Source organism: Amycolatopsis sp. NPDC004625 (genome assembly GCF_040609695.1).
Classification (GTDB): domain Bacteria; phylum Actinomycetota; class Actinomycetes; order Mycobacteriales; family Pseudonocardiaceae; genus Amycolatopsis.
In genome coordinates, this window is the sequence record NZ_JBEXKX010000004.1 from 55,608 (window position 1) to 109,289 (window position 53,682).

Annotated in this window: 60 protein-coding genes and 2 tRNA genes (2 of these 62 running past the window's edge); 33 read left to right on the forward strand and 29 right to left on the reverse strand. The window is 70.8% G+C overall.

What is annotated here, in order from left to right:
* From ABZW17_RS05665 to ABZW17_RS05685, 5 genes are all read right to left on the reverse strand, one after another.
* A protein-coding gene (locus ABZW17_RS05665) for a hypothetical protein (RefSeq protein ID WP_354810010.1) crosses the window boundary here: on the reverse strand, window positions 1–268 show its 5' end (the start). It extends 746 nt beyond the left edge of the window; only the first 268 of its 1,014 coding nucleotides appear in the window; the start codon lies at window positions 266–268; its stop codon lies off the left edge, out of view.
* 183 nt (window positions 269–451) lie between these two features.
* Window positions 452–1,033, reverse strand: a complete 582-nt coding sequence (locus tag ABZW17_RS05670; protein ID WP_354810012.1) for a transglutaminase family protein — start codon at window positions 1,031–1,033, stop codon at window positions 452–454.
* A gap of 98 nt (window positions 1,034–1,131) precedes the next feature.
* A complete protein-coding gene (locus ABZW17_RS05675; RefSeq protein WP_354810014.1) occupies window positions 1,132–2,565 on the reverse strand; it encodes an MBOAT family protein in 1,434 nt (477 codons plus the stop codon).
* A gap of 30 nt (window positions 2,566–2,595) precedes the next feature.
* Window positions 2,596–3,213: an MFS transporter gene (locus ABZW17_RS05680; protein WP_354810016.1), complete on the reverse strand. Its 618-nt coding sequence runs from the start codon at window positions 3,211–3,213 to the stop codon at window positions 2,596–2,598.
* A 19-nt stretch (window positions 3,214–3,232) separates the two neighbouring features.
* Window positions 3,233–3,706 (reverse strand): Lrp/AsnC family transcriptional regulator, encoded by a 474-nt coding sequence (locus ABZW17_RS05685; protein ID WP_354810018.1) that lies wholly within the window; start codon window positions 3,704–3,706, stop codon window positions 3,233–3,235.
* Window positions 3,707–3,906: 200 nt separating this feature from the next.
* Here ABZW17_RS05685 and ABZW17_RS05690 point away from each other — a divergent pair, with 200 nt between their 5' ends.
* Window positions 3,907–4,893, forward strand: coding sequence for a beta-ketoacyl-ACP synthase III (locus ABZW17_RS05690; RefSeq protein ID WP_354810020.1), 987 nt, complete (start codon window positions 3,907–3,909; stop codon window positions 4,891–4,893).
* Here the strand turns inward: ABZW17_RS05690 and ABZW17_RS05695 are convergent.
* Entirely contained in the window at window positions 4,884–6,368 is a 1,485-nt protein-coding gene (locus ABZW17_RS05695; RefSeq protein WP_354810022.1) for an adenylate/guanylate cyclase domain-containing protein, read from the reverse strand. The genes ABZW17_RS05690 and ABZW17_RS05695 overlap by 10 nt on opposite strands.
* Before the next feature lie 63 nt (window positions 6,369–6,431).
* Between ABZW17_RS05695 and ABZW17_RS05700 the strand changes: the two genes are divergently transcribed.
* Window positions 6,432–6,929: an FBP domain-containing protein gene (locus tag ABZW17_RS05700; RefSeq protein ID WP_354810024.1), complete on the forward strand. Its 498-nt coding sequence runs from the start codon at window positions 6,432–6,434 to the stop codon at window positions 6,927–6,929.
* On the opposite strand, the gene ABZW17_RS05705 is transcribed toward ABZW17_RS05700, so the two are convergent.
* Window positions 6,926–7,609 (reverse strand): FadR/GntR family transcriptional regulator, encoded by a 684-nt coding sequence (locus ABZW17_RS05705; RefSeq protein WP_354810026.1) that lies wholly within the window; start codon window positions 7,607–7,609, stop codon window positions 6,926–6,928. The two genes, ABZW17_RS05700 and ABZW17_RS05705, sit on opposite strands and share 4 nt — an antisense overlap.
* Window positions 7,610–7,664: 55 nt before the next feature.
* Between ABZW17_RS05705 and ABZW17_RS05710 the strand changes: the two genes are divergently transcribed.
* The 3 genes from ABZW17_RS05710 (at window position 7,665) to ABZW17_RS05720 (ending at window position 9,481) form a co-directional block, all read left to right on the forward strand.
* Window positions 7,665–8,276, forward strand: a complete 612-nt coding sequence (locus ABZW17_RS05710; protein ID WP_354810028.1) for a GNAT family N-acetyltransferase — start codon at window positions 7,665–7,667, stop codon at window positions 8,274–8,276.
* Entirely contained in the window at window positions 8,273–8,626 is a 354-nt protein-coding gene (locus ABZW17_RS05715) for a VOC family protein (protein ID WP_354810030.1), read from the forward strand. The genes ABZW17_RS05710 and ABZW17_RS05715 overlap by 4 nt, the downstream gene beginning before the upstream one ends.
* Before the next feature lie 84 nt (window positions 8,627–8,710).
* Complete coding sequence (locus tag ABZW17_RS05720; protein WP_354810032.1) at window positions 8,711–9,481, forward strand: sulfite exporter TauE/SafE family protein; 771 nt, start codon at window positions 8,711–8,713, stop codon at window positions 9,479–9,481.
* Here the strand turns inward: ABZW17_RS05720 and ABZW17_RS05725 are convergent.
* The 3 genes from ABZW17_RS05725 to hisC form a co-directional block, all read right to left on the reverse strand.
* Complete coding sequence (locus ABZW17_RS05725; RefSeq protein WP_354810034.1) at window positions 9,474–9,713, reverse strand: DUF397 domain-containing protein; 240 nt, start codon at window positions 9,711–9,713, stop codon at window positions 9,474–9,476. The two genes, ABZW17_RS05720 and ABZW17_RS05725, sit on opposite strands and share 8 nt — an antisense overlap.
* Window positions 9,710–10,582 (reverse strand): DUF5753 domain-containing protein, encoded by an 873-nt coding sequence (locus ABZW17_RS05730; protein ID WP_354810036.1) that lies wholly within the window; start codon window positions 10,580–10,582, stop codon window positions 9,710–9,712. The genes ABZW17_RS05725 and ABZW17_RS05730 overlap by 4 nt, the downstream gene beginning before the upstream one ends.
* An 89-nt stretch (window positions 10,583–10,671) precedes the next feature.
* A complete protein-coding gene (gene hisC / locus ABZW17_RS05735) occupies window positions 10,672–11,727 on the reverse strand; it encodes a histidinol-phosphate transaminase (RefSeq protein WP_354810038.1) in 1,056 nt (351 codons plus the stop codon).
* A 135-nt stretch (window positions 11,728–11,862) separates the two neighbouring features.
* On the opposite strand from hisC, the gene ABZW17_RS05740 reads away from it, so the two are divergent.
* The 7 genes from ABZW17_RS05740 to ABZW17_RS05770 all read left to right on the forward strand — a co-directional run bounded on the left by ABZW17_RS05740 (window position 11,863) and on the right by ABZW17_RS05770 (window position 20,047).
* Window positions 11,863–12,492, forward strand: a complete 630-nt coding sequence (locus ABZW17_RS05740; RefSeq protein ID WP_354810040.1) for a dienelactone hydrolase family protein — start codon at window positions 11,863–11,865, stop codon at window positions 12,490–12,492.
* A gap of 85 nt (window positions 12,493–12,577) precedes the next feature.
* Window positions 12,578–14,557 (forward strand): acetoacetate--CoA ligase, encoded by a 1,980-nt coding sequence (locus ABZW17_RS05745; RefSeq protein WP_354810042.1) that lies wholly within the window; start codon window positions 12,578–12,580, stop codon window positions 14,555–14,557.
* A gap of 37 nt (window positions 14,558–14,594) precedes the next feature.
* Window positions 14,595–16,310, forward strand: a complete 1,716-nt coding sequence (locus tag ABZW17_RS05750; protein WP_354810044.1) for a phosphatidylglycerol lysyltransferase domain-containing protein — start codon at window positions 14,595–14,597, stop codon at window positions 16,308–16,310.
* A 65-nt stretch (window positions 16,311–16,375) separates the two neighbouring features.
* Window positions 16,376–16,465 (forward strand) — tRNA-Ser (locus tag ABZW17_RS05755).
* Window positions 16,466–16,506: 41 nt separating this feature from the next.
* Window positions 16,507–16,580, forward strand: a tRNA-Arg gene (locus ABZW17_RS05760).
* A 483-nt stretch (window positions 16,581–17,063) separates the two neighbouring features.
* Window positions 17,064–18,701 (forward strand): glycosyl hydrolase family 18 protein, encoded by a 1,638-nt coding sequence (locus ABZW17_RS05765; protein ID WP_354810046.1) that lies wholly within the window; start codon window positions 17,064–17,066, stop codon window positions 18,699–18,701.
* Window positions 18,698–20,047 (forward strand): cellulose binding domain-containing protein, encoded by a 1,350-nt coding sequence (locus ABZW17_RS05770; RefSeq protein WP_354810048.1) that lies wholly within the window; start codon window positions 18,698–18,700, stop codon window positions 20,045–20,047. Before ABZW17_RS05765 ends, ABZW17_RS05770 begins: the two co-directional genes overlap by 4 nt.
* Before the next feature lie 43 nt (window positions 20,048–20,090).
* On the opposite strand, the gene ABZW17_RS05775 is transcribed toward ABZW17_RS05770, so the two are convergent.
* On the reverse strand, window positions 20,091–21,395 hold the full coding sequence (locus tag ABZW17_RS05775) for an aspartate aminotransferase family protein (protein ID WP_354810050.1): 1,305 nt from the start codon (window positions 21,393–21,395) through the stop codon (window positions 20,091–20,093).
* An 84-nt stretch (window positions 21,396–21,479) separates the two neighbouring features.
* On the opposite strand from ABZW17_RS05775, the gene ABZW17_RS05780 reads away from it, so the two are divergent.
* The gene (locus ABZW17_RS05780) at window positions 21,480–22,379 is read left to right on the forward strand and encodes a LysR family transcriptional regulator (RefSeq protein ID WP_354810052.1); all 900 of its coding nucleotides are present in this window, start codon (window positions 21,480–21,482) and stop codon (window positions 22,377–22,379) included.
* 13 nt (window positions 22,380–22,392) lie between these two features.
* Here ABZW17_RS05780 and ABZW17_RS05785 read toward each other — a convergent pair whose 3' ends face one another.
* Window positions 22,393–23,484 (reverse strand): hypothetical protein, encoded by a 1,092-nt coding sequence (locus ABZW17_RS05785; RefSeq protein ID WP_354810054.1) that lies wholly within the window; start codon window positions 23,482–23,484, stop codon window positions 22,393–22,395.
* A gap of 165 nt (window positions 23,485–23,649) precedes the next feature.
* On the opposite strand from ABZW17_RS05785, the gene ABZW17_RS05790 reads away from it, so the two are divergent.
* Window positions 23,650–25,116, forward strand: a complete 1,467-nt coding sequence (locus ABZW17_RS05790; protein WP_354810056.1) for an AAA family ATPase — start codon at window positions 23,650–23,652, stop codon at window positions 25,114–25,116.
* A complete protein-coding gene (locus ABZW17_RS05795) occupies window positions 25,113–26,330 on the forward strand; it encodes a hypothetical protein (protein ID WP_354810058.1) in 1,218 nt (405 codons plus the stop codon). Before ABZW17_RS05790 ends, ABZW17_RS05795 begins: the two co-directional genes overlap by 4 nt.
* 5 nt (window positions 26,331–26,335) lie before the next feature.
* Here the strand turns inward: ABZW17_RS05795 and ABZW17_RS05800 are convergent, their stop codons facing one another.
* The gene (locus ABZW17_RS05800; protein ID WP_354810060.1) at window positions 26,336–26,803 is read right to left on the reverse strand and encodes a hydrogenase maturation protease; all 468 of its coding nucleotides are present in this window, start codon (window positions 26,801–26,803) and stop codon (window positions 26,336–26,338) included.
* 76 nt (window positions 26,804–26,879) lie between these two features.
* The gene (locus tag ABZW17_RS05805; RefSeq protein ID WP_354810062.1) at window positions 26,880–27,923 is read right to left on the reverse strand and encodes a tetratricopeptide repeat protein; all 1,044 of its coding nucleotides are present in this window, start codon (window positions 27,921–27,923) and stop codon (window positions 26,880–26,882) included.
* Window positions 27,924–28,101: 178 nt separating this feature from the next.
* Here ABZW17_RS05805 and ABZW17_RS05810 point away from each other — a divergent pair, with 178 nt between their 5' ends.
* The 3 genes from ABZW17_RS05810 (at window position 28,102) to ABZW17_RS05820 (ending at window position 30,291) form a co-directional block, all read left to right on the forward strand.
* A complete protein-coding gene (locus ABZW17_RS05810; RefSeq protein WP_354810064.1) occupies window positions 28,102–28,776 on the forward strand; it encodes an HNH endonuclease family protein in 675 nt (224 codons plus the stop codon).
* Window positions 28,777–28,786: 10 nt separating this feature from the next.
* Entirely contained in the window at window positions 28,787–29,425 is a 639-nt protein-coding gene (locus ABZW17_RS05815) for an alpha/beta fold hydrolase (protein ID WP_354810066.1), read from the forward strand.
* 125 nt (window positions 29,426–29,550) lie between these two features.
* Window positions 29,551–30,291 carry a 3D domain-containing protein gene (locus ABZW17_RS05820; RefSeq protein ID WP_354810068.1) on the forward strand — a complete coding sequence of 247 codons (741 nt, stop codon included), beginning with the start codon at window positions 29,551–29,553 and terminating at the stop codon, window positions 30,289–30,291.
* 144 nt (window positions 30,292–30,435) lie between these two features.
* On the opposite strand, the gene ABZW17_RS05825 is transcribed toward ABZW17_RS05820, so the two are convergent.
* Entirely contained in the window at window positions 30,436–31,074 is a 639-nt protein-coding gene (locus tag ABZW17_RS05825; RefSeq protein ID WP_354810070.1) for a nitroreductase family protein, read from the reverse strand.
* A gap of 18 nt (window positions 31,075–31,092) precedes the next feature.
* Window positions 31,093–32,070, reverse strand: coding sequence for an aldo/keto reductase (locus tag ABZW17_RS05830; RefSeq protein ID WP_354810072.1), 978 nt, complete (start codon window positions 32,068–32,070; stop codon window positions 31,093–31,095).
* 41 nt (window positions 32,071–32,111) lie between these two features.
* Between ABZW17_RS05830 and ABZW17_RS05835 the strand changes: the two genes are divergently transcribed.
* Complete coding sequence (locus ABZW17_RS05835; RefSeq protein WP_354810074.1) at window positions 32,112–32,597, forward strand: helix-turn-helix domain-containing protein; 486 nt, start codon at window positions 32,112–32,114, stop codon at window positions 32,595–32,597.
* On the opposite strand, the gene ABZW17_RS05840 is transcribed toward ABZW17_RS05835, so the two are convergent.
* The 3 genes from ABZW17_RS05840 to ABZW17_RS05850 all read right to left on the reverse strand — a co-directional run bounded on the left by ABZW17_RS05840 (window position 32,598) and on the right by ABZW17_RS05850 (window position 34,272).
* Window positions 32,598–33,017, reverse strand: a complete 420-nt coding sequence (locus ABZW17_RS05840) for an ATP-binding protein (protein ID WP_354810076.1) — start codon at window positions 33,015–33,017, stop codon at window positions 32,598–32,600.
* 62 nt (window positions 33,018–33,079) lie between these two features.
* A complete protein-coding gene (locus ABZW17_RS05845; RefSeq protein WP_354810078.1) occupies window positions 33,080–33,859 on the reverse strand; it encodes a SigB/SigF/SigG family RNA polymerase sigma factor in 780 nt (259 codons plus the stop codon).
* Window positions 33,856–34,272 carry an anti-sigma factor gene (locus ABZW17_RS05850; RefSeq protein WP_003078110.1) on the reverse strand — a complete coding sequence of 139 codons (417 nt, stop codon included), beginning with the start codon at window positions 34,270–34,272 and terminating at the stop codon, window positions 33,856–33,858. The genes ABZW17_RS05845 and ABZW17_RS05850 overlap by 4 nt, the downstream gene beginning before the upstream one ends.
* 162 nt (window positions 34,273–34,434) lie before the next feature.
* On the opposite strand from ABZW17_RS05850, the gene ABZW17_RS05855 reads away from it, so the two are divergent.
* From ABZW17_RS05855 to ABZW17_RS05880, 6 genes are all read left to right on the forward strand, one after another.
* Window positions 34,435–34,743 carry a WhiB family transcriptional regulator gene (locus ABZW17_RS05855; protein ID WP_354810080.1) on the forward strand — a complete coding sequence of 103 codons (309 nt, stop codon included), beginning with the start codon at window positions 34,435–34,437 and terminating at the stop codon, window positions 34,741–34,743.
* Window positions 34,744–34,973: 230 nt separating this feature from the next.
* Window positions 34,974–35,327, forward strand: a complete 354-nt coding sequence (locus ABZW17_RS05860) for an STAS domain-containing protein (protein ID WP_003078104.1) — start codon at window positions 34,974–34,976, stop codon at window positions 35,325–35,327.
* A gap of 55 nt (window positions 35,328–35,382) precedes the next feature.
* Window positions 35,383–36,171, forward strand: a complete 789-nt coding sequence (locus ABZW17_RS05865) for a metal-dependent hydrolase (RefSeq protein WP_354810083.1) — start codon at window positions 35,383–35,385, stop codon at window positions 36,169–36,171.
* 106 nt (window positions 36,172–36,277) lie between these two features.
* Window positions 36,278–36,835, forward strand: a complete 558-nt coding sequence (locus tag ABZW17_RS05870; RefSeq protein WP_354810085.1) for a TetR/AcrR family transcriptional regulator — start codon at window positions 36,278–36,280, stop codon at window positions 36,833–36,835.
* Between the two features lie 65 nt (window positions 36,836–36,900).
* Window positions 36,901–37,236 carry a hypothetical protein gene (locus ABZW17_RS05875; protein ID WP_354810087.1) on the forward strand — a complete coding sequence of 112 codons (336 nt, stop codon included), beginning with the start codon at window positions 36,901–36,903 and terminating at the stop codon, window positions 37,234–37,236.
* Window positions 37,237–37,274: 38 nt separating this feature from the next.
* Window positions 37,275–37,742, forward strand: coding sequence for a hypothetical protein (locus tag ABZW17_RS05880; protein ID WP_354810089.1), 468 nt, complete (start codon window positions 37,275–37,277; stop codon window positions 37,740–37,742).
* On the opposite strand, the gene ABZW17_RS05885 is transcribed toward ABZW17_RS05880, so the two are convergent.
* Together ABZW17_RS05885 and ABZW17_RS05890 are read right to left on the reverse strand one after the other, a co-directional pair.
* Window positions 37,739–39,376, reverse strand: a complete 1,638-nt coding sequence (locus ABZW17_RS05885) for an ABC transporter permease (protein ID WP_354810091.1) — start codon at window positions 39,374–39,376, stop codon at window positions 37,739–37,741. The two genes, ABZW17_RS05880 and ABZW17_RS05885, sit on opposite strands and share 4 nt — an antisense overlap.
* Entirely contained in the window at window positions 39,373–40,269 is an 897-nt protein-coding gene (locus tag ABZW17_RS05890) for an ABC transporter ATP-binding protein (RefSeq protein ID WP_354810093.1), read from the reverse strand. Before ABZW17_RS05890 ends, ABZW17_RS05885 begins: the two co-directional genes overlap by 4 nt.
* Window positions 40,270–40,362: 93 nt before the next feature.
* Between ABZW17_RS05890 and ABZW17_RS05895 the strand changes: the two genes are divergently transcribed.
* Window positions 40,363–40,851, forward strand: coding sequence for a MarR family transcriptional regulator (locus ABZW17_RS05895; protein WP_354810095.1), 489 nt, complete (start codon window positions 40,363–40,365; stop codon window positions 40,849–40,851).
* Here the strand turns inward: ABZW17_RS05895 and ABZW17_RS05900 are convergent.
* Complete coding sequence (locus ABZW17_RS05900; RefSeq protein ID WP_354810097.1) at window positions 40,848–41,411, reverse strand: TetR/AcrR family transcriptional regulator; 564 nt, start codon at window positions 41,409–41,411, stop codon at window positions 40,848–40,850. The genes ABZW17_RS05895 and ABZW17_RS05900 overlap by 4 nt on opposite strands.
* A gap of 84 nt (window positions 41,412–41,495) precedes the next feature.
* On the opposite strand from ABZW17_RS05900, the gene ABZW17_RS05905 reads away from it, so the two are divergent.
* The 4 genes from ABZW17_RS05905 (at window position 41,496) to ABZW17_RS05920 (ending at window position 44,283) form a co-directional block, all read left to right on the forward strand.
* A complete protein-coding gene (locus tag ABZW17_RS05905) occupies window positions 41,496–42,104 on the forward strand; it encodes an NAD(P)-binding oxidoreductase (RefSeq protein ID WP_354810099.1) in 609 nt (202 codons plus the stop codon).
* A 9-nt stretch (window positions 42,105–42,113) separates the two neighbouring features.
* Window positions 42,114–42,785, forward strand: coding sequence for an SGNH/GDSL hydrolase family protein (locus tag ABZW17_RS05910; protein ID WP_354810101.1), 672 nt, complete (start codon window positions 42,114–42,116; stop codon window positions 42,783–42,785).
* A gap of 422 nt (window positions 42,786–43,207) precedes the next feature.
* Window positions 43,208–43,813 (forward strand): sigma-70 family RNA polymerase sigma factor, encoded by a 606-nt coding sequence (locus ABZW17_RS05915; protein WP_354810103.1) that lies wholly within the window; start codon window positions 43,208–43,210, stop codon window positions 43,811–43,813.
* The gene (locus ABZW17_RS05920) at window positions 43,810–44,283 is read left to right on the forward strand and encodes a carboxypeptidase regulatory-like domain-containing protein (RefSeq protein ID WP_354810105.1); all 474 of its coding nucleotides are present in this window, start codon (window positions 43,810–43,812) and stop codon (window positions 44,281–44,283) included. Before ABZW17_RS05915 ends, ABZW17_RS05920 begins: the two co-directional genes overlap by 4 nt.
* On the opposite strand, the gene ABZW17_RS05925 is transcribed toward ABZW17_RS05920, so the two are convergent.
* Together ABZW17_RS05925 and ABZW17_RS05930 are read right to left on the reverse strand one after the other, a co-directional pair.
* Window positions 44,280–45,029, reverse strand: a complete 750-nt coding sequence (locus tag ABZW17_RS05925) for a polysaccharide deacetylase family protein (protein ID WP_354810535.1) — start codon at window positions 45,027–45,029, stop codon at window positions 44,280–44,282. The genes ABZW17_RS05920 and ABZW17_RS05925 overlap by 4 nt on opposite strands.
* 114 nt (window positions 45,030–45,143) lie before the next feature.
* Window positions 45,144–45,593, reverse strand: coding sequence for an SRPBCC family protein (locus ABZW17_RS05930; RefSeq protein WP_354810107.1), 450 nt, complete (start codon window positions 45,591–45,593; stop codon window positions 45,144–45,146).
* 69 nt (window positions 45,594–45,662) lie between these two features.
* Here ABZW17_RS05930 and ABZW17_RS05935 point away from each other — a divergent pair, with 69 nt between their 5' ends.
* Window positions 45,663–47,630 carry an FUSC family protein gene (locus tag ABZW17_RS05935; RefSeq protein WP_354810109.1) on the forward strand — a complete coding sequence of 656 codons (1,968 nt, stop codon included), beginning with the start codon at window positions 45,663–45,665 and terminating at the stop codon, window positions 47,628–47,630.
* Between the two features lie 23 nt (window positions 47,631–47,653).
* Window positions 47,654–47,857, forward strand: coding sequence for an antitoxin (locus ABZW17_RS05940; protein ID WP_354810111.1), 204 nt, complete (start codon window positions 47,654–47,656; stop codon window positions 47,855–47,857).
* Here the strand turns inward: ABZW17_RS05940 and ABZW17_RS05945 are convergent, their stop codons facing one another.
* The 3 genes from ABZW17_RS05945 to ABZW17_RS05955 form a co-directional block, all read right to left on the reverse strand.
* Window positions 47,858–48,811, reverse strand: a complete 954-nt coding sequence (locus ABZW17_RS05945; protein WP_354810537.1) for a prephenate dehydrogenase — start codon at window positions 48,809–48,811, stop codon at window positions 47,858–47,860.
* Window positions 48,812–48,924: 113 nt separating this feature from the next.
* Complete coding sequence (locus tag ABZW17_RS05950) at window positions 48,925–50,937, reverse strand: NADPH-dependent 2,4-dienoyl-CoA reductase (protein WP_354810113.1); 2,013 nt, start codon at window positions 50,935–50,937, stop codon at window positions 48,925–48,927.
* Window positions 50,937–51,479, reverse strand: a complete 543-nt coding sequence (locus ABZW17_RS05955; RefSeq protein WP_354810115.1) for a PadR family transcriptional regulator — start codon at window positions 51,477–51,479, stop codon at window positions 50,937–50,939. The genes ABZW17_RS05950 and ABZW17_RS05955 overlap by 1 nt, the downstream gene beginning before the upstream one ends.
* 118 nt (window positions 51,480–51,597) lie before the next feature.
* Here ABZW17_RS05955 and ABZW17_RS05960 point away from each other — a divergent pair, with 118 nt between their 5' ends.
* On the forward strand, window positions 51,598–52,536 hold the full coding sequence (locus tag ABZW17_RS05960) for a patatin family protein (protein WP_354810117.1): 939 nt from the start codon (window positions 51,598–51,600) through the stop codon (window positions 52,534–52,536).
* Here the strand turns inward: ABZW17_RS05960 and ABZW17_RS05965 are convergent.
* Both ABZW17_RS05965 and ABZW17_RS05970 read right to left on the reverse strand, forming a co-directional pair.
* A complete protein-coding gene (locus tag ABZW17_RS05965) occupies window positions 52,533–53,375 on the reverse strand; it encodes an SAM-dependent methyltransferase (protein WP_354810119.1) in 843 nt (280 codons plus the stop codon). The genes ABZW17_RS05960 and ABZW17_RS05965 overlap by 4 nt on opposite strands.
* Window positions 53,372–53,682, reverse strand: partial view of a MarR family transcriptional regulator gene (locus ABZW17_RS05970; RefSeq protein ID WP_354810121.1) — the 3' portion only. 139 nt of this gene lie beyond the right edge of the window; the window shows 311 of its 450 coding nt (coding positions 140–450); its start codon lies off the right edge, out of view; its stop codon occupies window positions 53,372–53,374. The genes ABZW17_RS05965 and ABZW17_RS05970 overlap by 4 nt, the downstream gene beginning before the upstream one ends.

Genomic DNA, 53,682 nt, shown 5'->3' on the forward strand with positions numbered 1-53,682 from the left:
CCTCGATCACCGGCGTCACGAGCGCCTTCTGCGAGGCGCTGGCGGTGATCAGCGTCTGGCCGAAGCCGACGATCGCGGAGATCAGGGTGCCGGTGCCCAGCGAAGTCACCAGGTTCTTCCCGGTGCCGGCGTCCATCAGGCCGGCGATCCACAGGCTCAGCCCGGCGACCACGACGAGCACCGTGAGGAGCAGGCTCGTCCTGGTCCAGAAGATCTCCTGGAGTGGGGTACGGCGGAGGCGTCCGCCAGCCGCGGCCACGTGCTTCACCTCCCTCGAACCACCCGAACGGACGTACGCACAAAGTGTCTGTTCGAGCGCGGGGAGTTACTCTACGCGCCTGGCGGGGTCGGGGAAATAAGAAGTTCGGGGGACAAAGCTGACGGACAGACGTCACTCTCGGCAATAATTCACCGGCTCCCCGGCTTTTCCGAAAATAACGGAAAACCATGATCAAAGCGTGGCCGGCAGGCCCTTTTCGTACCAGCCGGCGCCGGGTTCGGCGGTCATCAGGAAATCCACCACGACCGCGGCCGGCGCCGGGTGGATCTGCGGGTGGTCGCGCTCGCCGCGGGCCGCGTCGACCGGCCAGGCGAGTTTTTCCGCGTCGAGCGAAAACTCCCCGCCGGCGCCCGTGCGGTTGCCGCGGGCGTCGAGCCGGGACCACCTGCCGTGCAGGTACACGGCATTCAGCCCGTGCAGCGCGGACAGCTCCTGGTAGCAGAACCCGGCCGGAATCCCTTGTGCCCTAAGCAAAGCGGCGAGCAGGTGTGCCTTCGCGTGGCAGATCCCGACGCGCTCGCGCAGGACGTCCGACGCGCGCCAGGTGACGTGCGGGTCCCCGGCATCGATGACGTGTTCGACTTCGTCGCGCACGAAGAGGAACGCGGCTTCGGCGCGTGCGGTGGGGTTGTCGTCCGCGGGGTGGAGGGTGGCGATCAGGGCGTGGATCGACGGGTGGTCGTGGTCGATCACGGCGTCCGCGGTGAGGTAGTCACTGAGCCGATCGGACGTGGGGAACGGGGTGGGACTCATCCGGGCATCCTGACGGATTGGGCCATCCGGGCGAGAGTGGTTTTCGGTGGCCGACACGCTCTGCGCATGACGGCTACGGAACGTAAAGGTGTCGTGGCTCAGAACTGGTAGTACAGGAACGGGCTGAAAGTTCCGGTCGCGATCAGGATGGCCGCGTAGATGAGGCCGACCGTCATCACCCCGATGCGCAGGGCCGTGGCCGGGCGGCTTCTCGACGACTCCAGCAGGGGGCCCGTGACCGGGTGGGCCGGCAGCAGGAACACCGCCAGGGCGGCCAGGAGCAGGATCATGCGCTGGTTCGTCAGGGCCTGGTCCACTCCGGTTCCCAGGCCCTCGAAGTCCGGGATCAGCATGTGGCCGATCATCGACAACGCGTGGCCCAGGTCCTGGGAGCGGAAGAACACCCAGCCGAACACCACCAGGAGCAGTGTCAGGGCCCGGCGCAGGTGGCGCTTCCACGGTGTCGCCGGGTTCAGGTCCAGGGCGAACCTGCGCTCGATCACCAGCAACGCTCCGTGGTAGCAGCCCCACACCAGGAACGTCCACTGGGCTCCGTGCCAGAAACCCGTCAGCACGAACACGATGCACAGGTTGCGGTACGTCTTCGCGGCTCCGTGCCGGTTGCCGCCCAGGGGGATGTACACGTAGTCGCGGAACCAGCGGCTCAGGCTCATGTGCCAGCGGCGCCAGAACTCCGTGATCGTCACCGAGGAATACGGTCTGGCGAAGTTCTCCGGCAACCGGAAGCCCAGCATGCGGCCCAGGCCGATCGCCATGTCCGAATAACCCGAGAAGTCGAAGAACAGCTGGAGCGTGTAGCCCACCGCGCCCAGCCACGCCGTCGTGAACGTCATCTGGTCCGGCGGGACCTTGAAACACGCCTCCACCAACGGGCTCAGGGAGTCCGCGATGATCGTTTTCTTGCACAGGCCCAGTGCGAACCTCGGGAAGCCGGCCGCGATGTCGTCCAGGCGGTGGGACCGCAGCTGGGGTAGCTGGTCGGCGATCTCCCGGTACCTGACGATCGGGCCCGCCACCAGCTGGGGGAACATCGCGATGTACGCCGCGAACGACACCGGGTTGCGCAGGGCCTGGCGCTCGCCCCGGTAGATGTCCACCACGTACGAGATGTGGTGGAACGTGTAGAACGAGATGCCGATCGGGACCACCAGGCTCGCCACCGGCACGCTTCCGCCGAACCAGTGGGCCACCGCCGCGATCTGCTGGGTGGCGAAACCCGCGTACTTCCAGATCAGCAGCACCGCCACGTCCAGCGACACCACCGCGATCAGGATGCGGCGCCGCCGGACGCCGTTGACGTCCCAGGGGCTCGGGGCCAGCAGCGGGCCCGCCAGGAAGTTCACCACCATGCAGCCCAGCAGCAGGAACACGAAGCCGCCGGCGCCGATCGTGTAGAACAGCAGGCTGCCCACCGCGATGATGCCGTTGCGCCACGTCCGCGGGCACACCAGCACGGCGATGAGCACCGCCGGCATGAAGTACCACAGGAAGAGCGGCGAAACGAACGACATCGGGTCCCCTCGGTTTATCCGACGGTGACCTTAACCCGACTGGGTGGTCTGCCGCGGCCCGGGTCGTGAGTGGTAAGGCGCGTTAGAACGCGCCTTACCACTCACGACGCGCGGCAGCAGGCGGATCAGGACTGCCGCCACCGCGAAACTCGCCGCGTTCACGTACGCGAGCAGGTGGAACGCCCACGGGCTCGTGATCGTCGGCAGCAGCGCCATGGCCGCCGCTCCGATGCCTGCCCCCGCGAACCGGCCGACCGTCTGCGTGGCCAGTACGCGGTCGGTGTCGCTGCCGGTGGTGAGCCGCGCCACCATCGGGGCGTTGCACGTCCAGAACAGGCGGTCGCCGAAGCCGGCCACCGCCGACACCGCGATCACCGGCCAGCTCGTGTGCGCCAGCGGGTACGCCGTGAACGCGGCGAGGCGCACCAGGTTGCCCGCGATGAGCAGGGCCCGCGGCCCGAAGCGGTCCATCGCCGCGCCCGTCGCCGGGCCGGTGACCAGGGCGAGGAGGGCGCCGGTGCTCAGGGACGCGCCCGCGTCGACCAGGCCCATGCCCTGTCCGTGGACCAGGAACAGCAGGGCGAACGGCACCCACAGCCCGCTGCCGAGCGCGTCGATCAGCGTCGCGGCCAGAAAGATCCGAAGCATCCGCCCCCCGGCGGACAGCCTACGGCTCGAGCGGCAGCGCCAGCCCCACCTTCACGCGGTCCATCGCCACGCTCGTCGTGAAGTGCCGGACGTTCGGGTTGTCGAAGAACATCCGCCGGGTGAACGCCTCGAAGGCCGTCATGTCCGGGCACGTCACGACCAGCACGAAGTCCGCGTTGCCGGTGACGTAGTAACACTGCTGCACGCAGTCGTCGGCGAGGATCTGGCGGCGGAACGCGTCGAGGACCGCCAGGTTCTCGCGCTCCATCTCGACCATCACCACGAACGTCATGCTCAGCCCGAGCGCCGCCGGCGACAGCACCGCCACCTCGCGCTCGATCACGCCCGTCTCGCGCAGCCGTTTGATCCGTCGTTGCACGGCCGCGGCCGAGAGGCCGACCTTCGCGCCGATCGTCTCGGCGATGGTGCGGGCGTCGGCCTGGAGGCAGGCGAGGATGGCGATGTCGAGCTGGTCGAGGTCGGGTGTCGGCACCTCAGCAGGCTAACCGGCACCCCCGACAATTCGCCTGCGTTCACCCCTCCGTGACGTCGCTCACTACTCCCTCCGCGGGGAAGATGAAACAACTTTCTTCGTGACCTCGAACACAACTGGCCGGTCTACCAGGGGGTAGCCCATAGAAGTGGAAGACCAGCCGGTCGCCAGCCAACCCGCCGGCGTGGGGAGGCTTTCCCGTGCCCGCACCTGCCGCCGTGTTGACCGGCCTCGGTTCGTGGTTGCCGACGAAAGTCCTGGACAACCACGAGATCGCCGCCCGGCTGGACACCTCGGACGAGTGGATCCGGACCCGCACCGGGATCCGCGAACGCCGCGTCGCGGGCCCGGACGAGTCCACTGTGGACCTCGCGGTCGGTGCCGGCCGCGAAGCGCTCGCGGGCGGCAAAGCCGACGTCGTGGTCCTCGCCACGTCCACGCCCGACCAGCCCTGCCCGGCCAGCGCGCCGCAGGTCGCCGCCCGGCTCGGGCTCGGCACCGCCGCCGCGTTCGACGTCAACGCCGTGTGCAGCGGGTTCGTCTACGCCCTGGCCACGGCCGCCGGGTTCATCGCGGGCGGGCTGGCCGAGCGCGTCCTCGTGATCGGCGCCGACACCTTCACCACCCTGGTCGACCCCGCCGACCGCACCACCGTCCCGATCTTCGGCGACGGCGCCGGCGCGGTGCTCCTGCGCGCGGGCGACGCCGACGAGCCCGGCGCGTTCGGGCCCTTCGACCTGCACAGCGAGGGCGAGCACGCCGAGCTGCTGTGGGTCCGGGCGGGCGGCGCGCGGAAGCGCCTTTCCGACACCCCGGCCGACCACTTCCTCGCCATGCAGGGCACCGCCGTCTTCCGGCACGCCTGCGCGCGGATGGCGGAATCGTCGCGCACCGTCCTGGAGCGCGCGGGCTGGATGGTCGGCGACGTCGACCGCTTCGTCGGCCACCAGGCGAACATCCGGATCCTCCAGGCGACGGCGAAGCAGCTCGGGATGCCGGCCGACGCCGTGGTCGCCAACATCGACCGGGTCGGCAACACCAGCGCCGCGTCCATCCCGCTCGCCCTGGCCGACGCGCGCGCCGACGGCACCCTCGCGCCCGGCCACCGCGTGCTGCTCAGCGCGTTCGGCGCGGGCCTGACCTGGGGTTCGACGGTGCTGCGCTGGCCGGACCTGGGTCAGCTCTGAGCGGTCCACGTCGGCGTCGCTTCCTGACGCCCGCGCAGCTCCAGCTCGCCGTGCTTCTCCCAGTACGCGGCTTCGCTCGGCAGCGCCGCGGAGACGACGGCGTCGCTGGCGAGCACCCGTGACGGCACGGCCTTGGCCAGCTCGGTGAGCCGCGCGGCCTCGTTGACCGCGTCGCCGATCACGGTGTACTCGAGGCGGCTGCTGGTGCCGAGCTGCCCGGCGAACACCGGGCCGCTGGAGACGCCGATGCCGAGGTCGAGCTCGCCGGCCTCGCGCACGGCGTCCCGGATCGCCCGCGCCGCGGCCAGGGCAGCCGTTTGCGCGTCCGCGAGCCGCGTCGGCGCCCCGAAGATGCAGAGGGCGGCGTCGCCCTGGAACTTGTTGACCAGGCCGCCGCGCGCGCCGACCGCGGCGACGACCGCCGCGAACAGCCGGTTCAGCTTGCCCACCAGGTCTTCCGGCGGGGTGCGGTAGGCCAGCGCGGTCGAGTCGACGACGTCGACGAACAACGCCGTGACCTCGCGGACGTCGCCCGAGAGGGACGCGCCGTACTCGAGGGCGTGCCGGGCGACGTCGGCGCCGACGTGCCGCCCGAACAGGTCCCGCATCCGCGCCTGCTCCCGCAGCCCGGCGGCGAGCTGGTTGACCGACGTCTGGAGCAGGCCGATCTCGCTGGAGTCGTCGACGTCGACCGTGACGTCGTTGTTGCCGCGCGCGATCTCGTCGAGCGCCACGCGCAGCCGGTGCAGCGGCGCCGCGACCGCCCTGGCCAGCAGCGCGGTGCCGATCGCGCCGACGCCGAGGCCGATCACCGACAGCATGACCAGGCTCGCGGTGTGGTCGCCGGTGCCCAGGTCCGGCGGCGTGGCGACGAGCAGCACGCCGACGAACGGGACGCCGCTGGCCAGCGCCCAGGTGACGACCAGCCGGGTCAGCACCGTGACCGGCAGCGACCCGCGCGGCGGCAGGACGTCCAGCGCGATCGTCATCACCGGCCGCGCCACCCACTCGGCGGCGAGGTAGGTCAGCCCGACGGTGGTGAGCCCGCCGAGCCCGATCACGGTCGCCATGCCGACGGCGTCGCCGGCCGACCCGAGCACCCCGGCCAGCACGGCCAGGACGACGGTCCCGATGAGCCAGAGCGTGCCGCTGACCAGCGCCATGTCGACGGGCAGCCGCAGCGCGCGCCGCGCCTCGCTCTCCGACGGCGGGCGCCCGAGCACGAACCAGATCGCGGTGCGCCGCTGCAGCCACGCCGTCCACAGCGTCCCGGCGAGCAGCGAGCCGGCGACGATCCCGGCGGCGGTCAGCCCGAGCAGCCACCCGCGGTCCCCGACGTCACTGGGCAGGCCCTGCAGCAGCAGGAGCAGCGCGACGACGCCGGAGCCGGCCACGCTCGAGCCGATGCCCAGCCCGGCGAAGCCCAGGCTGGTGCGCAACACCACGCGGACGTTCTTCACGGCGATCTTGCGCACGGCCTTGATCGTACGGCCGAAAATGCGTGGCCACCGCCGGTGGCGGTGTCTACCGTGCGGATCATGGATCCACTCGGCCAGGACGAGATCCGGGCCTCGTTCGTCAACTGCACCCGCGGCGAAGCCAAGGGCGTGACGCTGCCCGCCGCGCCCGCGGAAATCCCGTGGGACCGGCGCGAATTCCTCGGCTGGCGCGACCCGAAGGCCCCCGCGCGGGCCTACCTCGTGCTGCCCTACGGCGGTGAGGTGATCGGGCTCGCCCTGCGTGCGGCCGCGCCCCCGAAGTCCCGGCTGCGCAGCAACATCTGCGGCTTCTGCACCACGACCCACGGGCTCGCCGACATCACGCTGTTCTCGGCGCGCCGGGCCGGGAAAGCGGGTCGCGAGGGCAACACGCTGGGCACCTACGTGTGCGGGAACCTGGCGTGCAGCCAGTACGTCCGCGGCGAGCTGAAGTCCGACGTCCCGCAGCCGTACGAGTCTCTGACGGTCGAGGAACGCGCCGCGCGGCTGGAGGAGAAGGTGCACAAGTTCGTGGCGCGGGTGCTGGAGTCGCGTTAGCGCTCTTCCGCGGCGTAGTCGTGCGCGTAGGTCTTGGCGTCGACGAGGTGCTTCAGCGTCAGCTCGCGTGCCGCGGCCGGGTCGGAGCGCCGGATGGCGTCGAGGATCGCGCGGTGGTCGGCGACGGCCTTGCGGATCTGCCCGGGCAGCCGCAGCGCGGCCCGGCGTTCCTCGCCGACCAGGGCGAGCACCGACCGCAGCAGCCCGGCGACGTCGTCGTTGCCGGCGTTCTGCGCGATCACCCGGTGGAACTCGGCGTCGGCGGCGATGACGTGCAGCATGTCGCCGTCCTCGGCGGCCTGCGCCATCTCGGCGACGTTGTCTTCGAGCCGGCTGACGGTCCGGGCGGTGGCGTGCCGGGCCAGGCGTTCGGCGAGGGTCGGCTCGACGGTCGCCCGGAGGTCGAAGAGCTTCTCGACGAGCTGGTCGTGCTCGGTGAACCACGTCCGCAGGGGCTGTTCCTGCTGCTCACGGACGTACGTGCCGGACCCGGCGCGGATCTGGACGTAGCCGATGGAGGCGAGCACCCGCAGGGCCTGCCGCAGTGATCCGCGGCTGATGCCGAGCTCTTCGCACAGGACGCGTTCGGCGGGCAGCCGGGAGCCGGGCGGCAGGTCGCCGGAGTCGATCCGGGCCCGCAGCCGGTCGACGGTCGCGCTCCAGACCTGCTCGGTGTCCACGGCCTCATCCTGTCAGCTCGCCGAAACTGTCGGGGGTGGCTGTCATGATCACGGCATGGACCACTTCGAGGCGTGGGTGCGCGGCTGGGCGGTGTCCCGGGCGACCCCACCACCGGTCCCGGAGCCCGACGGCTACCGGGTCGACGTCGGCCTGCCCGGGCACCGGGTGCGGTACCTGCTGCGCGCACCGGCGGCGGTTTCCGCGCGGGCGGCCACGGTGGCCGCGCCCGGCACGTGGCTGAAGACGGCCGGCTCGCGCGCCGAGGTGCTGGCGGGCCTGACCCCGGCGTGGCGGCCGGGGGAGACGGAGTACTTGATGGCGTTCGACGGGCCCGCACCGCCGGTCGTGGTGCCGCCGGGCTGTTCGGTGGCGGTGACCGGCGACGGGCCGAGCTGGGACGTGCTGGTCTCGTCCGGCGCGGCCCCGGCGGCCCGCGGCCGGGTCGCGGTGGCCGGCGGGGTCGCGGTGTTCGACAAGATCGAGACGGAACCGGAGCACCGCCGCCGCGGCCTCGGCCGCGTGGTGATGCACCGCCTGGGCGAGGCGGCCGGGGCGCGCGCGGGCGTGCTGCTGGCCACGGCCGCCGGGCGCGGGCTGTACCGCGCGCTCGGCTGGCGCGTGGTGTCCGACGTCGTCCCGGCGCACGTCCCGGAAGGAGCGGCATGACGGCCCGGTTCAAGGACCTCGCCCTGGACGCGAACGACCACCAGGCCCTGGCCGACTGGTGGTGCCGAGCGCTGGGCTACGTCCGCCGGGACTCGGTGACCGGCGACACGCGCCCGGACGGCTGGCCGGTCCCGATCGTCGACCCGGCGGGGGAGGGCCCGCTGATCTGGCTCAACCCGGTCCCGGAGCCGAAGGCGGTCAAGAACCGCATGCACCTGGACGTCTTCGGCGACCCGGCCGAGCTGGTGGCGCTGGGCGCCACCCTGGTCCGCGAGCGCGGCGGCGACACCGAGTGGGAGGTGATGGCCGATCCGGAGGGCAACGAGTTCTGCGTCTTCACGCCGCGGTGAGTGTGTGCGGGGTGACTGTCTGACCTGACACATCTGCGTCGCGGGAGTGGCCCACGGTGCTTAGGCTCCGCAGGTGATTGCTTCATGACGTGGTGGCACGCGGTGATCGTCCTGGTCGCCGGGATCTGGGCCGGAACCATCAACGCGGTCGTGGGGTCGGGGACGCTGGTGACGTTCCCCGTGCTCGTCGCGCTCGGCTACCCGCCCGTGACGGCGACGACGTCCAACGCCATCGGCCTCGCACCCGGGACGATCAGCGGCGCCTGGGGCTACCGGCACGAGCTGACGGGTTACTGGCCGCGGGTCGCCCAGTTCGCCGTCGCGTCCTTCCTCGGGGCCATCGGCGGGACGATCCTGCTGCTGTCGCTGCCGAAGGACGCCTTCGAAGCGGTGGTGCCGGTGCTCGTCGGCCTGGCCGTGGTCCTGGTGATCATCCAGCCGAAGGTGTCGAAGTGGGTCGCGGCGCGGCGCGAGGGGAACGGCAAGGAGCACAGGCCGGGCCCGTTGCTGATGTTCTTCATCTTCCTCATCGGCATCTACGGCGGGTACTTCACCGCCGCGCAGGGCGTGATGCTGATGGCCGTGATGGGGATGCTGCTGTCCGAGCCGCTGCAGAAGCTCAACGGCGTGAAGAACGTGCTCGCGGCGGTGGTCAACATCGTCGCCGGGGTGATCTACGCGTTCGTGGCGCCGGTCAGCTGGGCGGTGGTGCTCTGGCTGGCCGTCGGCTCGACCGCCGGCGGCTTCCTCGGGGCGAAGATCGGCCGGAAGCTGCCGCCGACGGTGCTGCGCGGGGTGATCGTGGTGATCGGGGTGGCCGCGGTGATTCAGCTGGTGGTCAAGCAGTTCAGCTGAGTTCGCGGAGGAAGGTGGCCCACGCTTCGGCCGGGAGCGCCAGCTCTCCGGAGGTGGGTGCCTTCGAGTCCCGGACGCCGACCAGCTCGGTGTTGAGCGCGACCTCGACGCAGTCTCCGTTGTTGCCGCCGCTGTAGCTGCTCTTGCGCCAAGGCAGGGCGACCTCGACGCAGTTCCCGTTGTTGCCGCCGCTGTAGCTGCTCTTGCGCCAGGACCGGCTCTGGGAGGTCATCGCGTTTCGTCCTTTGCTCGGTCGTACTCACTTGCCAGTGCGGCAAGCCACTCCCGGGATTGTCCTCCATCCAGGGCATGACCGGCCAGTCGCTTGAGCACGTGGCGGTATATCTCCAAGTCGGCTGGGTCTTCCAGGAACAAGCTCGCGGTCTGGTTTTCGACGTAGGCCACCACCGGAGCTTCGTTGTAGCGCATGATCCTGAATCCCACGCCAAAAACACCCGCCGGGCAGGCGGCCTCTGGGATCACCCGGATCACGCAGTGTTCGAACGAGGACGTGAGCAGCAGGTGGAGTATCTGCTCGTGCATGGCCTGGTCGTTGGCGACCTTCGTCCGGAGAGCTGCTTCCTGGATGTAGAACGTGAACCGCGGCGGATCCCTCCGCCGCAACAACTTCTGTCTGCTCAGCCGGGCTTTGACCCGGAGATCGATACCGGTCTCGTCATGGAGGCCGAACCAGCGGAAAACTGCGCGCGCGTACTCCTCGATCTGCAGGATGCCCGGGATGACCTGGGGCTCGAACATGATGATCTCGGTGGCCTGCGTCTCGGTCACGATCAGCGACCGCAGCTCATCCGGCAGCTGCTCGCGATGCGGCCGGATCCGGTACCCGTCCGCCTGCTCGCGCACCAGATCCAGCACCCGCACCACGTCCTCGCGCGAGGCCCGGCAGCTCGCGAGGTACATGGTCACGTCCAGCTCGGAGTAACCCCGAACCCCGCTCTCCATCCGCGAAATCTTGCTGGCCGAACACCCCAGCAGGTCCGCAAGATCGGAAAGCAGCAGCCCGGCACCGACCCGAAACCGCTTCAGCTCGTCGCCGACTTCGCGGCCCGTCGCCGACGAATCGCGGTCTCGCTCGCTCATGCCGGGAAAGCTAAGCCGTCCCCAGCCGGGAACGGCTCAGCGCCACGGCAACATCAACCCATCGGACGCCGCCTTGCCACGGCGGCAAGCTACGGCCGGAACTCCTTTGCCGCGGCCAGGAACAGGTCGTTCTCCTCGCGGGTCCCGATCGTCACGCGCACGCCGTCGCCGGCGAACGGGCGGACCACCAGCTTGCGGTCCAGCGCGTGCTCCGCGAACGGCACCGCCTGGTCACCCAGCGGCAGCCAGACGAAGTTCGCCTGCGTCTCCGGCACCCGGTAACCCGCCTCGAGCAGCGCGTCCCGCACCCGCCCGCGCTCGGCGACGATCTCCTTGCAGCGCTCCAGCAGCTCGTCCGCGGCATCCAGGGACGCCAGCGCGGCCACCTGGGCCAGCATGTTCACCGAAAACGCCACGTACACCTGGCGAAGGGCGTCCGCGATCGGCTCGGGCGCCACCGCGTAACCGACGCGCAGGCCCGCGAGGCCGTACGCCTTGGAGAACGTCCGCAGCACCATCACGTTCGCCCGGGTGCGGGTGTACTCGACGCCGTCGGGCACCTCGGGGTCGGTGACGAACTCCTTATAGGCCTCGTCCAGCACGACCAGCACGTGCTCGGGCACCTCGGCCAGGAAGCGCTCCAGCTCGGCGCGGCGGACCGCCGTCCCGGTGGGGTTGTTCGGGTTGCAGACGAAGACCACGCGCGTCCGGTCGGTGATCGCCGCGAGCATCGCGTCGAGGTCGAGCTCCTGGCCCTCGGTGATCGGGACCTTCACCGAAACGGCGTTCGCGACCTGCGTGACGATCGGGTACGCCTCGAACGAGCGCCAGCCGAAGATGACCTCGTCACCCGGCGCGCACACCGCCTGGATCGTCTGCTGGCACAGCGACACCGAGCCGCAGCCGATCGCGACGCGCTCCACCGGCACGTCCAGCTCGCGGGCCAGCCGCTCGCGCAGGGCCTGCGAACCGGTGTCCGGGTAGCGGTTGATGCCGGTCGCGGCGTCGGCGATGGCCTGCGCGACGCTCGGCAGCGCGCCGCCGGGCACCTCGTTGCTCGCCAGCTTGATCGCGCCTTCGATCGTCCGGCCGGGGACGTATTTCGGCAACGATTCGAGATCGGCACGCGGGGACACGGACGGCATCTTCGGCGCTCCTGGAAATCGACGGGACGACCCGGTCACCGTATCTTTTCCGCCGTCCGCCCCGCGACTCCCTTCCGGCGGACTGTGCCCGGCCCGGGCTTCCTCCCGTTCACCTCGTAGTGATTGAGTGAACGGATGACGTCGACCTCCACCGCGGACTACCAGCGCACCGACGGCCGCACCCTGCGCCTGACCTTCTCGGAACCCGAAGGCGCGCTACGCGGCGGCCTGGTGGTGCTGCACGAGGCCGACGGCGTCACGGACGGCGTGAAACTGCTGCTCGCGAGCCTGGCCACGGAGGGCTGGCTGACCGTCACGCCGCACCTGGAGAACGACCGCCTCACCCAGCAGGACCTGCTCGACGCGACCGACCTCACCCTCGCCTGGCTGGTCGAGCGGGGCGTCGAGGCCGACCTGCTCGGCGTGATGGGCTTCGACCTCGGCGGCACGGCGGCCCTCGTCGTCGCGTCGCACCGCAAGCTCGGCGCGGCCGTCAGCGTCGGCGGGCAGCAGGCCGCCGAGCTGCCCGCGCTGGTCGAGATCGCCGGGAAGCTCACCAGCCCGTGGCTCGGCATGTACGGCGACGCCGGTGACGAGGCCGGCGGCGCCGACGTCGAGCGCCTGCGTGACGCGGCCGCGTCGGCGAAGGTCGCCACGAACGTCGTCCACTACCCGGGCGCGAACCACCGCTTCGACGCCGACCCGGGCGCGGCCGCGGAGGCCTGGCAGCGGACGCTGAACTGGTTCGACGCGCACCTGCGGTAGGTGTGGGCGGCCCACACCGCCAGCCCGGTTTCCGTGTCGGTTCGAACTACGGTGACATCGCGATCCGAGGGATTAGGCTCGGGGCGTGACGCACACCGCCGACGCCCCCGAAGTGCTCTGGCGCCCCGAGCCGGGCCACGTAGCCGACACCAAGATCGACGCCTTCCGCCGCTGGCTGCGCGCCGAGCGCGGCGTCGAGGTGGACGACTACCGCTCGCTGTGGGAGTTCTCGGTCGAGCGCGGCCCGGACTTCTGGGCGGCGGTCGCGGACTTCCTCGGCGTCCGCTGGCACGACCGGCCCGGCGAGGTGCTGTCGGGGGAGATGCCGGACGCCGTCTGGTTCGAGGGCGGCACGCTGAACTACGCCGAGCACGCGCTCACCCCCGGCGTCGCGGGCGCCGCGAAGGCCGACGACGAGACCGCGGTGATCTTCCACCGCGAAGACGGCTTCGCGAGCCACCTCACGTACGGCGAGCTTCGGGCGCAGGTCGCCGCGGCCCGGGCCGGGTTCCTCGAGCTCGGCGTCGGCAAGGGCGACCGGGTCGTCGCGCTGGCGCCGAACTGCCCGCAGACGCTGGTCGCGTTCCTCGCCGCGGCGAGCATCGGGGCGATCTGGTCGTCGTGCTCGCCGGACTTCGGCGTCCGCGCGGTCGCGGACCGGTTCGTCCAGATCGAGCCGAAGGTGCTGTTCGCGGTCAACGCCTACGCGTACAACGGCCGCCAGTTCGACATCCGGACGACGGTCGCCGACCTGCAGGCGCAGCTGCCGTCGCTGGCCGCGACCGTGCTGGTCGAGTACGTCGGCGAAGGCCGCATGGACGGCGCCCTCGACTGGGCCGAGCTGCTCGCGAAGCACGAGGGCGCGCCGCTGCTGTTCGAGCCGGTCGAGTTCGCGCACCCGCTGTGGGTGCTCTACTCCTCCGGCACCACCGGCCTGCCGAAGGGCATCGTGCACGGCCACGGCGGCATCGTCCTCGAACACCTCAAGGCGCTCGCGCTGCAGACCGACCTCGGGCCCGGCGACCGGTTCTTCTGGTTCAGCACCACCGGCTGGATGATGTGGAACTTCCTCGTCTCCGGCCTGCTGGTCGGCACCACGATCGTCCTCTACGACGGCAGCCCCGGGTTCCCGGACCTCAACGCGCTCTGGCGCCTGGCCGAGCAGCACCGCGTCACGTACTTCGGGACGTCGGCGCCGTTCATCCAGAGCTGCCTCAAAGCCGGCATCAAGCCCGCCGAGCGCTACGACCTCACCGGGCTGCGCGCGCTGGGCTCGACCGGTGCGCCGCTGAGCGTCGAGGGTTTCCGGTGGATCGTGACCGAGGTCGGGCGCAACGTCCAGATCTGCTCGGTCTCCGGCGGCACCGACCTGTGCGCGGCGTTCGTCGCGTCGGCGCCGGACGTCCCGGTGTGGCTGGGCGAGCTCTCCTGCCCGGCGCTCGGGGCCGCGGTGAACGCGTTCGACGAGGCCGGGAAGGCCGTCGTCGAGGAGGTCGGCGAGCTGGTCATCACCAAGCCGATGCCGTCGATGCCGGTGTTCTTCTGGAACGACCCGGACGGCTCGCGGCTGCGTGAGGCGTACTTCGAGATGTACCCCGGGCTGTGGCGCCACGGCGACTGGATCCGGATCACGAACCGCGGCTCGGCGGTGATCTACGGCCGCAGCGACTCGACGCTCAACCGCGGCGGCGTCCGGATGGGCACGGCGGAGTTCTACCGGGTCGTCGAGGGCTACGACGAGATCGCGGATTCCCTGGTCGTGGACACCTCGGCGGCCGGCAACGAGGACGGCCAGCTGATCTGTTTCGTGGTGCTCGCCGGCGGTGTCGCGCTCGAAGACGTCGAACCGCGGTTGCGCAAGGAGCTTCGTAGCGCGCTGTCACCGCGCCATGTACCCGATCGGTTCGTCGTGGTTTCCGAGATTCCTCGTACCTTGAACGGTAAGAAGTGTGAGGTACCGGTGAAGAAGATCCTCGCCGGTGTGGCTCCCGACCGGGCCGTCAGCCGCGACGCGCTGGCCAATCCGGCGGCGCTGACGCCGTTCGTGGAGCTCGCCGGGGGGTAGATGGGGGAAGCATGATCATCCACGGCGGGTTGTACAGGTGGTGACGGGGACACGCGCGCAGATCACCTGGAAGGTGGCCGGAGCCACCACCGTGGGGGTGATCACCTGGGTGACCCGGCTGGCGGGCCTGATGACCCTGGGCTCGATCCTGATCCCGGCCGGGCGCCGCAGCCTGCGCGGGCACCTGGCCGAGTGGCTGGAGCTGCCGCAGGAGGCCACCGTCGCGGCGGCGACGGTGGCGCTGGTCATGGGCGTGCTGCTGGTGCTGCTGGCCGCGGGCCTGCGGCGGCGCAAGCGGCGGGCCTGGCAGCTGGCGGTCGGCGCGACGGTGCTGCTCACGATGTCGCACCTCGGGCTGAAGCACGTCTTCGGCGCCGGCCTGGTGTCGGTGGTGCTGCTGGTGGGCCTGATCGCGAACCGGCGTTACTTCGTCGCGAAGCCGGACCCGGTGGTCGGACGCTGGCGCGCGGTGCGCGTGTTCGCGCAGCTGACGCTGGCCGGGTTCGTGATCAACGTCATCCTGCTGTCGGTGGCGCCGCGGGCGATGCTGGACCCGATGAGCTTCGGCGACCGGCTGGCGGAGTCGGCGCTCGCGCTGGTCGCCGCCAGCGGGCCCGCGGTGTTCCACCAGATGTGGCTGGAGGACCTCACGGCGGCGGTCGGCCTGCTGTTCGGCCTCGCCGCCGTCCTGGTGTCGGCGTACTTCCTGCTGCGCTCGGCCGAGCCGGCACCGCGGCTGACCGACGAAGAGGTCGCGCGCCTGCGCCGGCTGCTGGACGAGCACGGCGAGCGCGACTCGCTGGGTTATTTCGCACTGCGGCGGGACAAGTTCGCGGTGTTCTCGAAGACGGGCAAGGCCGCGGTCACCTACCGCGTGATCGCCGGTGTCGCGCTCTGCTCGGCCGACCCGCTGGGCGACCACGAGGCGTGGCCGGGCGCGATCGAGGAGTACCTGGAGGTCTGCCGTCGCAACGGCTGGACCCCGGCGGCGATGGGCGTCTCGGAGCTCGGCGCAACGGTCTGGGCCCGCTTCGGCCTGGAGGTCCTGGAGATCGGCGACGAGGCGGTGGTCGACGCGGAGGGGTTCACCCTGGACGGCCGCACGATGCGCGGCGTCCGCCAGGCGGCGGCCCGCACGAAACGGGCGGGCTACAAGGTGCTGGTGCGCCGAGCGGAGGACCTGCGCCCGGGCGAGCTGGCCGAGCTGGAGGTCCTGGCGGCCACCTGGCGCGGAACGGACACCGAGCGCGGCTTCTCGATGGCACTGGGCCGCATGGGCGACCCGGGCTCGGTCCTGGTGACGGCGGAGCAGGGCGGCCGCGTCCGCGGGGTGCTCCAGTTCGTCCCGTGGGGCAGAACGGGCCTCTCGCTGGACGTCATGCGCCGCGACCGCGCGGCCGACAACGGCGTCAACGAGCTGATGATCTCGGAGCTCCTGCTGTCGGCGGGGCGTCACGGCGTCACCCAGGTGTCGTTGAACTTCGCGGCGTTCCGGGCGTTGATGGAGCAGGGCCAGCGCATCGGCGCGGGCCCGGTCGCGCGCATGTCGGCGAAAGTCCTGCACTTCTTTTCCCGGTGGATCCAGATCGAGACGCTGTACCGCTTCAACGCGAAGTTCCAGCCGCGCTGGGTGCCTCGCTATTTGGTGTACCCGAAGGTCCGCGAGCTGCCCCGCGTCGGCATCGCCACGTTCGAGGCCGAGGGCCTCGGCGGCCGCTCCCCGCGCCTGCTCAGGCTGCTGCGGAGGGCGTAAGGGGGGTGCTGTTCCGGGGGTGATCGAGGGTGTGTAACCTATCTGAGCAGTGGTCGTTGGGCCCAGGAGGCTTCGCCTAGTCTGGTCTATGGCGCCGCACTGCTAATGCGGTTGGGGGTAACCCCCCCTCCCGGGTTCAAATCCCGGAGCCTCCGCTGGTACCCGGTTCGCCGGGTGCTAGGTTACAACTGAACACGCGCCCGTAGCTCAGCTGGATAGAGCATCTGACTACGGATCAGAAGGTCAGGGGTTCGAATCCCTTCGGGCGCACGTCTGGTTGAGACAGCAAAGAAGCCCCCTCTTCGGAGGGGGCTTCTTTCTTGTCCGCCGGGTGTCCGGGCGCACGGCTACCGCACCGATGGCGGCTCGACCTACCACAACGATCCCGCTTGCGACTGGCTCCTTCGTGGCCAGCGCCACGCCGCGGCCCGCCTCACCCCGCGGTGCCGATCGCTTGGGTCGACGTACGTCCAGGCTCGCTGGAACCCTCTGAGTGCTGCTGCACAAACGCCCTGCGGCCGCGCGAGTAGCGCCGCATCGCCCTTGAAGTCGCTTGGCTGCGCAGCGTAACTGGACTGGACCACCCGGCTGCCCCCTTCCTGGACTGGTCTCGACCACTCACCACGCTCCGTGGTGACCCTTCCGTAATTGGTCTGGACCACGTACCGTCTTCGCAAACGGCGCAAAACACCGCCCTGGTCCCCGCCGGTGGTGCTGGTGTCCGCCGTCCTGCACCTGGCTCAAAGGAGAGCGATGTCCAGAAAGAGATGGCACCTCCTCGGTCTGTTCACCGCGGTCGGCGCGATCGCGGTCGGTCTCGTCACCGTGCCGGCGAGCGCCGCCGGTGGTGTCAGTGCCGCCTTCGGCAAGGGGTCCGACTGGGGCTCCGGGTACGAGGGCAAGTACACGATCACCAACGGCTCCGGCGCGACGCTGCCGAGCTGGACCGTCGAGTTCGATCTGCCGAGCGGCGCGAAGATCGCGTCCCTGTGGGACGGCAGCTACACCGCGTCCGGGCAGCACGTCACCGTCAAGAACAGCTGGAACGGCAACGTCGGCAACGGCGGCACCGCCAGCTTCGGCTTCAACGTCAGCTACTCCGGCACCTACTCGGCGCCGTCGAACTGCAAGCTGAACGGCGGTTCCTGCGACGCCGGCGGTGGCACCCCGACCACCACGCCGACCACCCCGACGCAGCCGACCACCAACCCCACCACGCCGACGACGCCGACCACGCCCACCACCCCGACGACGACCACGCCGCCCCCGCCGGGTGGGCTGAAGAACGTCGGCTACTTCGTGCAGTGGGGCGTCTACGGGCGCAACTACCACGTCAAGAACATCGAGACGTCGGGCTCGGCCAGCAAGCTGACGCACATCAACTACGCGTTCGGCAACGTCAAGAACGGCCAGTGCACCGCCAACGACGACCCGTACGCCGACTACCAGAAGACCTACGACGCCGCGGGCAGCGTGGACGGCGTGGCCGACACCTGGGACCAGCCCGTCGCCGGCAACTTCAACCAGCTGCGCAAGCTGAAGAAGCTGCACCCGGGCCTCAAGGTGATCTGGTCGTTCGGCGGCTGGACCTACTCCGGCGGCTTCGGCCAGGCCTCGCAGAACGCGGCCGCGTTCGCGCAGTCCTGCTACAACCTGCTCAAGGACCCGCGCTGGGCGGACATCTGGGACGGCATCGACATCGACTGGGAGTACCCCAACGCGTGCGGCCTTTCCTGTGACACCAGCGGGGCCGCGGCCTACAAGAACCTGATGGGCGCGCTGCGCTCGAAGTTCGGCTCGTCGTTCCTGATCACCTCGGCGATCACCGCGGACGGCAGCAACGGTGGCAAGCTCGACGTCGCCGACTACGGCGGCGCCGCGCAGTACATCGACTGGTACAACGTGATGACCTACGACTACTTCGGCGCCTGGGCGCCGCAGGGCCCGACCGCCCCGCACTCGCCGCTCACCAACTTCAGCGGCATCCCGACGCCGGGCTTCTACTCCGACGCGGCGATCCAGAAGCTGAAGAGCAAGGGCGTCCCGTCGAGCAAGCTGTTGCTGGGCATCGGGTTCTACGGCCGCGGCTGGACCGGCGTCACGCAGGACGCGCCGGGTGGTACCGCGACCGGCCCCGCGTCGGGCACCTACGAGCAGGGCATTGAGGACTACAAGGTCCTCAAGAACACCTGCCCGTCGACCGGCACCTTCGCCGGCACCGCGTACGCCAAGTGCGGCAGCAACTGGTGGAGCTACGACACCCCGTCGACCATCAACGGCAAGATGTCCTACGCCAAGCAGCAGGGTCTCGGCGGCGCCTTCTTCTGGGAGCTGACCGGTGACACGGGCAACGGCGAGCTCATCACCGCGATGAAGAACGGCCTGTCGTGAGCCGCCGGTGGTTGCCCGCGCTCGGGCTGGCGGCCGCGGCCGCCACGATCGGCGCGATGTTCGTGATCGCCCCGGCGAACGCGGCGGGCGGCGTGTCCGCGACCTTCTCGAAGGGCTCCGACTGGGGTACCGGGTACGAGGGCAAGTACACGATCGCCAACGGCTCGGGCTCGACGTTGCCGAGCTGGACCGTCGAGTTCGACCTGCCGTCCGGCGCGAAGATCTCGTCCCTGTGGGACGGCAGCTACACCGCGTCCGGCCAGCACGTCACGGTGAAGAACAGCTGGAACGGCAACGTCGGCAACGGCGGTAGCGCCAGCTTCGGCTTCAACGTGACGTACTCGGGTGCGTACGCGGCGCCGTCGAACTGCAAGCTGAACGGGGGTTCCTGTGCCGCCGGGGGCACACCCCCCACGACCACGACGCCGCCTGCGACGACGACCCCGTCGACCACGACCACCCCGCCGCCGGCGGGTGGCCGGGGCGCGCCCTACCTGTACCTGGGCTGGGGCAGCCCGCCGAACCCGCAGACGGTGATGAACGCGACCGGGATCAAGTGGTTCACCATGGCGTTCATCAACGCCTCCGGTGGCTGCAACCCGGCGTGGGACAGCAGCCGTCCGCTGCAGGGCAGTGCCGACGCCACCGCGATCTCGCAGATCAAGGCGGCGGGCGGCCAGGTCGTCCCGTCGTTCGGCGGCTGGAGCGGCAACAAGCTGGGCCCGAACTGCTCGACGCCGGCCGCGCTGGCCGGGGCGTACCAGCAGGTCATCAACGCCTACGGGCTGAAGGCGATCGACATCGACATCGAGAACTCCGACGAGTTCGAGAACGAGGCCGTGCAGGACCGCATCCTGGGCGCGCTGAAGATCGTCAAGCAGAACAACCCGGGGATCCAGACGATCCTGACCTTCGGCACGTCGACGACCGGCCCGAACTTCTACGGGAACCGGCTCATCGACCAGTCGAAGGCGCTGGGTGCGAACGTGGACGTGTACACGATCATGCCGTTCGACTTCGGTGGCGGCGCGAACATGTACACCAGCACGGTGAGCGCGGCGAACGGGCTGCGCGACAAGCTGAAGTCGACGTTCGGGTGGTCGGACGCCACGGCGTACGCCCACCTCGGGATCTCGGGCATGAACGGCCTGTCGGACCAGCAGGAGCTCACGGACCTGTCGACCTGGACCCAGATCACCAACTGGGCCAAGTCGAACAAGATCGCGCGCCTGGCGTTCTGGTCGGTCAACCGCGACCGGGGCTGCCCCGGCGGCGGCGTCCAGTCGGCGTGCAGCGGCATCGCCCAGAACGACTGGGACTTCACGAAGGTGACGGCGGGCTTCTGACGCCCTCGTGAGTGGTAAGGAGGGTTCTAACCCTCCTTACCACTCACGACATCGTTTTGACGGAGTCACCGATCGCCTGGTCCAAAATGGACAGACCGAGCGAGATCTCTTCTTCGGACGCCGTCAGCGGCGGCGCGATCCGGAACACCCCGCCCATCCCGGGCAGCTGCACGATGTTCATGTGCAGCCCGAGTTCGAGGCAGCGCTGCGTGACCCGCGCGCCCAGCTCGTCCGAACTCCGCTTGGTTTCCCGGTCCACCACCAGTTCCAGCCCGGCCAGCAGGCCGCGGCCGCGGATGTCGCCGACCACCTCGTGGCGCGTGGCGAGTTCTTCCAGGCCGCTGCGCAGCAACGCGCCCAGCTCGAGCGCTCGTGAGTCGAGGCGGTCGCGGGTCAGCACGTCCAGGACCGTGTTGCCGACCGCGGCCGGGAGCGGGTCGGACACGTGCGTCGTGAAGAACAGGAACCCGCGTTCGTGGGCCGCCCGCTCGATTTCCGCGCTGGTGAGCACCGCGGCGAGCGGCAGTCCGGCGCCGAGCGTCTTCGACAGCGTCAGGATGTCCGGGACGATGCCGTCGCGCTCGAACGCGTACCAGTTTCCGGTGCGGCACAAGCCGGTCTGGGCTTCGTCGAGGATCAGCAGCATGCCGCGTTCACGGCACTTTTCGGCCAGCGCGGCGAAGTAGCCGGGCGGCGGCTCGATGATGCCGCCGGAGCTGAGGATCGGCTCGACCAGGCAGGCGGCGAGGCTGCCCACCGACTGCGCGTCGATCATCTCGAACCCGAAGTCCAGCTGACGTCGCCAATCGAGCTCGCCGGCAGCGTCGGTGAAGTCCGGGCGGTAGGAGTTGGGCGCCGGGATGGCGAAGTTGCCCGGCGCGGCCGGGCCGTACCCGCGGCGGCCGGCGCTGTACGTCGCGCTCGCCGCCGCCTGCGTCATCCCGTGCCACGACCGGGCGAACGAGACGATCTCGTGCTTGCCGGTGACCAGCTTGGCCATCCGGACGGCGGCCTCGTTCGACTCGGCGCCGGTGGTCAGCAGCAGCGCTTTCTCCAGCGGCGCCGGCAGCGTCTCGGCGAGCCGCCGCGCGAGGTCGACGACCGGGCGGCTCAGCATGCCGCTGAACAGGTGGTCCAGCCGGCTCACCTGCCGCCGGACGGTCTCGACGATCTCCGGGTGCGCGTGCCCGAGGATCGCGCTCATCTGGCCGGAGGTGAAGTCGAGGATCCGGCGCCCGTCCTCGGTGACGACGAAACTGCCCTCGGCGTGGTCGATGATCTCGCGGGTGAAGGCGCCGCCGTACCGCACGAGGTGCCGGTCGACGTCGGCCCAGAAGGAGTCAGCCATGGCTTCGAAGGTAAGTCCGCCGCGAGCGACACGTCCAGCTCACAATTCCGGCTTGCTTGTTCGGTTTTGCCGCACAATCGGCGGATGCTGAACCCGTGGCGCCTGCGCCTGCTGAGCCGGCTCGACACGCTGGGCACGGTCCGCGCGGTGGCGCAGGACGCGAACCTGAGCGCGTCGAGCGTGTCGCAGCAGCTGGCCGTGCTCGAAGCGGAAACCCGCACCCAGCTGCTGGAACGCACCGGCCGCCGGGTCCGCCTGACGCCGGCGGGGCTGATGCTGGCCCGCCGCGCCCGGGCGATCCTCGACCACCTGGACACGGTCGAGGCGGAGCTGCGCAGCCTCGGCGAGGAACCGGCGGGCCTGGTGCGGCTCGGGGCGTTCCAGAGCGCGATCCACACGCTGGCGGTCCCGGCGGTGACCCGGCTGGCGCACCCGCACCTGGAGGTCCAGCTGCTGGAGCTGGAGCCGCACGAGAGCATCCCGGCCCTGCGCGGCGGCGACGCCGACGTCATCATCACCACGACCGACTTCGTCGAGCTGCCGCTGGGCCCTGACCTGGACATCTTCCCGCTGGCGACGGACCCGATCGTGCTGGTGACCCCGCCGGAGGCACCCCGCGGCCCGGCGGTCCTGTCGGCCTACGCGAACGAGCCGTGGGCGCTGGACGTCCCGCAGTCGTACATGGCGAACCTGACGCTGCGCCTGTGCCGCGAGTCGGGTTTCGAGCCGCGGGTGGTGTGCCGCTTCAGCAACTACCTGATGACGCTGCAGCACGTCGAGGCCGGGTTGTCGATCGCGCTGCTACCGGGGTTGGCGGTGGACCCGCGCTACCGCGTGGCAACGCGAGAGCTGGCAACCCCGGTGACCCGCACGATCGCGGCGGTGGTCCGCCGAGGATCACCACCACGGGCGGCGGTCAACGTGGTGCTGGAGGCCCTGCGGCAGCTGCCGGACCCGGTGGACCTCGCGAAGGGCGGGAGCTGATCAGCCGGACCTGCTATCCGGCGGCGTGGCGGCCACGCCGAGCCCAGGGCGTCCAGATCGGATCGGTGCCCTGGGGCGGGTCGAGGCTGATCACCACTTGGAGCTCCTCCGGCTGGTCTGCAACGATCCACCACGGGAACAGGGCCTCGTAAATGCCGCTGGCGACGCCGAAGAAGTAAATCAGGGGAAGTTTTTGTTCGTAGGCTCGACGCAGGGCGACATTGGTGAAGTAGTTCGGATCCTCGCCGGCGTACTTGTAGCTGCGCAATCTATCGCCGATGATGCCGTCTTCGTAGGGTCGTGATTGGTGTTCTGGCCTGTAGGCGGTCTTGATCGACAAAGCGGCTTCCAGCTCTTTCGGCTTTCGAATGCCCCGCTGCCGATCCGCCAGAGCGATCCTCTTGCCTTCGAACTCGAAGAGGCTCAGCTGGCTCGACGGAATGCGATTGTCGTTGGTCCCACGAACCTGGACCAACCACATGAGAGCCTGCCACCGCAGCCGCGTGTCATAGTCCAGGTTCTTGAAGTTCGTGGGCAGGTGGAACTGTCCGCGAACAGCCTCCGTTTCAGGAAGATCGACTCGCTTGCTGACCGAGCGGCTGGGGCGGCGTAGTGACGAGGCAGCCGCGCTGAAGACGAGGTCGAGCCCGAGCTCTGCCCGGACAAGCTCCGCCGCGCCCGGTGTGAAGTACTCCTCCAATAGCGCCTCGATCGCTGAAACGAGGGTCTTCGGGTTGTTCAGGAGCCGTACAACTTCAGGGCGTAGTCGACCACGCGCCCCACGGGCTTTGAGCCATGAGCCGCGTTGGGAGGTATTGGCGGCAATCGCAACACCTGTCGAATCCGATAGTTCCCAGAGCGATCGTTCCAGGCGAATGAACGGGTTGGCGGCCAAGTCGGTGATCTCGGCGGCGCCCGGGGCGTATTTGCCGATGAGGTGGCCAACGGGGGCCTCCGCCTCGTCGTACGTCGCGTCCCACCTGCGTCGCTTGACGAACATTTGGAGAAGCCAGAGCAGCAGGAGGGGCTTGTGCGGAGCACGCTGCCTCCCGACTCGAGCTACGCGGAGCGTCTTCAGCTCAGCAATGAGCTGCTTTTCGTCCAACCTCACCCCTCCGTGTCTTCGGCAACGGAGTGTAGCTGCGCGAAGCGCGAGCATGCGCTCTTCGCGCTGCTACTGAAGAGCGTGTCGTGCCCTGTCTGGGCACCAGAACAATGACGTAGTGTGTCGGCGCTGCTCGGTGTCACAGGGCCAGTACGGTTGTCTGCCATGACGGAACTGCCGCAGCGACTGATGGACGAGCTCGCGGAAGTAGGCCCGGCGGAAGCTGACCACGACGACCCCGGAGCGGGACTGCGCCAGCTCGAGGTACTTCTCGCGACGAACGCCGGCTCGTTGCCGATCGACAAGGTCGTCGCTGTCCGTGTCACCGGGGACGATGAGCTCGTCGAACAGTTCCGCAGAACCGGGCAGCTGGCCGACGCGGTACTCGGAGTCGCATTGGTGGACCTACGCGCAGACGACAGGGCTTCGGCGGTGTCCGAGGAGTTCTGGGAGCTGTTGGTCGCTCCGCCCCCTGAACGCGTGTCCGTCGGCCTCGTTTTCGGCTGGAAGGCCACGGGGTGGGAGGCTGTCTGGCTGGGCCACAGCGGGGCAGGCGAGAGCGCGGCATCCGTGCTGAGCGAGTTCCTCGGAATCGAGGCTGAAGAGGTTTCACCGATTGTCGAGCCCAAATACCGGTTGGAGCTCGACGAACGAGTTCGGCGCATGCTCAAGGTGTCCGTCCGTTCGCGGCCGGCTGTGATGCTCGTGGGCCCACCGGGCACGGGGAAGACGCATTTGCTCACGGAACTGGTCGCCGAGATCAGCAAGGACCCGCCAGCTCACGGCCTGACTCGGCTCCGCAAGCCGATGTTGGTCACCCCGGATGAGTCTTGGACCGTCCGGGAACTGGTCGGGGGTGACACCGTGGACGACCGGGGACGACTCCGCTTCAGCCCCGGGCACGTGCTGGAGGCCATCCAGCGGGACCGGTGGTTGATCTTGGACGAGGCCAACCGCGCCGATCTCGATCGCATCTTCGCGGGGTTGTTCACCTGGTTGTCTGGTCAAACGGTCGAGGTGGGTCGCGCGAGTGTCGAGCCGGGTGCCAGCAAGATCCTCTTAGGCTGGGCCGACACACCGCACAGTCAAGTCATCGGAGTGAGCCGCTTGCGGCGCGGGGGTGTGAGCGGTGGGCCGATCAGTTACCTGGCCGGCACCGACTGGAGGCTGCTCGGAACGTACAACGCCGTCGATGCACAGCGGGTTTTCCGCTTCGGGCAGGCGTTGGGACGGCGATTCGACCACATTCCCGTGCCGGTTCCGGGTGTCGAGGCCTTCATACGAGCGCTTCGAACGCGTCTGGACGACCTCGGGCCAGCTTTGGGCGAACCCGAAAAGGAGACGTTGGGGTCAATCCTCTCCGCGATCTATCGATCTCATGCCGAGGTTCAAGGCGATGCGATGGGGCCGGCCGCGCTGCTGTCGATCCCGCACTACGTTGCGGCTGGTAGGCGAGACGACGGTGTGGTGCCGTTGGCGCAACTCGTCGCGGAAGGGTACTTGAGCAGCATGGGCACTTGGCTGGCCGTGCTCGGTGATGACCTGGACCGGCTGGGGGAAGGCTTGAGGCGCGAAAACGTCCTCGGCGGGGAGTGGGGATGGGTCCACAGTCGGCTGCGTGAACTGCAGTGACGGCGCCGAACCTCGATGAGTCGGCGTTGTCGATCCCGTGGGAAGGCGTGCGAGAACTCTTCCACAGCTGGTCAGGCAAGGGCGACCTCTTCGCCGGCCTGGCCGCCGTTCTGCGGAACGACGAGTTCAGTCGCTGGACGAAGCGGGACGTTGAACGGCGCGCACACCGCGTGCTCTTCGAAAACTGTTGCGAGAGCCTGCAGCGCATGCCCATCCGGGTGCGTGACTGGTTGGCCATCGTCCCGGTCCACTCGCAGGTGTCCCATGCGGCGAGCCCGGCACCGCGAGGTCGGATCGATTGGGCAGCGACTCGACGGACCGGGTGGCCGCCCCGTGAGTTCGTGGGACGTACTCGGCAGCGGACTTCCGACGAAGCGTTGCTGAGTGCCCTGCGGTGGACCGTCGAACGCATGCTCCTGGTGTACCTCGATGCCTCCTTCAAGGATCTGCGCCGGAAGAAACCACTGGTCGAAGAGCAACTGGATGCGCTTGGCCAACTCGTGGAGCGGCCTGAGCTGCAGCAGGTCCCCGCGGTCCTGCCGGACTGGGCCGTGATTAAGGATTTCCGCCGATCCGGGCCCAAGTGGCAGGTCGTGGCCGACCTAGCCGACGTCCTGCGTAAAGAGGAAGGTCCTGATTTGATTGCGCTGGCCAAGGCGCAAATCATGCCGGACGAAGAACTGGCTTCGGCGCTGTTCCACCTAGGCGTTTTCGGCCTCGTCCTTACCTCGCTCAGGGCCGATGGTCATCGGCCAGTGAGTCTGCGTCCGCTCCACGGCGGGGCCAGCGGTGCCGCCTACGAGGTCGAGGCCGCTGGGCAGATATGGCACCTGTGGTTCGAGGCGGGAGGTCTGTGGGCGAAGTCCGGTCAGGTCGAGCCCTACGTCGAGGCGACGCGTGGGCTGCGGCGCCCGGGCCAGACGAAGAGTCCCGACATCATGCTCGTCAATGAGGGAAGCCGCCGCGCGCTCATCATCGAATGCAAGTACAGCAAGGACCACAAGTATATCCGGAGTGGTTACAGTCAAGCGCTCACTTACCTGACCGAAGCGCGGACAACGATGATCGACATCGGCGCCGCGTTCGTGGTAGCTCCCAGCGAGATGGTGGCAACCCTCAGCACCGGCCGTACCGTGATGGGGCCCGTCTCATTCTGCGCGCCCGAGCATTTCAAAGGTGCGTTCAGAACCGCATTTGCCGAGCTTCGCCGATGACCTGGTCAGACCTCGGTCTTCTCCTTGACCGGCAGCTCCGGGCTCGCGCCCCAAGCCAGCTCCGTCACCACCCGCACCGCGGCCGGGACCGCGGCCTCGACCGCGGCCGACAAACCGATTCCGCCGTCCACGCACGCCGGTTCGCAGCACAGGACCAGCACGCGGCCCGCGTCGCCGCCCAGGAGGCGCAGCAGGCGGACCACCGCGTCGCCCGGGAGGTCGTGCGTGTCCGGGGATGCGGTCAGGGTCAGGGTGCCCGGTGGGACGCCGTGGCGGGTGGCGTCCAGGAGGATCGTCGTGTCGTAGCCGCCCGTCAGGTCGTACGCCAGGTGGACCGTGGCGATGTCGTAGTCCGCGATCTGCACCCACGGGGGCAGGCCCGCCCGGTCCAGTTCCCTGAGCACTTCGACGCCGAAGCCGTCGTCGTGCAGGAAGACGTTGCCAATACTCGCGACCAGGACACGTGGCCTCATTGCGCAACCTCCTGGGGTGCACTCCCAGGCTAGAACTGTGAAGTGGATCACACAATAGCCATGACCGTCGGAGCGGCTAGTGCTGGTGCTCCCGGTCGTCCTGCACCGTCTCGGCGCGCGCCAGCCACAGCTCGGCCTCGTGCCCCGCACCCCGGGCCCGCAGCATGCGCGCCAGGCTGAGCATGCCCTGGACGTCGCCCGTCTCCGCCGCGCGGCGGAACCACTGCTCGGCCGCCGCCAGGTCTTCGCGGTGCTCGGCGAGGTGGCCGAGGTTCGTCAGGGCGGGGATGCTGCCGTGCTCGGCCGCCTTGCGGTACCAGGCCGCGGCTTCGCCCTCGTCGCCGCGGTTGCGGGCCAGGACGCCCAGGTTCGTCATCGCCGCCGGGTCGCCGCGCTCGGCCGCGTCGAGGTACCAGTTCTCGGCCTCTTCGAGGTCGCCGCGGCGGTGCAGGAGCAGGCCGAGCCGGACGACCGCCTCGACGTGGCCGCCGGTCGCGCCCTGGCGGTACCACGACTCGGCGTCGGCCGGGCGGCCGAGCCGTTCGGCCTGGCGGCCGAGCTGGCAGGTGGCCGAGAGGTCGCCGGCCTGCACGGCGGACCGCCACCAGCGGGACGCCTCGGCGGCCTGGCCACGGTCGCGCAGCACGATGCCCAGGTCGACCATCGCGCCGGTGAAACCCGCGTCGGCGGCCTGGCGCAGCCACGACTGGGCCTCTTCGCTGTGGCCCTCTTCGCGGAGCAGCCGTCCCAGCGCGGCCATCGAGGGCAGGTCGCCCGCACGCGCCGCCTCGCCGTACCAGTGGCGGGCGTCTTCGCGCTTGCCGCGCCGCTCGTAGGACTTGGCCAGGTACTGCATCCCGTGCGACTCGCCGGCCAGTGCCGCCTCGTGGTACCAGCGCTCGGCCTCGTCCGGCGCGCCGCGTTCGGCCAGCAGGTGGGCCAGTGCCGTCATCGAGACGCGGTCACCGCCCATGGCGGCCTTGCGGTACCACGACTCGGCTTCGGCGAGCTCTCCCCGCTCGCGCATCGCCTGGCCCATCCGGGCCATGGCGACGACGTTGCCGCCCTCAGCGGCTTTGCGCTGGAAGAACTCGTCGAACTTCTTGAGCCGGCCGGGCATCGGCTGCTCCCTCCGGATGGGTCCTGCTCCGGTAGTCGCAGTTGATCGGCTCCGTGTGACACCTCCGCCGTGGGTGGGCGACGTCACATTCGCGCCAGGTCATCGTGTCGACGCGGTTGTCCCGCGCCGGCAGAGGTGACACTACGCCGCGCGACGGCGCAGGTGAGAGGAGAAAATCGTGGCGGCCCGGACCTTTCGGCTGAGCGTGACGCAGCGAACCCTGCTGGTAATCGCGGTTCTCGCCGTCGCGCTCTTCGGGTACTGGGCGACGAGAGGCGCGGGCGCGACGCCGCCCCCGACGTCCGGCGCGCCGGTGCCGGTCAATGCGGCCGACGCGCAGAAGCAGCTGGGCGAGCTGACCATCGCCGCGCGGACCTCGATGGACGGCTACTCCCGGGAAAAGTTCCCGCACTGGGACAGCCAGGGGTCCGGTTGCGACACCCGCGAAGTCGTCCTCAAGCGCGACGGCAAGGACGTCAAGACCGACAAGGACTGCCGGGCGACGTCCGGCACCTGGACCAGCGTCTACGACGACGAGACCTGGACCAAGCCGACCGACCTCGACATCGACCACATGGTCCCGCTCGGCCAGGCGTGGGCGAGCGGCGCCAAGGCGTGGACGACGGAGAAGCGCGAACAGTTCGCCAACGACCTGACCCGGCCGCAGCTGTTCGCCGTCACCGACAACGTCAACCAGCAGAAGAGCGACAAGGCGCCGGACCAGTGGAAGCCGCCGCTGGTCGCGTTCTGGTGCACCTACGCGACCGACTGGATCGTCGTGAAGCACTACTACGGGCTGACGATCACGCAGGGCGAGAAAACGGCGTTGACCGACATGCTCCGCCGCTGCTGAGCTGTCCGGCGTGACGACTTTCGCGCTGATCCACGGCGGCGGCGGCAGCGGCTGGGACTTCCACCTGCTCATCCCGGAGCTCGAAGCTCGCGGGCACGACGCCGTCGCGCCGGACCTGCCGATCACCGACCGCTCGGCCGGCCTGGCGGAGTTCACCGAGACGGTGCTCGAAGCGCTCGGCGACCGCACCGACGTCGCCGTCGTCGGGCATTCGTACGGCGGGTTCACCGCGCCGCTCGTCGCGGCGAAGGTCCGGGCGCGGCTGCTGGTGTACCTGGCCGGGATGATCCCGGCGCCCGCCGAACCGCCGGGGCAGTGGTGGGGCAACACCGGCTTCGAGGCGCCGAAGGGGCTCAGCGAGACCGAGCAGTTCTTCAACGGCGTCCCGGCGGCGCTCGCCGAGGCGTGCCAGGCGCACGGGCGCGAGCAGGTCAGTAAGGAGTGGGACGAGCCGTGGCCGCTGCCCGCCCACCCGGACGTCCCGACCCGGGTGCTGCTGGCCCGCGACGACCGGTTCTTCGTCCCGGACTTCCAGCGGCGGGTGGCCCGCGAGCGCCTCGGCATCGAGCCGGACGAGCTCGACGGCCCGCACTGCGTGCCGCTCAGTCACCCGGCCGCGCTGGCCGACCGCCTGGTGAGTTATCTCTGACTGCGCCGTTCGGCGATAAAAGGTCTAGACCTATTGACGGAGTGGTCCAGGCCACTTAACGTCGTGGACGGCGGCGAACCCGCTCGTGTCACCTCCATCCGGTCCCCACCACGGAGGTCCCCGTCATGCGTTTCACGCACGTCCTCGCGCTCGCCGCCGTCGCGGGCAGCCTCCTCGTCGCCCCGGCCGCCGAGGCCGCGACCCTCCCCGCCTGCCAGCACTTCTACTCCGGCCCGATCCCCGACCGCCCGGTCACCGGCGGCCACGGTCCCGGCACGCTCGTCGGCGCGGCCGACGTCAGCAACCGCTTACCCGCGCCCGGCTCGGTCAGCGGGGGACTCGGCGCCGACGGCAAGGTCACCTTCACCTTCGCCCGGGTTCCCGGCGCGAAGGCCTACCGCGCGTTCCGCAACGGCCAAGCCCTGCAGTGGATCAGCGACTGGGGCCAGCCGACGCTCACGGTCACCGACGCCGGCCCCTGCCAGAACGCGAACTACCAGCTCTACGCGATGACGGCGGAGGACAACTCGCCGGGTTCGCTCGGCCAGATCTCGACCGCCTACCGCCTCGACGGCGGGAACCGGCTCGCGGCCTACCGCGTCCCGGCCGGCACCACGCTCAACTACCGCGTCACGTCGTACAACGACGTCGCCCAGACGGCCCTGGGCTACAACGCCGGGCCGGGTTTCTGCGCGGTCGACGCCCGGAACATCCCGTGGGGCACCCGGTTCTCCGTGCCCGGCTACGGCGAGTGCTACGCCGCCGACATCGGCAGCTGGATCAAGGACGACATCGTCGACGTCTGGCTGCCCGGCGCCCAGGCGGACGCCTGGGGCATCCAGCGGCTCACGCTCACCGTGCGCTAGACCACCTGGCCGCCGAAAGGCCGTGAAAGCCTCCTTGCCGACGTCCCCCCATCTGCCCCGGCAAGGAGGCTTTCACGGGGGTCCGGGTGGCGGAGCCCCCGGCGCGGGGCGGAGCCCCGGATGGCACCGGGCTTTCGCGGGTGGTCACCAGCGGTCGAGGTGCAGGACCTCCTCCAGCGGCTGGCGCGCCGCCGGCTTGAACGTCTCGCCCGTGTAGAACGCCGTCGGGATCAGGGCCGCCTGGTGCACGTTCTTCGGCAGCTCCAGCACCTCCGCCGCCTCCTGCTCGTACTTCAGGTGCAGCGTCGTCCACGCCGTGCCCAGCGTCACCGAGCGCGCCGCGAGCATGTAGCTCCACGCCGCCGGCAGCAGGGAGGCCCACAGCCCCGCCTGGTTGCCGGCCGGCAGCTCCGCCGACTCCGTCTCCAGGCAGGGGACGACGAGCACCGGCACGTCACCCATCCGGTCGGCCAGGTACGCGACGCTGTCGCCCACGCGCTGCTGCACCTTCGACCGCTCGGGGTCGTCGGCGAACAGCTTGCCCGCCGCCCGCGAGGACTCCAGGTACTCCTGGCACGCCCGCCGGTAGATCCCGCCGAGCGCGGCGCGCTGCCCGGCGTCGGTCACCACCAGCCACTGCCACCGCTGCGTGTTGGAACCGCTCGGCGCCTGCAGGGCCACCTGCACACAGTGCTTGACCAGGTCGAGCGGCACCGGGCGCTCGAGGTCGAGGCGCTTGCGGACGGTCCTGGTCGTCGTCAGGAGCTCTTCGGGCGTCATCATCGGCCCATCATGCCGGGCCTACCAGCGATCGTGCACCAGCGGCCGCACGAGCTCGTCGTAGGTCTCACGGACGCCGGCCAGCGCTTCGTCGGACAGCGGGGGCAGCGCCGCCGCCGCGGTGTTCTTCTCGGCCTGGTCCGCGTTGCGGGCGCCCGGGATCACCGTGCTCACGCCCGGCTGGTCGATGATCCAGCGCAGCGCGAACTGCGCCAGCGTCTGGCCGGCCGGCACCAGCCCCCGCAGCCGCTCGACGGCCTGCAGCCCGACGTCGTACGGCACGCCGGAGAAGGTCTCGCCGACGTCGAACGCCTCGCCGTGGCGGTTGAAGTTGCGGTGGTCGTTCTCGGCGAACTTCGTGTCCGCGGTGTAGCGGCCGGACAGCAGGCCGGAGGCCAGCGGCACCCGCGCGATGATCCCGGCGCCCGCCTGCACCGCCGCGGGCAGCACGCGCTCCAGCGGCTTGAGCCGCAGGCAGTTCAGGATGATCTGGACGGTGGCCACGTGCGGCCGGGCCAGCGCCGTCAGCGCCTCCTCGGCCGTCTCGACGCTCACGCCGTACGCCTTGATGCGGCCTTCGCCGACCATCGCGTCCAGGGCGTCGTAGACCGCGTCGGAGGAGTACACCGGCGTCGGCGGGCAGTGCAGCTGGACCAGGTCGAGCGTGTCGACGCCGAGGTTGCGGCGCGACCGGTCGTTCCACTCGCGGAAGTGGGCGGCGACGTAGTTCTCCGGCACCTGCTCGACCCGGCGGCCCATCTTGGTCGCCACGAAGACGTCGCCGCGTTCGGCCAGGAACCGGCCGACCAGCCGCTCGCTGCGGCCGTCGCCGTAGACGTCGGCGGTGTCGAAGAAGGTGACACCGTTGTCGGCGGCCGCGTGCAGCACGGCCAGCGCGTCGTTCTCGTCGACCTCGCCCCAGTCCGCGCCGAGCTGCCAGCAGCCGAGCCCGACGACGGACACCTCGCGGCCCAGACGGGCGATCTTCCGGTTCTCCATGCCGCGATCCAAGCACACGCGCCCGCCTATGATCGGCCGTCATGGCCATGACTTCGGGTCCGGACGGGCTGGGGACCCGGCTGCGGCACGTGCTCGAGATCCTCGACGGCGACGTCGCCCGGTTCCTCGCCGACATCGGCCTCGCGGACTACCGGCCGCGGTACTCGCCGGTGGTGCGGGCGCTGCTGGCGCGCGGCCCGCTGGCCATCCGCGACCTGGCCGCCGAAATGCGCGTGACGCACTCGGCGGCCAGCCAGACCGTCGCCCAGATGAGCCGGGCCGGCCTGGTGGTCCTCGAGCCGGGCACCGACGCCCGGCAGCGGATCGTGTCGCTCACCGCGAAGACCCGTGACCTGCTGCCCCTGATCGAGGCGGAGTGGGCGGCGACGACCGAGGCGGCCGAGACCCTGGAAGCCGAACTGCCGTACTCGCTGCGGTCCCTGCTGGACGCGATCGTCGAGGCCCTCGACCGGAAGCCGTTCCGGGAGCGGATCGGCGAGACCGACGCCGCCCGGAAGGTGCGCTGATCAGGCGGGCGGTACCTGGAAGACCGCCCAGACGTACTTGCCGCCGGGGCAGCGTTCGAACCCCCAGTCGAGCGACAGCGCCTGCACCAGGACGAGCCCGCGGCTGCGGGCCTCGGCCGGCGACGGCGCCCGCAGCGCGGGCAGCTGCCGCCCGGTGTCGTGCACCCGCAGCGTCACCCGGGCGCCGTCGTAGTCCAGCTCGAGCCGCTGAGGCCGTTCGCCGTGCTCGAAGGCGTTGGTGACCAGCTCCGACGTCGCCAGCAGGAGGTCGTCGAACTGGCACTCCCGCAGGCCCAGCCGGAGCAGCGCCGACCGCACCTCGTGCCGCGCCAGCGCCGGAGCCGTGACGTCGGCGGGGAGGAGCACCCTCAGCGGGGCGGCCGGCGCAGCTGCCCGCTGCGGCATCCTCGACGTCGTCATCCGGTCCCCCTCCCAGTGAGTTCGGTACCGCCCGCGAAATACCCAGGCGGCTGTTCGGCTAATCAGGTGCCGTCGGCCAGCTCGGATTCGTCCAGTCCGGAACGCAGTTTCTTGAGCGTCGCAGCGAGTAGCCGTGACACCTGCATCTGGGACACCCCGACGCGCCGCGCGATGTCCGACTGGCTCATCCCGGACCCGAACCGCAGCGCGACGATCTTGCGCTCCCGCTCCGGGAGGCTGTCCAGCATCGGACGCAGCGCCTCGCGCAGCTCGGCTTGGCCGAGCTCGGCGTCCGGCGCCCCGAACCGCGTGTGGGCGGCGTTCTCCAGCAGGTGGTCCAGCGAGGCGCCGTAGCGACCCTGACCGGCGCGAAGACCCTCGAAGACGTCCTCGACGGGCACCCCGAGCCGGCCCGCGATCTCACTCGGCTTGGGAGCGCGCGAGAGCTGCACGGTGAGTTCCTCGCGCGCGGCCGAGATGTTCGCGTTCAGCTCCTTGAGCCGCCGCGGCACCCGCACCGACCAGCTGTTGTCCCGGAAGTGGTGGCGCAGCTCGCCGGAGATGGTCGGCACGGCGAAGGCCAGGAAGTCCGTTCCCTGCGTGGGGTCGAACCGGTCGACGGCGTGGATCAGCCCGACCGTGGCGATCTGGACCAGGTCCTCCATCGCCTCGTCCCGGTTGCGGAACTTCCGGGCCAGGTTGCGCGCCAGCTCCAGGTGCGCGCGCACCAGCGTGTCACGAATGCGCTCACGCTCCGGTGAGTTCGCCGGCAGGGCGGCGAGTTGGGTGAACAGCGCGCTGACGTCGAGATCGCCCCCGCTGTTCCCGGCGGGACCGCTCACGAGTCCGCCGCCTGGCTCTCCCGGACGAGGTCGACCCGGGACAGGTAGCGCCCGTTCTCCGGGGTGATCGTGCGCTCGGCGGTCGTCGCCAGCGCGGTCAGCAGCTGCCACGACAGGCCGGCGTCGTCCTCGTGGTCGGCGCTGTCGGCCAGCACCGAGACGGAGACCTCGATGCGCGGCCCGTTCCACGAGAAGATGCAGGTCAGGCGCCCGTCCGAGCTGGCGGGCAGCAGGAGCGAGCAGGCTTCGTCCACCGCCATCCGGAGGTCCTCGACGGCGTCGAGGTCGAAGTCCTGGCGCATCGCGATGTCGGCCACGATGGTCCGCAGGGTGGGCACGACGTGCGGGATCGCAGCTGTCCGCACCTCGATGACCTGCGCGCCTTCCGGGACGAGCGGGGCGTTGTCCTCCACGTTTGTTCCTTTCTCCGCACTCGCGCTCCAGGTGATCGGCGGTGTCCTCCACGCCCGGCAGCGAGATGCCCGTGGGGTGAGCAAACCAAACCCGGGTTTGATCCGCTCCACCGGCGGGCATGTAGCGGTCGACATGCTGATCCTGGGAAAGGCGGGGACGACATGGCTGACGTGAGCCGGCTGCCCAACGTGGTTGCGGAAGAGTGGGAATGGCAGCTGCAGGGTTCGTGCCGGGGCGCGGACAGCAGCCTGTTCTTCCACACGGACAACGAGCGGGGTTCGGCGCGGGAGCGGCGCGAGTCGCGGGCCAAGGCCATCTGCCAGACCTGCCCGGTCCTGGCGCAGTGCCGCACGCACGCGATGACCGTACAGGAGCCCTACGGCATCTGGGGCGGCCTCGGCGAGATCGAGCGGCGGCAGCTGTTCCTGCGCCAGCGCCGGGCGGCCCGCAAGACGATGAGTGCGCACTGAGCAGCGCGCTGAACAGGCAGGATTTGATCGCAGGTGAGCAGTCCACGCGAAAGAGCGGCGGCCGTGGCGGGCGCGGCCGCTTCCTGGGTTAGGGTTGGCGCCGGAGTTGCCTGGACCGTGTCCGGTGCGGGGTCCTGCCCCGGGCCGCGGAAGGCACGGTGACACGGATGCCGCTTGAGACAGCAGGCGCGTACCCGGCGCAGGAGCAGCGCCTGACGAGGAGAAACTGCATGCCCGCAGCCGACCAGAACGCCACCCCGCCCGGGTTCGGCATCACGCTGGACACCGACGCGACGGAGCCCCGGGTGGTGGTCACCGGCGAGCTCGACCTGCTGACCAGTCCCCAGCTGCAGGAGGCCCTGGCGGGGCTGATCGCGGACAAGCGCGCGCAGCGGGTCGTGGCCGATCTGACCGGGGTGACCTTCTTCGATTCCTCCGCGCTGAACGTGGTGCTCCGCGCACAACGCCAGGCCGGCGAGCAGGACGTCGAACTCGCGGTCGTCCCCAGCCCCGCGGTGAGCCGCGTGATCGAGCTCACCGGCGTGGCCGAACACCTGAGCGTGTCGGAAGACCCCCAGGCCTGACCGACCGCTAACGTTCCGCCTCACTGGTTCCGCGGATCCTGGGGGCGGCACGATGATGGGGCGCACGCATGCCCTGACCGGCTGGTGCGCGGGCCTGGCCCTGGCGCCCGCGGTCGGGGCGGGATCGGTGCACCAGGCGGTGGTCTTCGCGGCGACGACGGCGGGTTTCGCCCTGCTGCCCGACCTCGACCACCCGGGTGCGAGCGCCTCCCGCCTCCTCGGCTGGCTGACGGGCGCCCTGTCCTGGATCCTGCGCCGCGTCTCGGCGGGCTTCTACGCGCTGACCAAGGGCCCGCGCGACGAGAAGGTCACCGGCAAACACCGCCACCTTTCCCACACGGTCCTGTTCGCGGCGGGCCTGGGCCTGCTGACGTCGTGGGGGACGACGGAAGGCGGCCCGTGGGCGGTCGTGGGCGTGGTGATCTTCGGGCTGATGCTGGCCGAAGGAGCACTGGGCGACTGGCTCCTCCCGGTGAGCGGCGCGGCGGTGGCGTGGTGGTTCTTCACGGCCCCACCGGATCGCGCGGGCGAGCTGGCGTCCATTTCGGGCTGGCTCGGCATCGCGGTGGCGGCGGGGTGCCTGACCCACTGCCTGGGTGACGCCCTGACGGAGGCCGGCTGCCCGTTCCTCTTCCCGATCCCGATCGCGGGCGAGACGTGGTACGAGATCCGGCCGCCGAAGGTGCTGCGCTTCCGGACCGGCAAGAAGGTCGAGAAGCGGCTGATCTTCCCGGTGTTCGCGCTCCTCGGCGTGCTGCTGGTGCCGGGGGTGTGGGAGCACACGGTGAGCACGTTCGAGCGGCTGTTCGTCCCGCCGTCGAGTCAGCAGGCCACAACGCCCTGAGCGGCGCGTCGGAATTCTCCTGGGAGACTGGACGTTGATTCGGAACGGTCGACCCGCTTGCGGCGATACGGAGCGCGTGTTCCGGTTGTCACCGAGGAGAACGTGAATGGAAAAGATGCGCGCCGACGCGCGGCGCAACCGGGCCAAGGTGCTGGCCGCCGCCGAGGAGGCGTTCGCGCTCGACGGCCTGGCCGTGCCGCTCGATGACATCGCGCGGCTGGCCGGGGTCGGGGCCGGGACCGTCTACCGGCACTTCCCCAGCAAGGAAGCGCTGTTCCAGGCCGTCGTCCTCGAACGCATCCAGCAGTTCGCCGAGGAGGCCCGCGCGCTCGCGACCGCCGACGAGCCCGGAGGCGTCTTCTTCGACTACTTCGTCCGCGTCATCCGGCAGGCGTCCCTCAACCGGGCCATCTGCGACGCCCTCGCCGAGTCCTCCGGGCACGCGTTCAAGGCCGGGGCCGGCGACGAATTCCGCGCGGCCCTCGCCGAGCTCCTCGCCCGCGCCCAGGCCGCCGGCGCCGTCCGCCCGGACATCGACGGCGACGACCTGCGTGCGCTCATCGTCGGCTGCCTCGCCGTCGAGCGGTACGCGCCCGGCAGCGAGCACCTCCTTCGCGTGGTCGTCGACGGCCTGCGCCCCGTTGAGCGGGTGCGGACCGGGTAACAAGACGTAAGATCAACGCGAGTTAGTCCTCGTACCTGCGCTGCACGTGGCGAGGGGGTGCCCGGATGAACGGCCGACCTACCTGGGGTTCCGCCGCGGTCACCGGGCTGGCGGGGTTCGCCACCGGGCTGCTGGTCGCCGCGCTGCTCGTGGCCGGGCGGCCGGCGCCGCGCACCGCCGAGACCACCGACACCACGCCGACCACGACCGTTTCCGCGGTGCCCGTCACCGTGACCGGTTCGCCGCCGCCGGCGCCCACCGTCCTCTCGGTCGTGACGGTGCCGCCCACGACCACCACCAGCGTCGTCGAGGTCACCGTGCCGCCGTCGACGACTTCGACCTCCGGCACGCCGACCTCGGCGTCGCCCGTCTTGCCGCTGACCTCCGGCTGGCGCGACTGATGATGCAACCGGGCGGGCGCCGGGCCCGTCTGGCCGGTATGCGAGCTTTCCCTTGGATCGCCCTGGCCGCGGCCGTCACCGCCGGCTGCGCCGCGCCGGTGGTCGCCTGCCCGGCGATCGGCTACGTGACCGGGATCAGCCTGACCATCCCGGCGCCCGCGGGCATCACCCGCGCGACGCTCGAGGCGTGCTGGCGCGGCCAGTGTGTCAACCGGACGGTCGACCTCAACCCCGAGACGACCGCGGGCGCGTCGACCTGCGCCGGCACCGGCCCGGACAGCGCCTGCGGCGCGTCGGTGGTGCCGACCGGCGGCCTCCACGGCTTCGCCGACGTCCCGGGCCTGCCCGCCGAACCGGTCCGGGTCACCGTCCGGTTCGACGACGGCAAGCCGCACACCACCGACGTCACGCCCACCTTCAGCGAGCCGAACGGCCCCGCCTGCGGGAAGGCGGGGCCGCAGGTGCAGCTGCTGGTCGGGGCGGACCGGGAGCTGAGCCCGGTCTAACCGACGTCGCGGCGCCGCCAGCCGAGCAGCCCGGCGGCCAGTGCGACGGCCGTGACCGCCAGCAGCCAGACGATCGGGGTCGCGGTGAACGCCTGGCCCGGGATCTTCGGCGGGTGCTGGAACGGCGAGACGTCCAGCACCGCCTGCGGCAGGTTGACGACCGGGCCGAACAGGCTGAGCAGCAGCGCCAGCGCGCCGACCGCCCACGCCGCCGCCGAAAAGCCCGGCTGCAGGCCGAAGATCGCCACCGCCAGCGCGACCACCACCCAGGCCGCGGGCAGCTGGACGAGCATCCCGGACAGGGTGTCCGCGATCGAGCCGCCGGTGTCGCCGGTGCGCAACCCGTTGGCCAGCCCCATGAACAGGCCGCCGGCCAGCAGCAGCGCCGCCGTGCCGAGGAAGGCGAACACCAGGTGGCCGGCCGCCCAGCGCAGCCGGCCGACGCTGGTGGCCAGCACCGGTTCGAGCCGGATCGCGGTCTCCTCGCCGCGCATCCGCAGCACCGCCTGGACGCCGTACAGCGACGCGACCATGGCGAACATCCCGGCCATCGCGGCGAGGAACGCCTGCGTCAATGCGTGGCTGCCGCCGAGCCGCTCGAAGATCTGCTGCGCCTGCGGGCTCGAGCCGACCAGGTCGCCGATGCCGCTGGCGATCGAGCCGAAGACCGCGCCGACCACGGCCACGCCGACGAGCCAGCCGAGCAGCGGGCCGCGGTGCAGCCGCCAGGCGAGCGCGAACGGCGACCGCAGGCTCGCCGCGGCCCGCGCCGGACCGGGCCGCGGCGGCAGGAAGCCGACACCGACGTCCCGGCGGGGGAGCAGCCAGTACCCCAGCGCGCCGGCGGCCAGCGCGAACGCGAGCGGCAGCAGCAGGACCCACCAGCGTTCCCCGGCGAACGCGCGGATCTGCTGCACCCAGCCGATCGGCGACAGCCACGACAGCCAGCGGGCGTCCACAGTGGAGTCCCCGGCGCCGCGCAGCAGGAAGGCGGCGCCGACCACGGCCGTGCCGATGCCGTTGGCGGTGCGGGAGTACTCGGCGAGCTGGACGGCGACCGCCGCCACGGCCGTGAAAACCAGGCCTGCCAGCGCTTCCGACGCGCCGAAGGCGAGCGAACCGGCCGCGGGCAGGCCGGCGCCGATCATGGTCACCGCCTGGACCAGCCCGGTCAGCAGGCTCGCACCGCCGGCCACCAGCAGCGACGCCGTCAGCGCCGCGTACCGGCCGACCACCGCGGACGCGAGCAGCTCCGCGCGCCCGGTGTCCTCCTCGGCGCGGGTGTGCCGGGTGACGGTGAAGACGACCATCAGGCCGGTGAGCAGGGCCAGGAACCCGCACATGCGCCAGGCGATGAACCCGCCGGCCGTGGTCAGGTCGAACGGCGGGCCGTAGAGCAGCGCGTACGACGGGTTGGCGTTCGCGCCCGCCTGCAGGGCGAGCCGGTCGGCGACCGTCGGGTAGAACTGCGTGAACGTGGAGACCGTGCTCGCCGGGACGACGCTGAGCAGCACGATCCAGATCGGCAGGATGACCCAGTCGCGGCGCAGCGCGAGCCGGGTGAGGTGCCAGGTGCCGGCCAGTTCGTGCGCGGGCGCGACCTCGGCTTCGGTTCGCAGGAGCGTCGAGGTCATTTCGCGCTCGCTTCGGTCGTGTAGTGGCGCAGGAACAGCTCCTCCAGCGTCGGCGGCTGGCTGACCAGGCTGCGGACGCCGACCTCGGTCAGCTGCCGCAGCGCTTCGTCGAGCGAGCGCGTCTCGACGTCGAAGCGGACGCGGTTGCCCTCGACCTTCAGGTCGTGGATGTTCGCCAGGTTCGTGAGCCCGTTCGGCGGCCCGGCGAGCTCGGCGGTGATCGACGTCCGGGTCAGGTGGCGCAGCTCGGCCAGCGTGCCGGACTCGACCGTACGGCCGTTGCGGATGATGCTGACCTTGTCGCACAGCGCCTCGACCTCGGCGAGGATGTGGCTGGAGAGCAGCACGGTCCGGCCCTGCTCGCGTTCCTCCTGGATGGCGTACTGGAACGTCGCTTCCATCAGGGGATCGAGGCCGGACGTCGGCTCGTCGAGGATCAGCAGGTCGACCCGCGAGGCGAGGGCGGCGACGATGGCGACCTTCTGCCGGTTGCCCTTCGAGTACGTCCGCCCCTTCTTCTTCGGGTCGAGGTCGAACCGCTCGATCAGGTCGGCGCGGCGTTTCTCGTCGAGCCCGCCGCGCAGGCGGCCGAGCAGGTCGATCACCTCGCCGCCGGAGAGGTTGGGCCAGAGGTTGACGTCGCCGGGCACGTAGGCCAGGCGGCGGTGCAGGCTCGCCGCGTCCTTCCAGGGGTCGCCGCCGAGCAGCCGGACGTCCCCCGAGTCCGCGTGGAGCAGGCCGAGCAGAACCCGCACGGTGGTCGACTTCCCGGCGCCGTTCGGGCCGAGGAAGCCGTGCACCTCCCCAGCGGGCACCTGCAGGTCCAGGCCGTCGAGGGCCTTGGTCCGGCCGAACGACTTGTGCAGGTCGATGACCGAAATGGCGTTTTCCATGGTTCGGAAGCTACACTTGCTTCACAAACTTGTGAAGTTAAGAAAGTATCTGGATTGAGTGATCTTGGGGAAGGGGTACGGGAGGATGGGCCGATGACGACGCCTGACACGAAGCGAGATGAAGACGCCGTCCGCCGGTACGTGGAGAGCCTCGGGCTCGTGCTTTCGCAGATCGGGATGCAGCGCATGCCCGCGCGGGTGTTCGCCGCGCTGATGACCACCGACGAGGGCCGCCTGACCGCCGCCGACCTGGCCGCGCAGCTGCAGGTCAGCCCGGCCGCCGTCTCCGGTGCGGTGCGCTACCTCGAGCAGATCGGCCTGGTCGCCAAGGAGCGCGAGCCGGGCGAGCGCCGCGACCACTACCGCCTCTACGACGACCTCTGGTACGCCACCTTCCTGAAGCGCGACCGCATGATCGGCATGTGGCGCGACGCGGCCGAGAACGGCATCGACGCGCTGGGCGAGGACACGCCGTCGGGCAAGCGGCTGGGCGAGATGCGGGACTTCCTGTCGTTCATGCTCGAGGAGCTCAACGGCATGTACGAGCGCTGGCACAAGATGCGCGAGGAGAAGAACGCCTAAAGCGCGGCGAGCAGCGTGTCCGCGAGCCGCTCGGCGAGGTCGGCCGGCTCGCGCTCGTGGAACGTGGCCAGGAACGCCTGCTGGAAGCACGCCCCCAGCAGCAGGGCCGCGGCCGCCTCGACGTCGGTGCCCGCCTGGATCCGGCCCAGTGCCTGCTCGGCGCGCAGGTACTCCGCGACGGCGCCGGGCAGCACGTGCGGGCCGTGCTCGCCCAGCCGTTCGCGGTGGGACCGCAGCAGCTCCCGCGAGGAGAACACCGACACCGCGATCGGGAACCCTTCGGCGTAGAAGGCGAGGCCGAGCCGGGCGACGCGGGCCAGGTTGTCCCGCAGCGGCGCCCGGCCCGGGTCGGCGGTGAGCTCGCCGAGGACGGCGCCGAGGGCCGGGAGTTCCTCGCCCATGACGCTGAGGAACAGGTCGGTCTTGTCGCGGAAGTGCTTGTAGAGCATCGCCTCCGAGTAGCCGGCGGTCTGCGCGATGACCTTCGTCGTGGCGTGGGCGTAGCCCTGCTCGCGCATCACCTTCGCGGCCGCGGCGACGATCTCTTCGCGGCTTCCCATGGCGGCTCCCTGAGTGCGTTCTCAGCGTGGTTAGTGAACACTCACCCTACCTGGTGAGTGTTCACTAACCACGAAGGAGACACCATGCGGATCACCGTGCTGGGGGCCACCGGCGGCGTCGGCGGCGAGGTCGTCAAGCAGGCACTGGACCGTGGCTGGCACGTCACGGCCGTCGTCCGCGACCCGGCCAGGCTGCGGCTACCGGCCGAGGTCGTCGTGGCGGGCCTGCACGAACACGACAAGCTGGCGGCCGCCGTCGAAGGCCGTGACGCGGTGATTTCGGCGGTCGGTTCCCGCGACCGCGGGCCGACCACGGTCTGCGCCGACGGCGCCCGCGCGGCGATCGCGGCCGGGGCGAAGCGCCTGCTGGTCGTCAGCGCCAGCGGCATGCACACCGACGGCGACGGCTACTTCACCCGCACGCTCGTCAAGCCGCTGCTCACCACGTTCCTCAAGCACGGCTGGGCGGACATGCTCGCGATGGAGGCCCTGGTCACGGCCACCGACCTGGACTGGACGATCGTCCGCCCGCCGATGCTGCTGAACGGCCCGCGCACCGGCAAGGTCGCGAGCCGGCTCGACGGGAACGTCCGCACCTTCACCATCCGCCGGGCCGACGTCGCCGCGTACCTGCTCGACGCCGTGGCGGATCCCACGCTGATCAGGGCGAAGGTTTCCATCGCCCACGGCTAGCTTCGAGGGATGGTGATCCTGGCGCAGGCGCTGTACGTCAAACGCAAGACCCCGCGGCTCCCGGGCGCGGCCGGCCCCGCCGAAGGGCTCGTCCCCGGCGTCGGCGAGCCCGTCCGGCTGGCCGTGCTCGGCGAATCCACTGTGGACGGCGTCGGCGCGGCCGACCACGAGGAAGCGCTCACCGGCTGCCTCGCCCGCGAGCTGGCCCGCGGCGGCCGGGCGGTGCGCTGGCAGGCGGTCGGCCGGACCGGCGCCAACGCCCGGACCGTCCGGGCCGAGCTCGTCCCGCTCGTGCGCCCGGCGGACGTGGTCGTGATCGCCCTCGGCGTCAACGACACCATCGAGCTCCGGACGGCCGCCGGCTACCGGCGTGACCTGCTGGCGCTGGTGCTCGACCTGCGCCGGCGGCTCGGCCCGGTCGGCGTCCTGCTGGCCGGCGTGCCGCCGATGTCCCGCTTCCCCGCGCTACCGCGGCCGCTGCGGGACGTCCTCGCGGCGCGGTCGGCCGCGCTCGACACCGCGGCCGCCGCCCTCGCCCGCCTGCCCGGCGTCACGCACCTGCCGATGGACCCCGCCCTGCTCGACCCGGCCGCCTTCGCGTCCGACCGCTTCCACCCGGGTCCGGCGGGCTACGCGCGCTGGGCGAAAACCCTCGCCGGCGCACTCCCCGTGATCAGTTAGCCGCTCCGCGTCGATCTTCAAAAAATTCCGCCGGTTCGTGTATCTGGGGGTCCGGCCACTGCGTCCTGTGGAGCAGCCAAGCACGGAAGAACGCGACAGGGGGTGTCGAGTTCGGGGAAACGCGGTGGCCGGGAGCCGAGGGGGCTTCCGGACACCGTCGGCCGGATGGCCTTTCGGGGGAGGGGACATCCGGCGGGGCCCGTTGGGGAGCGGGCCCTTGAGGGAGGGGAGTACCGGTCGGCGTGGGCCTGCCCGCTCGCGTCGGCCGGTACCTCCCCCTGTGTCCATTTGACCGGTAGTGCACGTCCGACGAAGTAAGTGACTTGATGTATCCGAGATCCACCTGCACGCTCCTTCCCCCCGAAGGACCCGCGATACTGCCATTGCCGACTCGAGAACTCTTCCGAAGAGGGGCAGCTACGGTGACCGACGTGCAAACCACAGAGGTAGATCCGCCCTGGGAAGGCCTGACCGGCGCCGAGCTGCACGCGGCGTGCATGGAGGCCGCCCGCGACGGCGACCGCCGGGCGATGGCCCGCCTGGTCGACGAGCTGACCCCGCTCCTCTGGCACGTCGCCCGGGCCAACGGGCTCGACCGCTCGGTCGCCGAGGACGTGGTCCAGACCGTCTGGCTGGCGCTGTTCAGCCAGCTCGGCAAGCTCCGGGACCCCAAAGCCCTCGCCGCCTGGCTGATCACCACCACCCGCCGCGAGGCCACCCACCCGTTCGGCCGCCGCATGCAGCCGGTGCCGCTGAGCGACGAGGTCGCCGAGGCCATGCCGAGCACCCAACCGGCACCCGAGGACGAAGCCGTCCGCGCCGACCGCGACCGCCGGGTCTGGCGCGCCTTCGTCCGGCTGCCCCACCGCTGTCAGGAACTGCTCCGGCTGACCGTGCTCGCGGGCCGCGCGGAGTACCAGCTCGTCGCCGAGGCGCTGCGCATGCCGCGCGGCAGCGTCGGCCCGACCAGGGGGCGCTGCCTCGACCAGATGCGCGATCTCCTCGCCAGTGAAGGGGGAAGCCGATGAACGACCTCGGAGCGCCGGGCGAGGCCTTTTCCGATGACCTGATCCTGGCCGGCATCGGCCGCTTCCTCGACGAGCTGGACCCGCCGCCGGGTGACCTGGTGCAGCGGGTCCAGTTCGCGCTCGCCCTGGAGGACCTCGACGTCGAGGTCGCCCGCTGGGAGCGCCTGGACAACCTCGCCGGGGTCCGCGGCGGCGGTACCGGCACGATCACGTTCACCGTCAGCGACCTGACGGTGATGATCAACCTGACCAAGATGGGCAAGCTGCACCGCATCGACGGCTGGCTGGTCCCGGCGGGCCAGTACGGCGTCGAGGTCCGGGTCGCCGAGCACGGCACGTCGTCGACGACGGCCGACGAAGGCGGCCGGTTCGTGTTGGACAACGTGCCGCGCGGGACGACGCAGATCCTGGTGCACCTCGGTGACGTCTCGTGCCGCCGGACCGTCGTGACACCGACGGTCGTGCTCTAACCCAGGAAATCGGCCAGGGGGACGGGAGTCAGCCCGTCCTTCTTGGCCTGCTCGACGAACGCCGTGTAGTCCTCTTTGAAGGTCTTGCGGAAGTGCATCAGCACGATGTCGCCGGGGCGGAGCTTGTCGCCCACCTGGAACTGGACGTGGCCGTCGTTGACCGCGGCCGTCCAGATCACCGCGACGCGCATCCCGCAGGCCGCCGCGGCCTTCAGGGTGTTCTGGTCGTAGTTGCCGAACGGCGGGCGGAACAGCACCGGGCGGATGCCGAGGCTCTTCTGGAAGTCGTCGGCGTCGTCGCAGATCTCCTTGCGCTGGAACTCCAGCGGCTTGCCCTTGAGGTTCGGGTGGTCGACCGTGTGGTCGCCGAGGGTGGCGCCGGTGGCGTCGAGGATCTGCTTGAAGTAGGCCTCGTGGCCCTGCACGTACTTCTGGTTCAGGAACAGCACCGGGTGGGTGGGGCTCTGCTGCATCAGCTTCAGCGCGTCGGGGTCCTTGACCGCGCCGTCGTCCATCGTGAGGAAGACGTACGGCTTGTCGGTCGTGATCCGCCTGACCGCGGCGACCTGGCCGTTCTCGACCGCGGGGGCCTTCTGCTGCACGGTGCCGAAGGGGTACGGGCCGGCCGTCTTCGCGCCGGGGCCCACGCCCTGCGGGGCCGGGTTCGGCTGGCTGGTGCCGAACTCCCGCTGGTCCGGCTCGTGGCCCGAACACGCGGTCAAGGCCAGTGCCGCCATGGCGACCACCGCTGTCAAGCGCTTCCGCACAATGTCCCCCTTTCGTGTACTACCTGAAAGGGTGACGCGGGAGGGGGTGGTTGCGTTGCGCGAGGCGATCTTGTGTGGCCGGAGCCACCCAGGTCAGTGCCCGGATTCGGCCGCCTTGACCAGCTTGGCGGAGAACAGGCGGATCACCGCGCGCAGCGTCGCGGCCAGCACCGGGCCGCTGCCGCGGACCGGTTCGGTGAACGACCCGGTCCAGCGCAGGTCCGTCCCGCCCGACGCGGTCGGCGTGAAGCGCACCTCGGCGCGGTAGTCCTTGATCGGGTTCGCGCCGAAGAACGTGTAGACGTGCTTGCGCCCGGGCTCGTACTCCACCGTCTCCTCGCGGATCAGCACCGGCCAGAGCCCGACCTCGCGGACCGCGCCGACGCCGTCGGGGTCATCGGTGCCGCGCCGCGCCCAGCGGGCCTGGACGATGAGTGGTTTTCCCCACTCCGCCCACCGCGGGCCGTCCGCTTCGAGCGCGAACAGCGCCGACGGCGGCGCCGTGCTCGTGCGGTTGACCTCGAAGGAGTACTTGCGGCCCACCGGAACCTCCCCGGGTTGTTGACAGACTGATAATTAATCGTCTCCGGGAGCGTAGGTCAAGATGAGGGGGTGAGCACGCCGCGCCCCGACCTCGCCGCGCCGCACTGGCTCGTCCAGCTGCTGCGCAGCAAGCCGGTCCCGGTGCCGTGGAACATGGTCGCCCGCGCCGTCTTCGCCCTCGCCGTCCCGCTCGCCGTGGCGTACGCGGCGGGCGACATCGCCGTCGGCGCGCTCATCTCGACCGGCGCCCTGCCCGCCGTGCTGTCCGAATCGGCCGGCCCGTACCGCTACCGCGCCCGCCGGCTGGGCGGCGCGACGCTGGCCGCGACCACCGGGTACCTCGTCGGCCTGCTCACCGGCGGCACCCCGGCCCTGTCGGTGCCCGCGGTCATCCTGGTCGCCGCGGTGTCGGCGCTGATCAGCGCGGCCGGCAGCAACGCCTCCGTCGCCGGGCTGCAGATGTTCGTGTTCTGCGTGCTCGGCACCGGCCAGCACGCGACCGGTGTGCGCGTCGAGATCCTCTTCGGCTTCTTCTGCCTCGGCGCCGCCTGGAGCTTCCTGGTCGCCCTGGTCACCTGGACGGTCCGGGCGACCAGCCCCGAGCGCACCGCCGTCGCGCACGTCTACGTCGAGCTGGCCGCGATGCTGTCGGCGACCGACGAAGCGGTCTCGCGGGTGGCCCGGCACCGGCTGACCACGGCCATGAACACCGCCTACGATCAGCTGCTCACCGCGCGCTCGTGGCTGTCCGGCCGCGACGCCGCCTACCGGCACCTGCTCAACCTGCTGTCGGCGACGACGCCGGCGGTCGAGGCGTCGGTGGCGCTGGTCAACGCCGGCCGCCGCCCGCCCCAGGCGGTCATCGACCACTTCGTCGCCCTGTCCGCGTCCGTGCTGGCCAGCCAGCCGCTACCGGAACCGCCGGCGGCTCCGGACGACGACGGCGATCCGCTGCTCGCCGCGCTCCACGCCGGGCTCGTCCGGATCGGCAAGGGCGACGACCGCAAGCGCCGCGAGCCGACGCCGTGGTACCGGCGGCTGCGGACGTGGGCCGGGTCGCTGGCGTCCGGCCCGCTGACCTGGATCGCCGCGCTGCGGCTGACCCTGTGCGTCGCGATCGCCGAGGTCGTCGGCCTGCTGGTGCCGTTCGAGCGGTCGTACTGGATCACCCTGACCGTCGGGATCGTGCTCAAGCCCGACTTCGGCTCGGTCTTCGGCCGCGCGGTGCTGCGCGGGATCGGCACCCTCGCCGGCGTCGGGATCGGCGCGCTGGTGCTCGTCGCGGGCGGCCGCGGCTGGGTCCTGGTGGCGCTGATCGCGCTCTTCGCCGGCGGGGTGGCGATCGGCAAGGTGCGCAACTACGGCATCCTCAGCGCGTTCGTGACGCCGCTGATCATCCTGCAGATGGACCTGGCCAACACCGGGAGCTGGAACGTCGTCGTGGCGCGGCTGGTCGACACCGCGCTGGGCTGCGTGATCGTGCTCGTCTTCGGCTACCTGCTGTGGCCGGGCAGCCGACGCCCCCAGGTCGGCGGCCGGCTCGCCGACGGCCTGGACGCGGTCGCGAAGTACGTCTCGCACGCGTTGGTCGAGGCGTCTTCCGGGGAGGCGCGGCTGGCGCGGTCCCGGGCCCGCCGCGGTGCCTACCGGGCGCTGGCCGACCTGCGGACGGCGTTCCAGCAGGTCGTCGTCGAGCCGTCGGCGAACGGCCGCCAGGCGGTGGCGTGGTGGCCGGTGATCGCCGCGCAGGAGCGCGTCGCCGACGCCGTCACCGAAGTCGGTGTGACGATCGGGCGGGGCGTGCCGCCGCCGGCCGCCGCCGACGTCGAACTGCTCACGGCCGCCCTGGGAGAACTCGCTTCGGCGGTCCGGGAGCAGCGCGAGCCGCGGTCGGTGCCGCTGCCGGACGCCCCGCAGCTGTCGGGCGTGGTCGACCAGCTGGAGTCGGCGTTCGACGCCGTCCGCGGGCCTGACCTGGCCGAACGCGCGCCGCTGCGGCTCGTCCGGCGGTTCCTGCCGTACCACAGGCGCACGTAAGGATCGTGCTGTTCAATGCACCCATGGGAATCGACTTCGAAGCGTTGAAGGGCAAGGCCGAAGAGGCCCTGCGCGAGCACAACGACAAGATCGAGGAAGGCCTCGACAAGGCCGCCGACTTCGCGAAGTCGAAGTTCGGCGGCCACGACAGCCAGATCGACAGCGGTGTCGAGAAGGCGAAGGACTTCCTCAACAAGTTCGACGACACCCCGGACAACCCGCGGTAACTACTGGACCTCGCCGGTGGCGATCCCGTCGGACAGCCCGGTGATCCGGCCGCCGCGCTCGCCGAGCGCGATCAGGCCCTGCCGGGCGTCCGGCGCGGACAGGCTGATCCGGACACCCGCCCGGTCGACGTCCAGGCTGGCCGCAAGCGCTTGCGCGCCTTCGTACCCGGCGTTGATCGTGGCCGCGAGCCCGCCGGTCGAAGCCAGCGAGCCGCGGGCGGCGCCGAGCCGGCCGAGCGCCTCGTCGACGATCGGCAGCAGCGCGTCCCGGTTGCCTTCGGTCATCGCGCGGACGAGCTGCGGGTTCGAGCCCGCGACGCGCGTGCCGTCGCGGTAGGACCCGGCCGCCAGCGACATCGCGAGCGGGCCGCCCTCGGCGCCGATCGTGGCCAGGATCGCCGCGAGCAGGTGCGGCAGGTGCGAAATCCGGGCGACGGCCTCGTCGTGCGACTCCGCGGGCAGCGGCACCACGTGCGCGCCGACGTCCAGCACGAATTTCGCCACCTCGGCCCAGGCTTCGAGGTCGGTGTCCTCCTCGACGGTGACCACCCACGCGGCGCCCTGGAACAGCGTGGCGTCGCCGGCCAGCCAGCCGGAGTTCGACGTCCCGGCCATCGGGTGCCCGCCGACGTACCGCGTGTACGGCACCCGGCGGCGGACCGCGTCCAGGACCGGCGCTTTCACGCTGGTCACGTCGGTGAGCAAGCAGTGCGACGCGTGCTGGGAGACCAGGCGCAGCAGGTCCTCGACGGCCGGGAGCGGCACGGCCAGCACGACCATGGCCTCGTCGGCGGCGGCCCGGTGCAGCGCGGCTTCGACGTCGGTCGTGACGTCGTAGCCCGCTCTGCTGGCCGCGTCGGCGTCCACTTCGGATACCGCGGCGCCGAACGCCGTGCGGCCGCTGGCGGCCGCCGCGCGCAGCAGCGACCCGCCGATCAGCCCGAGCCCGATCACGCATACGTCTCGCACGGGCCCCATCCTGCCAGTAACAAGCGGGGCTGCGCCCCGAGCCGGGGGCTCCGCCACCCGGACCCCCGAAAGAAGGCCAGTGCCGGACGCATTCAGGGCTACAGCGCGGCGGCGAGCCTCGTTCCCTGGTCGATCGCGCGTTTCGCGTCGAGTTCGGCGGCGACGTCGGCCCCGCCGATCAGGTGCACCGGCAGCCCGGCGGCGCGGAGTTCGTCGGCGAGGTCCCGCACGGGTTCCTGACCGGCGCAGACGACGACCGTGTCGACCTCCAGCAGCCGCGCGCGGCCGTCGACGGTGATGTGCAGGCCGTCGTCGTCGACCTTCTCGTAGGTGACGCCGGGCAGCTGCTCGACGCGCTTGGCCTTGAGCGCGGCCCGGTGCACCCAGCCCGAAGTCTTGCCGAGCCCGGAACCGATCCCGGACTTCTTGCGCTGCAGCAGGTACACCTGCCGCGGTGACGGCTCGGGCCGCGGCGTGCCCAGCCCGCCCGCCGCCTGTTCCGGGTCGGTGACACCCCACTCGGCCATCCACGCGTCCCGGTCGAGCGCCGGGGACGCGGTGTGCGTGAGGAATTCGCTGACGTCGACGCCGATCCCGCCCGCGCCGATCACCGCGACCCGCTCGCCGACCGGCCTGCCGTGCTTGACGACGTCGACGTACGAAAGCACCTTCGGGTGGTCGATCCCGGGCAGCGACGGCACCCGCGGCGCGACGCCGGTGGCCAGCACGACCTCGTCGAAACCGGTGAGGTCCTTGGCGGCCGCGCGGGTCCCGAGGTGCAGCTTCACCCCGGTCACCTCGAGCCGCCGCCGGTAGTAGCGGATGGTCTCGGCGAACTCCTCCTTGCCGGGGATCTTCCGCGCGATGCCGAACTGGCCGCCGATCTCGTCGTCGGCTTCGAACAGCTCGACGCTGTGCCCGCGCTCGGCCAGCGCGGTCGCGGCGGACAGCCCCGCCGGTCCCGCTCCGACGACGGCGACGTGCTTCGACCGCCGTGTCGGCGAGAGCGTCAGAGTCGTTTCGTGGCCGGCGCGCGGGTTGACCATGCAGGACACGAGCTTGCGCTTGAAGGCGTGGTCGAGGCAGGCCTGGTTGCAGGCGATGCACGTGTTGATCTCGTCCTCGCGCCCGGTTTCGGCCTTGCGGATCCACTCGGGATCGGCGAGGAACGGCCGGGCCATCGACACGAGATCGGCGTCCCCGCTGCTCAGCGCCTCCTCGGCGACCTGCGGCAGGTTGATCCGGTTCGACGTGACGACCGGGATCCCCACGTGCGGCTTGAGTTTCCCGGTCACCCAGGTGAACGCGGCGCGCGGCACCGACGTCACGATGGTCGGCACGCGGGCCTCGTGCCAGCCGATGCCGGTGTTGATGATCGTCGCGCCGGCCGCCTCGACTTCCTGCGCGAGCGCGACGACGTCCTCCCAGCGCTGGCCGCCCGGCACGAGGTCGAGCATCGAAAGCCGGTAGACGATGATGAAGTCGTCGCCGACCTTTTCCCTGGTGCGCTTGACGATTTCGACGGCGAACCGGCGGCGCCTCTCCGGCGTGCCACCCCAGGCGTCGGTGCGTTTGTTGGTGCGCTCGGCCAGGAACTGGTTGATCAGGTAGCCCTCGGAACCCATGATCTCGACACCGTCGTAGCCCGCTTCGCGCGCGAGCTCGGCGCAGTTCGCGAAGGCGTTGATCTGCGCCTTGACGCCGTGGTTGGTGAGGCCGCGCGGCCGGAACGGGTTGATCGGCGCCTTGATGCTCGACGCGGACACGCTCAGCGGGTGGTAGGCGTACCGGCCCGCGTGCAGGACCTGGAGCGCGATCTTGCCGCCGGCTTCGTGCACCGGCGCGGTCAGCTGCCGGTGCTGCTTCGCCTCCGCCGACGTCGTCAGCTTCGAGGCCAGCGGCAGCAGCCAGCCGGTCTTGTTCGGCGCGAAGCCGCCGGTGACGATGAGACCGACGCCACCGCGGGCGCGTTCGGCGTAGTACTCGGCCAGCTCGGGGAAGTGCTTGGCGTTGTCTTCGAGGCCGGTGTGCATCGACCCCATCAGCACGCGGTTGCGCAGGGTCGTGAAGCCGAGGTCGAGCGGGGACAGCAGGTTCGGGTACGGGGTCATCAGGCGTCCTTGGGGTGGTGGAGGGCGGCGAGGACTTCGTCGAACCACTCGACCTGGCCCTCTTCGACGCGGATGCCGCCGCGCAGGACCAGGTACTGGTGCAGGTGCCGGCCGTGCAGCCCGGCCGGCGCGGGGAAGTCGCGCTTCTCGATCTGGCGGTAGACGTCGAGGCGTTCGGCGTGCGCGGCGCGGTGCCGGACGATCTCTTCGGCGACCTTCGCGGGGTCGCCGAAGGTGGCGCCGCGGATCTTCACGGCCAGCTCGACGGGCCCGGCTGAGGGGTCCGGCTCGGCCAGCCAGCGGACGAGCTCGGCCTGGCCGGCGTCGCTGACCGTGTAGACCTTCTTGTCCGGCCGTCCCGACTGCGCGACGACGTCGACGGCCACCCAGCCGGCCTCTTCCATCCGCTTCAGCACGCGGTAGATCTGCTGGTGGGTGGCGCTCCAGAACAGCCCGATCGACTTCTCGAACCGGCGCGTCAGCTCGTAGCCCGAGCCGGCGCGCTCGGACAGCGAGACGAGGATCGCGTGCTCCAGTGCCATGCTCGAAGGGTGCTATGCAACGAGTTGCAGTGCAACGAGGCGCGCATCACTTCACCCGCGCGGGTGGGATGCTGTGTCCTTCACAAAACGGGTCGACTAATCGAGCGAAAAGGCCAGGATGGGAGGAGTGCACCCGGTACTCGAACTGATCTCCGAACGGATGGCGGCGGGCAGTGTCCCGGGAGCGCGCGCCGACGGCCGGCGCCTCGCGCTCGCCATCGAAGGCGGCAGCAGCCGCGGCACGTACTCCAGCGGAATGGTCCTGGCGCTGGACGAACTCGGCGTCACGCCCGCGTTCGACGCCGTCTACGGCTCGTCGGCCGGCGCGCTGAACGGCGCCTGGCTGCTCTGCGGCCGCTCCTCGACCGGCGTCCGGACGTGGTGGAACCCGGTCGTCATGCGGCGGATCATCAACCCGCTGCACACCCTGCGCGGCCGCGCGGTGATCGACCTCGAATACCTCGTCCACCAGGTCTATTCGGTGCTGGAACCGATGGACTTCCCGGCGATCCTGGCCAACCCGGTGACGTTCCACCCGCTGGCCACCGACGCCGACACCGGCGAATCCACCGACCTGCACCCGTACCTCGACGACGTCGACGCGATCAAGGTCGCGCTCGCCGCGTCCTCCTGCATGCCGGTGCTGGCCGGGCCGCCGATCCCGATGGCCGGCCGCCGGTTCGTCGACGCCGGCGTGGCCGAGCCGATCCCGTACCGCACCGCCCTCGCCCAGGGGGCGACCGACGTCCTGGTGCTGCGCACCCGCCGCGCCGACGAGCTGCCGGTGCGCCCGCCGCGGGTGCACGACGTCGTCGTGCCGCGGTTCCTGCGCCGCCAGGCGCCCGGCGCGATCCCGGCGTGGCAGGACACCTACCGCCGCGACGTCGAAGACGAGGAAGTGCTGGCGGCCGACCCGCGCATCCTGAGCGTCCGGCCGCCGGTGGGCGCGCCGGACGTGGCCGTGCTGGAACGCGATCCCGAGGTGCTGCGCAAGGCCGTCGACCTGGGGAAACGCGCTGTCGTGGACGTGCTGGAGAACCTGCGCGAAGCGTCTTAGGGCTTGCGCGCGACCCCGCCGATCACCCGCGACTCGGACGGCGAGCCGGCGAACACGGTGTGCTCGTCCGGGTGCCACGCCGGCGCGTAGACCAGCCCCGGCGCCAGCATCGGCCAGCCGCCGAAGAAGCGTTCGAACTCGGCCATCGTCCGCAGGAACCCGGGGTTCGTCGTGGTCTCGTAGTACTCGAGCAGGTCGATCAGCGCCTGCCGCTCGTCTTCGTTGACCGGGTTCTCGTTGGTCATCTGCGAGATCACCAGCAGCGAACCGGGCGCCAGCCGCTCGCGGTAGAACGCCAGCAGCTCGTCCGGGTTCTGCTCGTCCTTGACGAAGTGCATGACCGCGTTGATCACCAGCGCGACCGGCTCGCGCACGTCGATGATGTCCGACGCCTTGACGCGCTCCCAGAGGTCGTCCGGCTGCAGGAAGTCCGCGGCGATGGCGTGGTGGCGCTCGGGATCGGCGGTGTCGGCGAGCAGCAGCGTCGAGTGGGCCAGCGCGATGGGCTCGTTGTCGATGTAGAGCACCTGCGTGTCGAGTTCGGGGCGGGCCTCGTCGGCGACCTCGTGCACGTTGCCCGCGGTCGGCAGGCCGGAGCCGACGTCGACGAACTGCCCGATGCCTTCCTGGACGCACTGCCGGACCGCCCGGCCGAGGAACTGCCGGCTCGTCAGGCAGTAGTCACCCATCAGCGGCAGCCGTGCGCGGACCTTCTCGGCGAACGCGCGGTCGATCGCGTAGTGCGTGTTCCCGCCGATGAAGTAGTCGTAGATCCGCGCCGCCGACGGCCGGTCGAGGCTGCTTTCGACGGCCTTCAGCGCGTCGTCGTGGTTGATCATGCCGGTGCCATGCCCTCCCGATAGGCGTTCACCGACTCTGTCAGGCGATCGAGCTCGGCCCGCATCCGGGCCACCCCGGCGTCGTCGAGGCTCATCGCCGTGCCGATCACGTCGGGGATGCCCTGCGCCTTTTCGCGCAGCGCCCGCCCGTCCTCGCTCAGGCTGACGCGGACCGAGCGCTCGTCGTCGGCCTGCCGGTTGCGGACCACCAGTCCCGCCGTCTGAAGCCGCTTGAGCAGCGGCGACAGCGTGCCCGAGTCGAGGTTCAGCTCGGCGCCGAGCTCCTTCACCATGCGGTGGTCCCGCT

What these genes read in the sequence shown, in the direction of transcription:
- ABZW17_RS05670 (WP_354810012.1), bottom strand. Translation starts at nt 1,033, where the DNA reads ATGAGTCCCACCCCGTTCCCCACGTCCGATCGGCTCAGTGACTACCTC.
- ABZW17_RS05675 (WP_354810014.1), bottom strand. Translation starts at nt 2,565, where the DNA reads ATGTCGTTCGTTTCGCCGCTCTTCCTGTGGTACTTCATGCCGGCGGTG.
- ABZW17_RS05680 (WP_354810016.1), bottom strand. Translation starts at nt 3,213, where the DNA reads ATGCTTCGGATCTTTCTGGCCGCGACGCTGATCGACGCGCTCGGCAGC.
- ABZW17_RS05700 (WP_354810024.1), top strand. Translation starts at nt 6,432, where the DNA reads ATGGATCCACTCGGCCAGGACGAGATCCGGGCCTCGTTCGTCAACTGC.
- ABZW17_RS05710 (WP_354810028.1), top strand. Translation starts at nt 7,665, where the DNA reads ATGGACCACTTCGAGGCGTGGGTGCGCGGCTGGGCGGTGTCCCGGGCG.
- ABZW17_RS05715 (WP_354810030.1), top strand. Translation starts at nt 8,273, where the DNA reads ATGACGGCCCGGTTCAAGGACCTCGCCCTGGACGCGAACGACCACCAG.
- ABZW17_RS05720 (WP_354810032.1), top strand. Translation starts at nt 8,711, where the DNA reads ATGACGTGGTGGCACGCGGTGATCGTCCTGGTCGCCGGGATCTGGGCC.
- ABZW17_RS05725 (WP_354810034.1), bottom strand. Translation starts at nt 9,713, where the DNA reads ATGACCTCCCAGAGCCGGTCCTGGCGCAAGAGCAGCTACAGCGGCGGC.
- ABZW17_RS05730 (WP_354810036.1), bottom strand. Translation starts at nt 10,582, where the DNA reads ATGAGCGAGCGAGACCGCGATTCGTCGGCGACGGGCCGCGAAGTCGGC.
- hisC (WP_354810038.1), bottom strand. Translation starts at nt 11,727, where the DNA reads ATGCCGTCCGTGTCCCCGCGTGCCGATCTCGAATCGTTGCCGAAATAC.
- ABZW17_RS05740 (WP_354810040.1), top strand. Translation starts at nt 11,863, where the DNA reads ATGACGTCGACCTCCACCGCGGACTACCAGCGCACCGACGGCCGCACC.
- ABZW17_RS05765 (WP_354810046.1), top strand. Translation starts at nt 17,064, where the DNA reads ATGTCCAGAAAGAGATGGCACCTCCTCGGTCTGTTCACCGCGGTCGGC.
- ABZW17_RS05775 (WP_354810050.1), bottom strand. Translation starts at nt 21,395, where the DNA reads ATGGCTGACTCCTTCTGGGCCGACGTCGACCGGCACCTCGTGCGGTAC.
- ABZW17_RS05780 (WP_354810052.1), top strand. Translation starts at nt 21,480, where the DNA reads ATGCTGAACCCGTGGCGCCTGCGCCTGCTGAGCCGGCTCGACACGCTG.
- ABZW17_RS05790 (WP_354810056.1), top strand. Translation starts at nt 23,650, where the DNA reads ATGACGGAACTGCCGCAGCGACTGATGGACGAGCTCGCGGAAGTAGGC.
- ABZW17_RS05800 (WP_354810060.1), bottom strand. Translation starts at nt 26,803, where the DNA reads ATGAGGCCACGTGTCCTGGTCGCGAGTATTGGCAACGTCTTCCTGCAC.
- ABZW17_RS05805 (WP_354810062.1), bottom strand. Translation starts at nt 27,923, where the DNA reads ATGCCCGGCCGGCTCAAGAAGTTCGACGAGTTCTTCCAGCGCAAAGCC.
- ABZW17_RS05820 (WP_354810068.1), top strand. Translation starts at nt 29,551, where the DNA reads ATGCGTTTCACGCACGTCCTCGCGCTCGCCGCCGTCGCGGGCAGCCTC.
- ABZW17_RS05825 (WP_354810070.1), bottom strand. Translation starts at nt 31,074, where the DNA reads ATGATGACGCCCGAAGAGCTCCTGACGACGACCAGGACCGTCCGCAAG.
- ABZW17_RS05830 (WP_354810072.1), bottom strand. Translation starts at nt 32,070, where the DNA reads ATGGAGAACCGGAAGATCGCCCGTCTGGGCCGCGAGGTGTCCGTCGTC.
- ABZW17_RS05835 (WP_354810074.1), top strand. Translation starts at nt 32,112, where the DNA reads ATGGCCATGACTTCGGGTCCGGACGGGCTGGGGACCCGGCTGCGGCAC.
- ABZW17_RS05840 (WP_354810076.1), bottom strand. Translation starts at nt 33,017, where the DNA reads ATGACGACGTCGAGGATGCCGCAGCGGGCAGCTGCGCCGGCCGCCCCG.
- ABZW17_RS05855 (WP_354810080.1), top strand. Translation starts at nt 34,435, where the DNA reads ATGGCTGACGTGAGCCGGCTGCCCAACGTGGTTGCGGAAGAGTGGGAA.
- ABZW17_RS05860 (WP_003078104.1), top strand. Translation starts at nt 34,974, where the DNA reads ATGCCCGCAGCCGACCAGAACGCCACCCCGCCCGGGTTCGGCATCACG.
- ABZW17_RS05865 (WP_354810083.1), top strand. Translation starts at nt 35,383, where the DNA reads ATGGGGCGCACGCATGCCCTGACCGGCTGGTGCGCGGGCCTGGCCCTG.
- ABZW17_RS05870 (WP_354810085.1), top strand. Translation starts at nt 36,278, where the DNA reads ATGGAAAAGATGCGCGCCGACGCGCGGCGCAACCGGGCCAAGGTGCTG.
- ABZW17_RS05875 (WP_354810087.1), top strand. Translation starts at nt 36,901, where the DNA reads ATGAACGGCCGACCTACCTGGGGTTCCGCCGCGGTCACCGGGCTGGCG.
- ABZW17_RS05880 (WP_354810089.1), top strand. Translation starts at nt 37,275, where the DNA reads ATGCGAGCTTTCCCTTGGATCGCCCTGGCCGCGGCCGTCACCGCCGGC.
- ABZW17_RS05885 (WP_354810091.1), bottom strand. Translation starts at nt 39,376, where the DNA reads ATGACCTCGACGCTCCTGCGAACCGAAGCCGAGGTCGCGCCCGCGCAC.
- ABZW17_RS05890 (WP_354810093.1), bottom strand. Translation starts at nt 40,269, where the DNA reads ATGGAAAACGCCATTTCGGTCATCGACCTGCACAAGTCGTTCGGCCGG.
- ABZW17_RS05895 (WP_354810095.1), top strand. Translation starts at nt 40,363, where the DNA reads ATGACGACGCCTGACACGAAGCGAGATGAAGACGCCGTCCGCCGGTAC.
- ABZW17_RS05900 (WP_354810097.1), bottom strand. Translation starts at nt 41,411, where the DNA reads ATGGGAAGCCGCGAAGAGATCGTCGCCGCGGCCGCGAAGGTGATGCGC.
- ABZW17_RS05905 (WP_354810099.1), top strand. Translation starts at nt 41,496, where the DNA reads ATGCGGATCACCGTGCTGGGGGCCACCGGCGGCGTCGGCGGCGAGGTC.
- ABZW17_RS05910 (WP_354810101.1), top strand. Translation starts at nt 42,114, where the DNA reads ATGGTGATCCTGGCGCAGGCGCTGTACGTCAAACGCAAGACCCCGCGG.
- ABZW17_RS05920 (WP_354810105.1), top strand. Translation starts at nt 43,810, where the DNA reads ATGAACGACCTCGGAGCGCCGGGCGAGGCCTTTTCCGATGACCTGATC.
- ABZW17_RS05940 (WP_354810111.1), top strand. Translation starts at nt 47,654, where the DNA reads ATGGGAATCGACTTCGAAGCGTTGAAGGGCAAGGCCGAAGAGGCCCTG.
- ABZW17_RS05950 (WP_354810113.1), bottom strand. Translation starts at nt 50,937, where the DNA reads ATGACCCCGTACCCGAACCTGCTGTCCCCGCTCGACCTCGGCTTCACG.
- ABZW17_RS05955 (WP_354810115.1), bottom strand. Translation starts at nt 51,479, where the DNA reads ATGGCACTGGAGCACGCGATCCTCGTCTCGCTGTCCGAGCGCGCCGGC.
- ABZW17_RS05960 (WP_354810117.1), top strand. Translation starts at nt 51,598, where the DNA reads ATGGGAGGAGTGCACCCGGTACTCGAACTGATCTCCGAACGGATGGCG.
- ABZW17_RS05965 (WP_354810119.1), bottom strand. Translation starts at nt 53,375, where the DNA reads ATGATCAACCACGACGACGCGCTGAAGGCCGTCGAAAGCAGCCTCGAC.